This window comes from Nonomuraea sp. NPDC050786, from assembly GCF_040654115.1.
GTDB lineage: Bacteria > Actinomycetota > Actinomycetes > Streptosporangiales > Streptosporangiaceae > Nonomuraea.
The window spans coordinates 441,053-497,331 of record NZ_JBFAHJ010000001.1 but is presented as its reverse complement, the minus strand read 5'-3'; the positions used below and the strand labels follow the sequence as shown (position 1 = coordinate 497,331).

The 56,279-nt window shown below is 70.3% G+C and carries 54 protein-coding genes and 1 pseudogene (2 of these 55 running past the window's edge); 35 read left to right on the top strand and 20 right to left on the bottom strand.

Annotated elements, in window-relative coordinates; all coding sequences use genetic code 11:
* A protein-coding gene (locus tag AB0H84_RS02645) for a serine/threonine-protein kinase (RefSeq protein ID WP_357597042.1) crosses the window boundary here: on the bottom strand, positions 1-3,269 show its 5' portion. Its footprint begins 352 nt before the window's first position; only the first 3,269 of its 3,621 coding nucleotides appear in the window; its start codon is at positions 3,267-3,269; its stop codon lies beyond the left edge, outside the window.
* Positions 3,270-3,377: 108 nt separating this feature from the next.
* On the opposite strand from AB0H84_RS02645, the gene AB0H84_RS02640 reads away from it, so the two are divergent.
* The 10 genes from AB0H84_RS02640 (at position 3,378) to rfbD (ending at position 11,506) form a co-directional block, all read left to right on the top strand.
* Positions 3,378-3,743: an MmcQ/YjbR family DNA-binding protein gene (locus tag AB0H84_RS02640; RefSeq protein ID WP_357597039.1), complete on the top strand. Its 366-nt coding sequence runs from the start codon at positions 3,378-3,380 to the stop codon at positions 3,741-3,743.
* A gap of 27 nt (positions 3,744-3,770) precedes the next feature.
* Positions 3,771-4,268, top strand: a complete 498-nt coding sequence (locus AB0H84_RS02635) for a GNAT family protein (protein ID WP_357597036.1) — start codon at positions 3,771-3,773, stop codon at positions 4,266-4,268.
* Positions 4,269-4,321: 53 nt separating this feature from the next.
* Complete coding sequence (locus AB0H84_RS02630; RefSeq protein WP_357597033.1) at positions 4,322-4,699, top strand: hypothetical protein; 378 nt, start codon at positions 4,322-4,324, stop codon at positions 4,697-4,699.
* Positions 4,700-4,718: 19 nt separating this feature from the next.
* A complete protein-coding gene (locus tag AB0H84_RS02625) occupies positions 4,719-5,606 on the top strand; it encodes an EamA family transporter (RefSeq protein ID WP_357597031.1) in 888 nt (295 codons plus the stop codon).
* Complete coding sequence (locus AB0H84_RS02620; protein WP_357597028.1) at positions 5,603-6,226, top strand: GntR family transcriptional regulator; 624 nt, start codon at positions 5,603-5,605, stop codon at positions 6,224-6,226. Before AB0H84_RS02625 ends, AB0H84_RS02620 begins: the two co-directional genes overlap by 4 nt.
* 79 nt (positions 6,227-6,305) lie before the next feature.
* Complete coding sequence (locus AB0H84_RS02615; protein ID WP_344998464.1) at positions 6,306-6,656, top strand: hypothetical protein; 351 nt, start codon at positions 6,306-6,308, stop codon at positions 6,654-6,656.
* A 268-nt stretch (positions 6,657-6,924) separates the two neighbouring features.
* Complete coding sequence (locus tag AB0H84_RS02610) at positions 6,925-8,379, top strand: sugar transferase (protein ID WP_357597025.1); 1,455 nt, start codon at positions 6,925-6,927, stop codon at positions 8,377-8,379.
* Positions 8,380-8,381: 2 nt separating this feature from the next.
* Positions 8,382-9,449 (top strand): glucose-1-phosphate thymidylyltransferase, encoded by a 1,068-nt coding sequence (locus AB0H84_RS02605; RefSeq protein WP_357597022.1) that lies wholly within the window; start codon positions 8,382-8,384, stop codon positions 9,447-9,449.
* A gap of 211 nt (positions 9,450-9,660) precedes the next feature.
* Positions 9,661-10,614, top strand: coding sequence for a dTDP-glucose 4,6-dehydratase (gene rfbB, locus AB0H84_RS02600; protein ID WP_357597019.1), 954 nt, complete (start codon positions 9,661-9,663; stop codon positions 10,612-10,614).
* Between the two features lie 25 nt (positions 10,615-10,639).
* Positions 10,640-11,506 (top strand): dTDP-4-dehydrorhamnose reductase, encoded by an 867-nt coding sequence (gene rfbD / locus AB0H84_RS02595; protein ID WP_357597016.1) that lies wholly within the window; start codon positions 10,640-10,642, stop codon positions 11,504-11,506.
* On the opposite strand, the gene rfbC is transcribed toward rfbD, so the two are convergent.
* The gene (gene rfbC / locus AB0H84_RS02590; protein WP_357597013.1) at positions 11,488-12,066 is read right to left on the bottom strand and encodes a dTDP-4-dehydrorhamnose 3,5-epimerase; all 579 of its coding nucleotides are present in this window, start codon (positions 12,064-12,066) and stop codon (positions 11,488-11,490) included. The two genes, rfbD and rfbC, sit on opposite strands and share 19 nt — an antisense overlap.
* A 56-nt stretch (positions 12,067-12,122) precedes the next feature.
* On the opposite strand from rfbC, the gene AB0H84_RS02585 reads away from it, so the two are divergent.
* From AB0H84_RS02585 to AB0H84_RS02545, 9 genes are read left to right on the top strand one after another with little or no spacing between them, the layout of a single operon-like run.
* Positions 12,123-13,022: a hypothetical protein gene (locus tag AB0H84_RS02585; protein WP_357597010.1), complete on the top strand. Its 900-nt coding sequence runs from the start codon at positions 12,123-12,125 to the stop codon at positions 13,020-13,022.
* A complete protein-coding gene (locus AB0H84_RS02580) occupies positions 13,023-14,231 on the top strand; it encodes a class I SAM-dependent methyltransferase (RefSeq protein ID WP_357597007.1) in 1,209 nt (402 codons plus the stop codon).
* On the top strand, positions 14,228-15,004 hold the full coding sequence (locus AB0H84_RS02575) for a glucose-1-phosphate cytidylyltransferase (RefSeq protein ID WP_357597004.1): 777 nt from the start codon (positions 14,228-14,230) through the stop codon (positions 15,002-15,004). Before AB0H84_RS02580 ends, AB0H84_RS02575 begins: the two co-directional genes overlap by 4 nt.
* The gene (locus AB0H84_RS02570; RefSeq protein WP_357597001.1) at positions 15,001-15,651 is read left to right on the top strand and encodes a PIG-L family deacetylase; all 651 of its coding nucleotides are present in this window, start codon (positions 15,001-15,003) and stop codon (positions 15,649-15,651) included. Before AB0H84_RS02575 ends, AB0H84_RS02570 begins: the two co-directional genes overlap by 4 nt.
* Positions 15,652-15,653: 2 nt before the next feature.
* The gene (locus AB0H84_RS02565) at positions 15,654-16,673 is read left to right on the top strand and encodes an SDR family oxidoreductase (protein ID WP_357596998.1); all 1,020 of its coding nucleotides are present in this window, start codon (positions 15,654-15,656) and stop codon (positions 16,671-16,673) included.
* Complete coding sequence (locus tag AB0H84_RS02560; protein WP_357596995.1) at positions 16,670-17,932, top strand: DUF4910 domain-containing protein; 1,263 nt, start codon at positions 16,670-16,672, stop codon at positions 17,930-17,932. Before AB0H84_RS02565 ends, AB0H84_RS02560 begins: the two co-directional genes overlap by 4 nt.
* Entirely contained in the window at positions 17,932-18,900 is a 969-nt protein-coding gene (locus tag AB0H84_RS02555) for a hypothetical protein (RefSeq protein ID WP_357597897.1), read from the top strand. The genes AB0H84_RS02560 and AB0H84_RS02555 overlap by 1 nt, the downstream gene beginning before the upstream one ends.
* Positions 18,901-18,912: 12 nt before the next feature.
* Positions 18,913-20,361, top strand: coding sequence for an oligosaccharide flippase family protein (locus AB0H84_RS02550; protein ID WP_357596992.1), 1,449 nt, complete (start codon positions 18,913-18,915; stop codon positions 20,359-20,361).
* Positions 20,358-21,233, top strand: a complete 876-nt coding sequence (locus AB0H84_RS02545) for a glycosyltransferase family 2 protein (protein ID WP_357596989.1) — start codon at positions 20,358-20,360, stop codon at positions 21,231-21,233. Before AB0H84_RS02550 ends, AB0H84_RS02545 begins: the two co-directional genes overlap by 4 nt.
* Before the next feature lie 34 nt (positions 21,234-21,267).
* On the opposite strand, the gene AB0H84_RS02540 is transcribed toward AB0H84_RS02545, so the two are convergent.
* The gene (locus AB0H84_RS02540; protein WP_357596986.1) at positions 21,268-22,080 is read right to left on the bottom strand and encodes a 2OG-Fe(II) oxygenase; all 813 of its coding nucleotides are present in this window, start codon (positions 22,078-22,080) and stop codon (positions 21,268-21,270) included.
* A gap of 139 nt (positions 22,081-22,219) precedes the next feature.
* Between AB0H84_RS02540 and AB0H84_RS02535 the strand changes: the two genes are divergently transcribed.
* Positions 22,220-23,116: a hypothetical protein gene (locus AB0H84_RS02535; RefSeq protein WP_357596983.1), complete on the top strand. Its 897-nt coding sequence runs from the start codon at positions 22,220-22,222 to the stop codon at positions 23,114-23,116.
* Here the strand turns inward: AB0H84_RS02535 and AB0H84_RS02530 are convergent, their stop codons facing one another.
* On the bottom strand, positions 23,117-24,259 hold the full coding sequence (locus AB0H84_RS02530) for an acyltransferase (protein ID WP_357596980.1): 1,143 nt from the start codon (positions 24,257-24,259) through the stop codon (positions 23,117-23,119). It lies immediately after the preceding gene.
* Positions 24,260-24,421: 162 nt separating this feature from the next.
* Here AB0H84_RS02530 and AB0H84_RS02525 point away from each other — a divergent pair, with 162 nt between their 5' ends.
* A complete protein-coding gene (locus tag AB0H84_RS02525) occupies positions 24,422-25,273 on the top strand; it encodes a hypothetical protein (protein ID WP_357596978.1) in 852 nt (283 codons plus the stop codon).
* A gap of 3 nt (positions 25,274-25,276) precedes the next feature.
* On the opposite strand, the gene AB0H84_RS02520 is transcribed toward AB0H84_RS02525, so the two are convergent.
* A complete protein-coding gene (locus AB0H84_RS02520) occupies positions 25,277-26,155 on the bottom strand; it encodes a DUF6492 family protein (protein WP_357596975.1) in 879 nt (292 codons plus the stop codon).
* Positions 26,156-26,269: 114 nt separating this feature from the next.
* Between AB0H84_RS02520 and AB0H84_RS02515 the strand changes: the two genes are divergently transcribed.
* On the top strand, positions 26,270-27,013 hold the full coding sequence (locus AB0H84_RS02515) for a hypothetical protein (protein WP_357596972.1): 744 nt from the start codon (positions 26,270-26,272) through the stop codon (positions 27,011-27,013).
* Complete coding sequence (locus tag AB0H84_RS02510; RefSeq protein ID WP_357596969.1) at positions 27,010-28,368, top strand: O-antigen ligase family protein; 1,359 nt, start codon at positions 27,010-27,012, stop codon at positions 28,366-28,368. The genes AB0H84_RS02515 and AB0H84_RS02510 overlap by 4 nt, the downstream gene beginning before the upstream one ends.
* Here the strand turns inward: AB0H84_RS02510 and AB0H84_RS02505 are convergent.
* Positions 28,320-29,315 carry a hypothetical protein gene (locus AB0H84_RS02505; protein WP_357596966.1) on the bottom strand — a complete coding sequence of 332 codons (996 nt, stop codon included), beginning with the start codon at positions 29,313-29,315 and terminating at the stop codon, positions 28,320-28,322. The genes AB0H84_RS02510 and AB0H84_RS02505 overlap by 49 nt on opposite strands.
* Before the next feature lie 13 nt (positions 29,316-29,328).
* Positions 29,329-29,874, bottom strand: a complete 546-nt coding sequence (locus AB0H84_RS02500) for a dTDP-4-dehydrorhamnose 3,5-epimerase family protein (RefSeq protein WP_357596963.1) — start codon at positions 29,872-29,874, stop codon at positions 29,329-29,331.
* Between the two features lie 29 nt (positions 29,875-29,903).
* Between AB0H84_RS02500 and AB0H84_RS02495 the strand changes: the two genes are divergently transcribed.
* Entirely contained in the window at positions 29,904-30,731 is an 828-nt protein-coding gene (locus AB0H84_RS02495; protein ID WP_357596961.1) for a glycosyltransferase, read from the top strand.
* Here AB0H84_RS02495 and AB0H84_RS02490 read toward each other — a convergent pair whose 3' ends face one another.
* The 12 genes from AB0H84_RS02490 to AB0H84_RS02435 all read right to left on the bottom strand — a co-directional run bounded on the left by AB0H84_RS02490 (position 30,732) and on the right by AB0H84_RS02435 (position 43,114).
* The gene (locus AB0H84_RS02490; RefSeq protein WP_357596958.1) at positions 30,732-31,370 is read right to left on the bottom strand and encodes a methyltransferase domain-containing protein; all 639 of its coding nucleotides are present in this window, start codon (positions 31,368-31,370) and stop codon (positions 30,732-30,734) included.
* Positions 31,367-32,536, bottom strand: a complete 1,170-nt coding sequence (locus tag AB0H84_RS02485) for a glycosyltransferase family 4 protein (protein WP_357596956.1) — start codon at positions 32,534-32,536, stop codon at positions 31,367-31,369. The genes AB0H84_RS02490 and AB0H84_RS02485 overlap by 4 nt, the downstream gene beginning before the upstream one ends.
* Positions 32,526-33,833 (bottom strand): nucleotide sugar dehydrogenase, encoded by a 1,308-nt coding sequence (locus AB0H84_RS02480; protein ID WP_357596953.1) that lies wholly within the window; start codon positions 33,831-33,833, stop codon positions 32,526-32,528. The genes AB0H84_RS02485 and AB0H84_RS02480 overlap by 11 nt, the downstream gene beginning before the upstream one ends.
* Positions 33,834-33,933: 100 nt before the next feature.
* Positions 33,934-34,944 carry a GNAT family N-acetyltransferase gene (locus AB0H84_RS02475; RefSeq protein ID WP_357596950.1) on the bottom strand — a complete coding sequence of 337 codons (1,011 nt, stop codon included), beginning with the start codon at positions 34,942-34,944 and terminating at the stop codon, positions 33,934-33,936.
* Positions 34,941-35,843: a glycosyltransferase family 2 protein gene (locus tag AB0H84_RS02470; protein ID WP_357596948.1), complete on the bottom strand. Its 903-nt coding sequence runs from the start codon at positions 35,841-35,843 to the stop codon at positions 34,941-34,943. Before AB0H84_RS02470 ends, AB0H84_RS02475 begins: the two co-directional genes overlap by 4 nt.
* A 5-nt stretch (positions 35,844-35,848) precedes the next feature.
* Entirely contained in the window at positions 35,849-36,523 is a 675-nt protein-coding gene (locus tag AB0H84_RS02465) for a polysaccharide deacetylase family protein (protein WP_357596946.1), read from the bottom strand.
* Between the two features lie 57 nt (positions 36,524-36,580).
* Positions 36,581-37,453 (bottom strand): Gfo/Idh/MocA family oxidoreductase, encoded by an 873-nt coding sequence (locus tag AB0H84_RS02460; protein ID WP_357596943.1) that lies wholly within the window; start codon positions 37,451-37,453, stop codon positions 36,581-36,583.
* Between the two features lie 26 nt (positions 37,454-37,479).
* Positions 37,480-38,346: an NAD-dependent epimerase/dehydratase family protein gene (locus AB0H84_RS02455; protein WP_357596940.1), complete on the bottom strand. Its 867-nt coding sequence runs from the start codon at positions 38,344-38,346 to the stop codon at positions 37,480-37,482.
* 71 nt (positions 38,347-38,417) lie between these two features.
* Positions 38,418-39,464: a 2-oxoacid:ferredoxin oxidoreductase subunit beta gene (locus AB0H84_RS02450; protein ID WP_357596937.1), complete on the bottom strand. Its 1,047-nt coding sequence runs from the start codon at positions 39,462-39,464 to the stop codon at positions 38,418-38,420.
* The gene (locus AB0H84_RS02445; RefSeq protein WP_357596934.1) at positions 39,457-41,301 is read right to left on the bottom strand and encodes a 2-oxoacid:acceptor oxidoreductase subunit alpha; all 1,845 of its coding nucleotides are present in this window, start codon (positions 41,299-41,301) and stop codon (positions 39,457-39,459) included. Before AB0H84_RS02445 ends, AB0H84_RS02450 begins: the two co-directional genes overlap by 8 nt.
* A 133-nt stretch (positions 41,302-41,434) precedes the next feature.
* On the bottom strand, positions 41,435-41,524 hold the full coding sequence (locus AB0H84_RS02440; protein WP_357596931.1) for a putative leader peptide: 90 nt from the start codon (positions 41,522-41,524) through the stop codon (positions 41,435-41,437).
* Between the two features lie 33 nt (positions 41,525-41,557).
* A complete protein-coding gene (locus AB0H84_RS02435; RefSeq protein ID WP_357596928.1) occupies positions 41,558-43,114 on the bottom strand; it encodes a polysaccharide deacetylase family protein in 1,557 nt (518 codons plus the stop codon).
* A 230-nt stretch (positions 43,115-43,344) separates the two neighbouring features.
* On the opposite strand from AB0H84_RS02435, the gene ndhC reads away from it, so the two are divergent.
* From ndhC to nuoH, 4 genes are all read left to right on the top strand, one after another.
* Positions 43,345-43,716 carry an NADH-quinone oxidoreductase subunit A gene (gene ndhC, locus AB0H84_RS02430; RefSeq protein WP_344998413.1) on the top strand — a complete coding sequence of 124 codons (372 nt, stop codon included), beginning with the start codon at positions 43,345-43,347 and terminating at the stop codon, positions 43,714-43,716.
* A 109-nt stretch (positions 43,717-43,825) separates the two neighbouring features.
* A complete protein-coding gene (locus tag AB0H84_RS02425; RefSeq protein WP_345002214.1) occupies positions 43,826-44,293 on the top strand; it encodes an NADH-quinone oxidoreductase subunit B family protein in 468 nt (155 codons plus the stop codon).
* The gene (locus AB0H84_RS02420) at positions 44,290-44,853 is read left to right on the top strand and encodes an NADH-quinone oxidoreductase subunit C (protein WP_357596926.1); all 564 of its coding nucleotides are present in this window, start codon (positions 44,290-44,292) and stop codon (positions 44,851-44,853) included. The genes AB0H84_RS02425 and AB0H84_RS02420 overlap by 4 nt, the downstream gene beginning before the upstream one ends.
* Positions 44,846-45,787, top strand: coding sequence for an NADH-quinone oxidoreductase subunit NuoH (gene nuoH, locus AB0H84_RS02415; RefSeq protein WP_357596923.1), 942 nt, complete (start codon positions 44,846-44,848; stop codon positions 45,785-45,787). The genes AB0H84_RS02420 and nuoH overlap by 8 nt, the downstream gene beginning before the upstream one ends.
* 373 nt (positions 45,788-46,160) lie before the next feature.
* Here nuoH and AB0H84_RS02410 read toward each other — a convergent pair whose 3' ends face one another.
* Entirely contained in the window at positions 46,161-47,504 is a 1,344-nt protein-coding gene (locus AB0H84_RS02410; protein WP_357596920.1) for a serine/threonine-protein kinase, read from the bottom strand.
* A 139-nt stretch (positions 47,505-47,643) separates the two neighbouring features.
* On the opposite strand from AB0H84_RS02410, the gene AB0H84_RS02405 reads away from it, so the two are divergent.
* The 7 genes and pseudogenes from AB0H84_RS02405 to htpX all read left to right on the top strand — a co-directional run.
* A complete protein-coding gene (locus tag AB0H84_RS02405) occupies positions 47,644-49,215 on the top strand; it encodes a 4Fe-4S binding protein (protein ID WP_357596917.1) in 1,572 nt (523 codons plus the stop codon).
* Positions 49,212-49,928 carry an NADH-quinone oxidoreductase subunit J gene (locus AB0H84_RS02400; protein ID WP_357596914.1) on the top strand — a complete coding sequence of 239 codons (717 nt, stop codon included), beginning with the start codon at positions 49,212-49,214 and terminating at the stop codon, positions 49,926-49,928. The genes AB0H84_RS02405 and AB0H84_RS02400 overlap by 4 nt, the downstream gene beginning before the upstream one ends.
* Positions 49,928-50,230 (top strand): annotated as a pseudogene (gene nuoK / locus AB0H84_RS02395) (NADH-quinone oxidoreductase subunit NuoK); the annotation flags it as partial. The gene AB0H84_RS02400 and the pseudogene nuoK, both read left to right, overlap by 1 nt.
* 203 nt (positions 50,231-50,433) lie before the next feature.
* Positions 50,434-52,422 (top strand): NADH-quinone oxidoreductase subunit L, encoded by a 1,989-nt coding sequence (locus tag AB0H84_RS02390; RefSeq protein WP_357596912.1) that lies wholly within the window; start codon positions 50,434-50,436, stop codon positions 52,420-52,422.
* Positions 52,422-54,149, top strand: coding sequence for an NADH-quinone oxidoreductase subunit M (locus AB0H84_RS02385; protein WP_357597894.1), 1,728 nt, complete (start codon positions 52,422-52,424; stop codon positions 54,147-54,149). The genes AB0H84_RS02390 and AB0H84_RS02385 overlap by 1 nt, the downstream gene beginning before the upstream one ends.
* Complete coding sequence (locus AB0H84_RS02380; RefSeq protein WP_357596910.1) at positions 54,146-55,873, top strand: NADH-quinone oxidoreductase subunit N; 1,728 nt, start codon at positions 54,146-54,148, stop codon at positions 55,871-55,873. The genes AB0H84_RS02385 and AB0H84_RS02380 overlap by 4 nt, the downstream gene beginning before the upstream one ends.
* Positions 55,874-56,046: 173 nt before the next feature.
* On the top strand, positions 56,047-56,279 hold the beginning of the coding sequence (gene htpX / locus AB0H84_RS02375; RefSeq protein ID WP_357596907.1) for a zinc metalloprotease HtpX. It continues 619 nt past the right edge of the window; 233 of the gene's 852 nt are visible here — the first part of the coding sequence; the start codon lies at positions 56,047-56,049; the stop codon falls past the right edge of the window.

Sequence of the window (56,279 nt, the reverse complement as noted above, 5' to 3'; positions counted from 1 at the left end):
CGGAGCGTCGGGCCGTGCGTGCTCCAGAGCGAGATCCTGCCGATGTCGTCGCCCAGGGCCATCGTCCGCCCGTCGGGTGCGAACACGAGCATCGGGGGGAAGCCGTCCGCCTCCGAGGACACGTCGTAGTTCCCGCCGAAAGGCGTGCCCGAGGCCACGTCGACGAAGCGGCTGAGGCCGGGGCCGATGGGGGCGATATAGCGCCCGTCGGGCGAGAAGGCGTACATGTCGACGGCAGCGGTCAGGTGCATCGTCTTCCGCACCCTGCCACTGCGGACGTCCCACACTTGCATCAGCATCGCGTTCTCGTCGCTCGACCGGTTGATGAGCCAGCGGGTCAGGAAGGCCACGAGGGTCCGGCCGTCGGGGCTCAACGCCGACGCGTCCATCCGCCATCCGCGCCCGGCGGAGACGGTGCGGATCAGCGTGTGCGTGGCGACGTTCCACAGCTTGTACGTCCCCATGCCGTCGCCGGAGGCCACGAGGCGTCCGTCGCGGGTGAACATCGGCGGCTCCGCCCCAGCGCTGTCCGGGTGGAGCTCCGACCCCTGGAGGGGCCCGCCGAGAAAGGCGCGCCGGCGGACGTCCCACAGCCGCACGGGCCCCTTCTCGCTCGTCCGGACGGCCAGCACGCTCCCGTCCGGGCTCAGTGTCGCGGCGTTCGGTCTATCGGGCAGCCCGCCGCCGGTGAGGCGCCACCCAAGGTCCAGGGTGATGACCGACTGGTCGACCAGGTACCTCAGCGAGTGGCCGTCCGGGTCGAACCGGACGTCGGACACCCGCCCGTCGAGCTTGTAGTTCAGCACCAGGCGACGGTCGGCGACCCGCCACGCCTGGATCCGGGAGTCGGCGAACGAGGCCAGCAGGCGGCCGTCCCGGCTGTACCGAAGGGAGGGCATGGTCGTGATGGACAGGTCCGCGGGCCCCGCCGCCTCCCAGGCCCCGCGACGCCGCGCGGCCGTCGCCGTGTCGACGAGCGTGATCGTGCTCTCGCCCCGGCAGGCCAGCGTGCGGCCGTCCGGGCTGAAGGCGAGGGAGACGGGGGTGCCCGGACAGGACCTGCGGAAACGGGTGTCCTCGGTCCCGGCCGGGAGTCTCCAGACGTGGATCCCTGACTCGTCGCCCGCCCCGGAAGCCGTCACCGCGAGCCGCCCGGAGGACGCGACGGCCCCAGCGCCGAGGTTCCACTCATCCCGACCGTGGAAACGGCCGCTCTCGACGTTCCAGAGCATGAGGCCCTGGTTCACGAGCACCACCAGGGTCGCGTCGTCGTCGCCGAACTCCAGCGTGTACGGCACGATCGACGGACGGTCCTCGGGTTTGGCGGGGTCGCCGGCGAACGGGTCGTACTCGCGCTTGCGCGTCCCGGTGCGGGTGTCCCACACGACCAGCTTCGAGCTGAGCGCCACGGCCAGGTAGCGGCCGGTCGGGCTCAGCGCGACGTCCTGCAGGAACTGATCCGCGCCGATGCCGGCGCGGGTCCAGCCGCCGGTCTTCCTGCCGGTGCGCACGTCGTAGAGGCGGACCCCGTCGGTGCCGACGCTGGCCAGGACGCGGCCGTCGTGGCTGAGCGCCCGGCGCGTGACCCCGGTGGCCTGGGGGTCGTGGAAGGCGGCGATCTCAGGCTGGTAGAGGGAGGCCGTCAGGGCGGAGCGGGTGTCGGCGCCAGGCGCCAGGCGCCATCCGGCCACGGTCAGCAGCATGGCCGTGCCCGGGTCGCTCATGACCGTCGTGCCGGAGAGGGAGGAGACCTGCCGGCCGGTCGCCTGGTCGCGCTGCTCGGCGATCCGCCGGCCCTGGTACACCGACAGGCCGCCGCCGGTGACGGCGAGGGCCAGCAGCACGGCCAGGGTGAGGGTGAGCAGCCTGCGCCGGTTGGCGCGCCTCCTGACCAGGGCCGATCCGGCGTCGAGATACTCGCGCTCCAGGGCGCTCAGGGCCAGGTGGCGACGGCCGGCGGCCGCCCAGCCCACGGCCGCGTCGAGCCGGCCGCCCTGGAGCAGGTCGGCCTCCTTCCGGCCGTCCTCCCGCCAGCGGCGTGCGGCGGCGGCCAGCTGGACATGGGTGCGCAGGCCGTCGTGCTCCTCGTCCACCCAGGCGCACAGGCGGGGCCAGGCCCGCAGCAGGGCCGGGCGGGCGAGCGTGATCGCGCCGTCCGCCCCGGCCAGCAGGCCGGCCTGGGCGAAGACCGCCAGCACGCGTTCGGCGGCGGCGCTCTCCTCCGGCGCCCGGCCCTCCAGCAGGTCCTCCCGGCGTACCTTGCGGGTGCTCTCGTCGCCGTGCTCGTCGACCGCGATCATGCGGAGCAGCACGTCCGGGACGGCGGCTTGGGCGGCCGGCTCGAGCCCCGCGTACACCTCCTCGGCGTACGCGCCGAGACCGGGCTCGCGGTCGTCCTCCCGGCCCATCAGCCCGGCCTCGGCGCTGCCCAGGGCCAGCAGATCCCCCTGGAACCCGCGGAAACCGCTGATCAGGGCCATCAGCAGGTCGCGCGCCGAGGGCCGCTCGGCGGGATCCTTGTGCAGCGCGGCGGCGACCAGCGGGCGCAGCGACTCGGGCAGCGCGGTCAGCTCGGGATTGACGGACAGGACACGGTGCATGACCCCGCCCAGGCTCTCCGCCTCGAACGGGTCGGTCCCGGTGGCGGCGAACAGCATGATGCCGCCCCAGGCGAAGACGTCGGCCGCGGTGCCGGCCCGCTGCCCGGTGAACACCTCGGGCGCCATGTAGGTGGGCGTTCCGGCCACCAGGCCGCTCGCGGTCAGCGACATCTCCAGCGTGCGGGCCACGCCGAAGTCGATCACCCGCGGGCCGTCCGGGCCGAGCAGCACGTTGTCCGGCTTCAGATCGCGGTGGATCACCCCCGCGTCGTGGATCGCGGCCAGCGCGGTGGCCACCCCTGTGGCCAGCCGGTGCAGGTCGTCGCCGCCGAACCGGCGGCCCTCCTCGTGTACGGCGCGGCGTAGCGACGGCCCGTCCACGTACTCGCTCACGATGTACGGCTGGTCGCCGTCGAGCCGGGCGTCGATCACCCGGGCCGTGCAGAACGACGCCACCCGCCGCGCCGCCGTCGCCTCCCGCCCGAAGCGGCCGCGCAGTTCCTGGTCACGCGCGGCCTCTCCGTGCAGGATCTTGACCGCGACCCGGCGGCCCCCGGAGTCGTACGCCTCGTACACGACCCCCTGGCCGCCCGCGCCCAGCCGGCCCGCCAGCCAGTACTCGCCCAGCCGCTGCGGATCCTCGGGCAACAACGCCGCCGCCAACGCCATCTGCACATCCCGCCTCTCGCGCCATCTGTTGGATGCCCGCGGCGGGCCGGAAGTTGCCCCCGATCACCACGCCAGGAAGTGTCGGTCGGATCTGGTACACAGGCGGGCATGGGTGTGAGCGTGGATGAGTTCCTCGAGATGCTGGAGCGGCTGCCCGAGGTCAAGCTGGGCCATGGCGGTGAGTGGATCGGCCTCAAGGTGCGTGGCAAGGGCTTCGGCTACCTGTGGGAGGCCACCGAGACCGTCGGGCTCAAGGCCACGCTCCAGGAGCAGATCGCGCTGGTGGCCGAGCGGCCCGAGGTGTTCGAGGTGCAGTTCACGGCTGGGCAGTTCGGCTGGGTGGTGGTCCACCTCGACAGGATCGACCCCGAGGAGCTGTTCGAGCTGGTGGCCGAGGCGTGGTGCCTGACCGCGCCCAAGCGGCTGGTGGCCGAGTTCGAGGAGGCCCATCAGATCGGCCCGCAGGTCTTATAGCCGCATGTCAGGGTAATCTCCGGCAATGTGGACGTTCGGTTGCGGGAGTGGCGTGAGGACGATGCGCCGGTGGTGCTGCGGGCCTTTCAGACGCCTGATCTCCGCGAGCAGGCGCCCTTCCCCGTGATCACACTTCAGGACGCCATGGGGTGGATCGCCGGATGGGCCGGTGTCGGGCACGCGTTCGCCGTGACGGTCGACGGGTCGGTCGTCGGCAACGTCGCGGTGTCCCGGATCGACGATCACGACAACGGCTGGGTGTCCTACTGGATCGTGCCAGAGGCCAGGGGGCGGGGCATCGCCGTGGCGGCCACCGAGGAGCTGGCGCGGTGGGCGTTCGGCGAGCGCGGGCTCTACCGGCTGGAGCTCGTGCACCGTACGAACAATCCGGCATCGTGCAGGGTGGCCACGAAGGCCGGGTTCCGGGCGGAGGGCATCGAGCGCGGGAAGCTCCGTTACGAGGGCCGCCGATGCGACGTCGAACGGCACGCCCGCCTGGCCACGGACCCCGTCACGCACAGCTGATCCCGATGTGCGGTAGGTGGCCACCGGCCCGTCCGGTGATCTACCCTTTTTCGGTGGACAGCGAGAGCCTGGCCGCGGCCGGCCTCCTCGAGACCCTGAGCAGGGCGTCGGAGATGCTCGCCGGGTTACATCATCCCTTCGTCAGAGCCGAGCCCTTCTCCTATTTCCTCCCGCCCGCGGGCGCCCGCGTCGGCGCCGACCTCACGCTGCCCGACGGCCGCGTCGTCCGCTTCGAGGTCTCCATCGACGCCTCCGGCGGCGCCTTCCACGTCGAGGGGTCGATCACCGCGGAGGCCGAGAAGCTGCTGGAGCTGCCGCGCAAAAGCGTCCCCGGCATCCATGACGGCCTGGCCGTGCTCGACGACTACGCGGCGGAGGTGAGCGCCCCGGCCGGTCGGCTGATCGACCAGCTGCTGGACGAAATTGTCTAATTGTCAGACAATGAGGGCCATGAGAAATGGACCCCTCGCAGTCGTCGCTGCCTCCGTGCTCTGGGGCACGGCCGGGACGGCGGGGCTGCTCGTCTCCGCCGACTCCGTCGCCCTGGCCGCCGCGCGGCTGGTCATCGGCGGCACGGCGCTCGCCCTGCTGGCCGGCAAGGGCGTCACGAAGGCGGTCCGGCCGGGCGTCCTGCTGGCCGCCGTCGCGGTGGCCGCCTACCAGCTCTGCTTCTTCGCGGCCGTCAGCCGCACGGGGGTCGCCATCGGGACCGTGGTGGCGATCGGCAGCGGCCCCGTCTTCACGGGGCTGCTCTCCTGGGTCCTGCACGGCCGCCGGCCGAGCGGGCGCTGGACCGCGGCGACCGCGGCGGCGATCTGCGGCTGCGCGGCGCTGATCGTCGGAGGCGGCGCGGAGGCGGGCGGGCAGCTGCTCTCCGGCCTGCTGTTCGCGCTGCTCGGCGGCGTCCTCTACGCCTTCTACGCGGTGATGGCGGCGCACGCGATCGGCCAGGGCGCCGGGTCCGGCTCGGTGATGGGGGTGATGTTCGGCGGGGCGGCCCTGATCATGCTGCCCGTGCTGCTGGTGAGCGGGGTCGGCTGGCTGGGGGAGCCGCGCGGCCTGCTCGCCGTGCTCTACCTGGGACTCGGCACGACCGCCCTGTCCTACTTCCTGTACGGGCGGGGCCTGCGGACCACTCCGGTCGCCACGGCCGCCACGCTGGCGCTGGCCGAGCCGGCCGTCGCGGCGCTGCTCGGCCTGGTGGTGCTCGGAGAGCGGCTGGCCCCGGTCTCGATCGCGGGGCTGGTCCTGCTGGCGCTCAGCCTGGTGGCGGTCGCCGTACCCGAGAAGGCGGGCGGGCGGACCGTACCGGAAAGGGAGCTAGAGTCGCTGCCGTGACGTTGCCGCTCAGACCCGTCTCCACCGTCGGCGCGCTCGCCGAGGCGCTGCGCAGCAGGGTGCTCTCCGGCGAGATCCCGCCCGGCACCCCGCTGCCCGAGCAGGAGATCGCCGCGTCGTACGGCGTCGCCAGGCCCACCGTGCGGGAGGCGCTGGCGAGCCTCGTCCACGAAGGGCTGCTCAGGCGCGAGCGCAACCGCAGCGCCTATGTCCCCGAGGTGACGCTTTCGGACCTCGACGATCTCATGTACGTACGCCGCCCGCTCGAAGACCTGATGGCGCGGGCCGTGGCCGGGCGGCGGGTGCCGGAGGCCGACTCGGCCCTGCGCCGGATGGCCGCGCTCCCCGCCGACGCGCCGTGGTCGGAGAGCGTGGCCGAGCACATGGCCCTGCACCAGGCGCTGATCGAGGCGGTGGGGAGCCCGCGGCTGGAGCGCCTCTACGGCGTCCTGGCGGCCGAGACGCGGCTCGGGCTGGTGCGGTTGCGTGAGGTCTACACCGACAGAGAGGTGCTGGTGAGCGAGCACCGCGAGCTGCTCGACGCGATCGCCGGCGGGCCGGAGGAGGCGGCCAGGGCGGCGGTGGCGGCGCACCTCAGCCACTCCTGGGGCGGCTCCTGAGAGGCGGGAGGGCGGTCCAAGCGCACCATTGCGCGCGAACCCTTGCGGGACGGCCCCGTAACTCGCAAGAATCGCGCCCATGCACGGCAATCCGATGCCGGACTCCTACGTGTATGTCACGGAAGAGGGCGTCACTCGTCACTACGCGGACGGTAGCGTCGAGGCTCTCGCATGGGAGGACGTGGTGGAGGTCCGTGTCGTCACCGAATCCGGGGAAGACGTCCTCTATATCCTGCTCGACCGCGACGGCGAGGGCTGTGTCGTCCCGCGCTCGGCCACGGACGCCACATTCCTGGCACGCCTGCGCTACCTGCCGGATTTCGACCTCGAACGGCTGACCCTGGCCGCCGACTCCACGCAGGACGGGGTTGTGGTCGTCTGGCGCAGTCCGGACCCGCCGTCCGCTCTGCCGGATCTCGAGTACGACTAGCGGGTTCATACGGCAGCAACCTGGCGAAACGAAGCCGTAAACCGCACATTTTCCCAGCCAGACCGCTGCACTTATGGATCGTTCCGTCAAGCCCCAAGAGCACCCTACATTCGTCCGGTTGTGGACAATTGACGTTATTCCCCCTGATGGAATGGATCTTTACTCTTTAGTGGGGGCCGCCGCCCTTGATTGTGCGTGGGACTTGTCAACCCATGTGGTTCAAGGAACGTCAAGTTATCGCGGTGCACAGAGTTGTCAGGGTGGTGCTATGAGGGTGGGGACTGAGGAGTCCGCTGTCGTGCTCCTCGGGGCCGTACCACGCCGCGCGTCGAGCATCTGGACGCGCGCGTACCTACGGCTCCTGTTATGCGGGGACACGGTGTGCGCTCTGCTGGCATGCGTCTGCGTGCTCGGCGTCCGGCTGCTGGCCGGCGTGTTCATTCCGCTGGTCGAGTTCATGCTCGGCTTCGGGCTGGTCGTCGCGTGGCCTGTCGCGCTCATGATGGGCGGGGCGTATCGCCAGCGCGCCAACGGCGAGGGAACGGAGGAGTTCAAGGCCGTCTTCAACGGCGGCGTCGGCCTGATGGCCACGGTCGCCATCATGGCCTATGCCACGCAGACCGTCATCGCGCGGAGTTTCGTGATGGCGATGCTGCCGCTGGCGCTGCTGGCCACGCTCTACTACCGCTACAAGATGCGTAAGCGTCTCCACCGGAAGAGAGCGGTGGGCGACTACATGCGCCAGGTGATCGCGGTGGGGCATCGGGAGTCGATTCTCGACCTGGTGATGCAGTTCAGGCGGCAGCCGTACCACGGAATGCAGGTGGTGGGAGCCTGCCTTCCGGAGAGCGCGATGGACATCGATCTGGACGGCATTCCCGTGCTCGGCTCCTTCGGCGACGTGGCCGCGGTGGTCGAGCGCGAACAGGCCGACGCCGTGGCCGTGCTGGCCTGCCCGGAGCTCGACGGGGCCGCGCTGCGGCGCCTGGCCTGGAGCCTGGAGACCTCGCGTACCGATCTCTTCGTCGCCCCGGCCCTCATGGACGTGGCCGGGCCGCGCATCAGCATCAGGCCGGTCGCGGGGATGCCGCTCCTGCACGTGGAGCACCCCGAGTTCGACGGCACGAAGCAGGTCGCGAAGACGGTGTTCGACCGCCTGGTCGCGATGGCGGCGCTGCTGGTCCTGGCGCTGCCGCTGCTGGCCATCGCCCTGGTGATCCGCCTCACGAGCCACGGGCCCGCGCTGTTCCACCAGACCAGGGTCGGCAAAGGCGGCAAAGAATTCCGTGTCGTGAAATTTCGTACGATGGTGGCTGATGCGGAGCAGCTCAAGGGCACACTCCTCGACGCGAACGAGTTCGACGGGGTGCTCTTCAAGATTAGGAACGATCCAAGGATCACTCGGGTAGGCGCTTTCCTGCGGAAATACTCGCTCGACGAGCTCCCCCAACTGCTGAATGTCCTACGCGGCGAGATGTCCCTCGTCGGCCCGCGCCCACCGCTGCCGGAGGAGGTGGACAAGTACGGCGCCGACGTCCGCCGCCGCCTGGTGGTCAAGCCGGGCATGACCGGGCTCTGGCAGGTCAGCGGCCGCTCCAACCTGACGTGGGAGGAGTCCGTACGCCTCGACCTGCGGTACGTGGAGAACTGGTCGCTCATCCTCGACCTGCAGATCCTCTGGAAGACCTGGTCCGTCGTCACCCGTGGAGAAGGGGCTTACTAGCGGTGAAAGCACTCGTGCTCGCCGGGGGGTCGGGCACACGGCTCCGACCCATCACGCACACCTCGGCCAAGCAACTGGTGCCGGTCGCGAACAAGCCGGTCCTGTTCTACGGGCTGGAGGCGATCGCGGCGGCGGGGATCAGGGAGCTCGGCCTGGTGGTCGGGGAGACCCAGCCGGAGATCGAGGCGGCCGTGGGAGACGGCTCCGCGTTCGGGCTGCAGGTCACGTACCTGCGGCAGGAGGCGCCGCTCGGGCTCGCGCACGGCGTGCTGATCGCCCGGGAGTTCCTCGGCGACGAGGACTTCGTCATGTACCTGGGCGACAACTTCATCGTGGGCGGCATCAACGGCCTGGTGGACAGGTTCCACAGGGAGCGCCCCGCCGCGCAGATCATGCTCACCAAGGTCGGTGACCCGCGCCAGTTCGGAGTGGCCGAGCTCGACGCCCAGGGCCGCGTGGTCGGGCTGGAGGAGAAGCCCGCGCGGCCCAAGAGCGATCTGGCCCTGGTCGGGGTCTACCTGTTCACCCCGGCCATCCACGCCGCGGTGGCGGAGCTCAAGCCGTCCTGGCGGGGCGAGCTGGAGATCACCGACGCCATCCAGTGGCTGATCGAGGAGGGGCTGCGCGTCGAGTCCTCGGTCATCTCCGGCTACTGGAAGGACACCGGGAACGTCACCGACATGCTGGAGGTCAACCGGCTGGTCCTGGAGTCGGTCGAACCCCGGGTGGACGGGCAGGTGGACGCGGCCAGCGAGCTGGTGGGCCGCGTCGTCGTCGAGCCGGGCGCGGTGGTCGAGCGCTCCAGGATCGTCGGACCGGCCATCATCGGCGCGGACGCGCGGATCCGCGACAGCTACGTCGGCCCCTTCACCTCCATCGGGGCCCGCTGCGCCGTCGCCGACAGCGAGATCGAGTACTCGATCGTGCTGCCCAGGGCCTCGATCAGCGGCGTCGGCCGCATCGAGTCGTCGCTGATCGGCCACGACGTCGAGGTCACCCCCGCGCCCAACACCCCTAGAGCCCACCGTCTCGTGCTGGGCGATCACAGCAAGGTGCAGATTTCTTCATGACGATGAGTAATGATATGGTTACGTGCGGGTGGTGGACGGGGTCGAAGGCACCGGGCGACCGGGAAACGGCTCCTGACCCGCTATCGACCATCACTCCATCGCGGGCGGCACGCCGCCTGGGGCGCTATCAACCGCCCAGACGCTACGGTCGTCCGGCATCCAGTCGGACGTGTCGAGAGCAAGCCCCCTCCCTCCAGGGGGGGTGCAGTTGATGACACGAATATTGGTGACCGGCGGTGCGGGCTTCATCGGCTCGCACTTCGCCCGGAGCCTGGACGAGGCGGGCCTGAATGCGCCCGAGTCCGGCGCGCACGTCACGGTGCTGGACAAGCTCACGTACGCCGGCAACCGCGCCAACCTCGACGGCGTGCGGCACGAGTTCGTGCACGGGGACATCTGCGACGCCGAACTGCTCAGGAGCGTCGTCCCCGGCCACGACCTCGTGGTCAACTTCGCGGCCGAGTCGCACGTGGACCGGTCGATCGAGGGCGCGGCCGACTTCATGCGCACGAACGTGCTGGGCGTCCAGACCCTGCTCCAGGCGTGCCTGGAGGCAGGGGTGCCGAAGGTGGTCCAGGTCTCGACCGACGAGGTGTACGGGTCGATCGACATCGGCTCGTGGGACGAGAGCGCGCCGCTGCAGCCGCGCTCGCCGTACGCGGCGTCGAAGGCGGGCGGCGACCTGATCGCCCGCGCGTACGCGATCACGCACGGGCTGAACGTCTCGATCACCAGATGCGGCAACAACTACGGCCCGCGGCAGTACCCCGAGAAGGTCATCCCGCTCTTCGTCACGAACCTGCTGCGCGGCAGGAAGGTCCCGCTGTACGGCGACGGCGGCAACATACGGGACTGGATCCACGTCGAGGACCACTGCGCGGGCATCCGCCTGGTCGCGGAGAAGGGTGAGCCGGGCGAGGTCTACCACATCGCGGGCACGGCCGAGCTGACCAACAAGGAGCTCACCGCGCGCCTGCTGGAGGCCTGCGGCCGGGACTGGGACATGGTCGAGCACGTCGAGGACCGCAAGGGCCACGACCGCAGGTACTCGCTGGACGACGCCAAGCTGAGGGCGCTCGGCTACCGGCCCGAGATCGCGTTCGAGCAGGGGCTCAAGGACACCGTCCGCTGGTACGCCGAGCACCGCGACTGGTGGGCCTCGTGATCCGTCGGTCACGCCGGGAGGCGGCATGAGATGGCTCATCACGGGGGCCGGCGGCATGCTCGCCGCCGACGTCCTCCACCGGGCCGCGCTGACCGGCGAGCCGGTGCTCGCGCTCGGCCGGAGCGAGCTTGACCTGCGCGACAGGCGCGCGGTACGCGACTTCGTCTCCGCGTACCGGCCCGGAGCCGTGATCAACTGCGCCGCCTGGACCGCGGTGGACGACGCCGAGAGCCACGAGGTCGAGGCGCTGGCCGTCAACGGGCACGCGGTGCGCTGGCTGGCCGAGGCCTGCGACGTGGCCGGAGCGCGGCTGCTGCACGTCTCCACCGACTACGTCTTCGACGGGGCCGCCCGGGTGCCGTACCGGGAGGACGCGCGGCCCGCGCCGGTCAGCGCGTACGGGCGGACCAAGCTCGCCGGGGAGCGCGCGGCGCTGGAGCACGGGCAGTACGTGGTCCGCACCGCCTGGATGTACGGGGCGAGCGGGACGAACTTCGTGCGGACCATGATCCGGCTGGCCGGGGAGCGTCCCGCGATCGACGTGGTGGACGACCAGCGCGGCCAGCCCACGTGGACCGTCGACCTGGCCGACTACCTCGTCCGGCTGGCGCAGTCTGACCTGCCGCCGGGCGTCTACCACGGCACCAGCGCGGGCGAGACCACGTGGTGCGGGTTCGCCAAGGAGATCTTCACGCTGCTCGGTGCCGACCCCGGACGCGTGCGCCCCGTGCCCAGCGCCGCCTACCCCCGCCCGGCCCGGCGGCCGGCCAACAGCGTGCTCGCCCACACCCGCTGGGAGCCGATCCGGCACTGGAGAGCGGCCCTGCACGCGGCGTGGCCCGTCCTGACCGAGCAGAGGGTGGGGGCCGGTCCTCAATGCAGCGTGGCGTAGAACTCCATGCACGTACCGTAGTCCGGCAGCAGCCCGGCCGCCCGAGCCTCCTCGAGCGACGGGGCCTTGGCGTCCTTCTCCGACAGGACGGGCTCCAGGCCGGACGGCCAGTCGATGCCGATGGCCGGGTCGAGTGGGTGAACCCCGTGCTCACGACCCGGGCTGTACGGCTGCGAGCACAGGTACACGACCGTGGCCTGCTCGCTCAGCGCCATGAACGCGTGACCGAGACCCTCGGCGATCAGCACGGCGCCTCTGGTCTCGTCGTCGAGCGTCACCGCCTCCCACTGGCCGAACGTGGGGGAGCCCACCCGGACGTCCACGATCACGTCCATGATGCTCCCCGACAGGCACATCACGTATTTCGCCTGGCTGGGCGGGACCTCCGCGAAATGTACGCCCCGGAGCACCCCCGCCCTGGAAACGGAGCAGTTGACCTGGGCCACATCCAGCCGGTGCGGCAGCTCGGCCGCCCTGAACGCCTCGAGGAAACTGCCCCGAGGGTCGGCATGGACGCGCGGCGTGTAGAGCCACGAGCCGTCGATCGAGAGGCGATCCATGATCGCAGCATGCCAGACCCTGACCGCCATTCAAGCCGACCGAGAGGGAAAGCTTCATGATGACCGCCGTCTTCTTCAACAGCGGCGTGGACGACGAGACGCGCCGCGAGATGCTGTTCAAGGGCGAGGTCTTCGTCTATTCGGCCGCGCCGGCCACGACCGAGCTGGTCAGCTTCGCGAGGGAGCTGGTCCACGACGCCTTCGGCGGTCTGGACCCGGAGACCGCGCAGCATGAGATGCCGGTCGAGGAGTTCGCGAAATTACTCGCCGAGCTCAAGCCGCGGTTCATCCACCACCCCCGGTGCAAGGAGCTCCTGCCGGCGGTCATCGAGGAGCGCGGCTGCGACGTCGGGCGGACCTATTTCGACGTGCCCAGGCTGCGTACGTCCACCTCGAACGACTATCTGGTCTCCGGCATCTCCTACGCCTTCCACCCGCATCGCGACTGCTGGTACTCGGCGCCGTTCAGCCAGGTCAACTGGTGGATCCCGGTGTTCGCGGTGACCCCCGAGAACGTCATGGCCTTCCACCCGCGCTATTTCGACCAGCCGGTGCGCAACGGCAGCGCGGGCTACGACTACGCCGAATGGAACAGGACGAGCCGGCAGAACGCGGCGGCCCACGTACGCAGCGACACCCGCGTCCAGCCGCGGCCCGAGGAGCCGATCGAGCTGGAGCCGCAGGTCAGGGTGGTGCCGGAGGCAGGCGGGACGCTGATGTTCTCCGGCGCGCAGCTCCACTCCACCGTGCCGAACACCTCGGGCAGGACCAGGTTCAGCATCGACTTCCGGACCGTCCACATCGACGACGTGCGCGCGCACCGCGGGGCCCCGAACGTGGACGCCGAATGCACCGGCACCACGCTGCGGGACTTCGTGCGCTGTAACGATCTCGCCCCGATGCCCGAAGATCTCGCGCTGGAGTACGAGGCCAAGGCCCTGGCTGGAGTGAGCTGAATGACCATCTGCCGACTGTGCGGCGCCGAGGGGCTCGCCGGGGTCGTGGACCTCGGGGCGACCCCGCCCTGCGAGCTGTTCCTGACCGCGGAGCAGCTCGACGCGCCGGAGCCCACGTACCCGCTGCATCTGCGGGTCTGCACGAGCTGCTGGCTGGCCCAGCTGCCGCCGCTGATCACGCCGGAGGAGACGTTCACCGAGTACGCCTACTTCTCCTCCTACTCGACCTCCTGGGTGGAGCACGCGCGGAGGTTCGTGGACGGCGCCGGGCTGCGCCCCGACTCGTTCGTGGTCGAGGTGGCCAGCAACGACGGCTACCTGCTCCAGCACGTCGTGGAGCGGGGCGTGCGCTGCCTGGGCATCGAGCCGTCCGCCAACGTCGGCAGGGCCGCCCTCGACAAGGGGGTGCCGACGCTCACGGAGTTCCTGTCGCCGGAGGTCGGCCGGCGGGTACGGGCGGAGCACGGGCCCGCAGACCTGGTCGTGGCGAACAACGTGTACGCGCACATCCCGGACGTCGTCGGCTTCACCAAGGGCCTGCGGGCGCTGGTGGCCGACGACGGCCGGGTCTCCATCGAGGTGCAGCACCTGCTGACGCTGATGGAGCTGAACCAGTACGACACCATCTACCACGAGCACTTCCAGTACTACACGGTGGCCTCGGCGCAGCGGGCACTCGCGAGCGGCGGGCTGCACCTGGTGGACGTCGAGCTGCTGCCGACGCACGGCGGGTCGATCAGGCTCTGGGCGCAGCCCGCCGAGGCGCCGGTCTCGCCCCGGGTCGTCGAGGTGCTGGCCCGGGAGAAGGCGGCCGGGCTGCACGAGCTCGCGGGTTACGAGGACTTCGCCAAGCGGGTGGCCAAGGTGCGGCGGGACCTGCTCAGGTTCCTCATCGACGCCGCCGACGCCGGCAAGACCGTGGTCGGGTACGGCGCACCGGGCAAGGGGAACACGCTGCTCAACCACTGCGGGATCCGGCCCGACCTGCTGGCGTACACGGTGGACCGCAATCCGTACAAGCACGGCAGGTTCACGCCGGGCTCGCGGATCCCGATCCACGCGCCGGAGCGGATCGCCGAGGACCGGCCCGACTACGTGCTGGTGCTGCCGTGGAACCTGCGTGACGAGCTGGTCGAGCAGCTCTCCTACGTACGGGAGTGGGGCGGCCGGCTGGTCTTCCCGATACCGTCTCTGGAGGTCGTCGGATGAAGGTCGTCCTCTTCTGCGGCGGGCGCGGCACCAGGATGCGCAGCGACCTGCCCGGCGGTGACATGCCCAAGCCGATGCAGATGGTCGGCCCGCGCCCGCTGGTCTGGCACGTCATGCGGTACTACGCGCACTTCGGGCACAAGGAGTTCATCCTCTGCCTCGGCTACGGCGCGCAGCACATCAAAGACTTCTTCCTGAAATATCAGGAGACGGGGTCGAACGACTTCATCCTGCGGAACGGGCAGATCGAGCTGTTATCCACGGACATTTCCGACTGGTCGGTGTCGTTGATCGACACCGGGCTCGACTCCCCGATCGGCGAGCGGCTGCGCAGGGTCCGGCCGTACCTGGACGGCGACGAGATGTTCCTGGCCAACTACGCGGACGTGCTGACCGACGCGCCGCTGCCCGAGATCATCGGCCGCTTCGCCGCCTCCGACGCGGGCGCCTCGATGATGGTGGTCCCGCCGACCAACACCTTCCACGTCATCGACGTCAGCGAGGGCGGGCTGGTCGGCGGCATCACCCCGGTCAGCGAGATGCCGCTCTGGGTCAACGGCGGCTTCTTCGTGCTGCGCCAGGACGTCTTCGACCACATCCCGGAGAACGGCGACCTGGTCGCGGACGGCTGCGCGGAGCTGGCCAAGCGGGGACGGCTCCTGGCGTACCCGCACCGGGGCTACTGGCGGCCGAGCGACACCGTCAACCAGCGCCTCGAGCTGGATCGTTCCTGGGCACGGGGCGAGCGGCCCTGGGCGCTGTGGGAAGCATGATCGGCCTGCGGCCCGCGCGGCGGGACGAGGTCGTGGCGCTCGGCGCCCACTGCGACGACATCGCGATCGGCGCAGGCGCGAGCCTGTACACGATCTGCCGGTCCCGCCCGGGGGTACGCGTGCACGCGCTCGTGCTGTCCGGGGGCGGGAGCGCGCGCGAGGAGGAGGAGCGGGCGGCGCTCGCGGCCTTCTGCCCCGGCGCCGACCTGCGCCTCACCGTGCTCAAGCTGCCCGACGGGCGGCTGCCCGCGCACTGGGACGAGGCCAAGAACGCTCTTGAGGACCTGAGGGCGCAGGCCGACCCCGACCTGATCCTCGCCCCGTGGACGGGCGACGCGCACCAGGACCACCGGGGCCTGGCCCAGCTCGTGCCGACGGTCTGGCGCGACCATCTGACGCTCGGCTACGAGATCGTCAAGTGGGACGGCGATCTCGGCCGCCCCTCGGTCTACCAGCCGCTGGACGACGAGGTGGCCGAGACCAAGGTCCGGCTGCTGCAGGAGCACTACCCGTCGCAGCGGCACCGCCCCTGGTACGACAGGGAGGCCTTCCTCGGGCTCGCCCGCATCCGCGGCATCGAGTGCGGCGCCAGGTACGCCGAGGCCTTCCACGTGAACAAGCTGACCATCGATCTGGCTGGAGGCTGATCTTGCGGATTCTTCTGACCGGGCACCAGGGGTACCTGGGGAGCGTGATGGCCCCCGTGCTGTCCGCCGCGGGGCACGAGGTGATCGGCCTCGACTCCGGCCTGTTCGCCGACTGCGTGCTCGGACCCGGGGTCGACGACCCGCCCGGCTACGCGGTCGATCTGCGGGACGTCTCCGCCGAGATGCTCGAAGGCGTCGACGCCGTGGCGCACCTGGCCGCGCTGTCGAACGACCCGCTCGGCTCGCTGGCGCCCGAGCTGACCTACGCCATCAACCACCACGCGTCGGTACGGCTGGCGCGGCTGGCCAAGGAGGCCGGGGTGCGCAGGTTCGTCTACGCCTCCACCTGCTCGGTCTACGGCGCCTCCGGCGGTGACGAACTGGTGAACGAGGACGCGCCGCTGCGGCCCGTGACGCCGTACGCGGAGTCGAAGGTCAGGGTGGAGGACGATCTCGTCAAGCTGGCCGACGCGGACTTCTCGCCGGTGTTCATGCGCAACGCGACGGCGTTCGGGTTCTCGCCGCGTCTGCGGGCCGACATCGTGCTGAACAACCTGGTGGGCCACGCCGTGCTCTCCGGCGAGGTGCTCGTCCTGTCCGACGGCACCCCGTGGCGGCCCCTGGTGCACGCCGAGGACATCGCGGAGGCGTTCCTGCGGGCGATCGAGGCGCCGCGCGACGCCGTGCACGCCGCAGCGTTCAACGTGGGCTCGGAGACCAACAACGTGACGGTGGCGGAGATCGCCGGCGAGGTGGTCGACGCCGTGCCCGGGGCCGTGCTGAAGATCACCGGAGAGGCCGGCAACGATCCGCGCTCCTACCGGGTGGACTTCGCCCGGATCCGGGAGGCGCTGCCCGGCTACGACGCCAAGTGGACCGTGCGGGCGGGTGCGGAGGAGCTGGTGGCGGCGTACCGGACGTACGGGCTGTCCAAGCACGACTTCGACCGGCGCTTCACCCGGCTGACGCGGCTGGCCGACCGGCAGGCGGCCAGGAGCATCGACGCGGAGCTCCGCCCGTGAACGGTGACCGGATGCACGCGCTCGTCGAGCGGCTGTACCCGATCTGCCGGAGCATCACGGGCGACGGGGTGCGGCGCACGCTGGAGATCGTCGGCGAGCACCTGCCGCTGACGGTCACCGAGGTGCCGACGGGGACCGAGGTGCTCGACTGGACCGTGCCGAAGGAGTGGAACATCCGCGACGCCTACGTCAAGGACCCCTCCGGGCGACGGGTGATCGACTTCCGGGAGTCGAACCTGCACGTGGTGGGCTACAGCGTGCCGGTGTCGGGGACGTACTCGCTGGAGGAGCTGCGGCCGCGCCTGCACACGCTGCCCGACCAGCCGGCGCTGATCCCCTACCGGACCAGCTACTACGCCGAGACGTGGGGCTTCTGCCTCAGCCAGAACGCGCTCGACGCGCTCGGCGAGGGGCCGTACGAGGTGCTGATCGACTCGACGCTCGAGGACGGCTCGCTGACCATCGCCGAGCACGTCGTTCCCGGGCGGCTCCCCGACGAGGTGGTGGTCTCCTGCCACGTGTGCCATCCGTCGCTGGCCAACGACAACCTCGCGGGGATCGCCGTGGCCGTGGCGCTGGCGCTGGCGCTGAAGGAGCCGCGGTACACGTACCGGTTCCTGTTCATGCCGGGGACGATCGGGGCGATCACCTGGCTGGCGCGCAACCGGGAGCGCGTCCACCTGGTCGCGGCCGGGCTCACGCTGGCGTGCGCGGGCGATCCCGGGTCGCTGACGTACAAGCGGAGCAGGCGTGGCGACGCCGAGATCGACCGGGCCGTGGAGCATGTCCTCGAAGGCCGGCCGCACCGGGTGCTGGACTTCTCCCCGTACGGGTACGACGAGCGGCAGTTCTGCTCGCCCGGGTTCAACCTGCCGTTCGGCGGCCTGACCAGGACGCCGTACGCCGGATACCCGGAATATCACACCTCGGGGGACAACCCGGGGTTCGTCACGCCGGAGGCCATGGAGGACACCCTCGACGCCCTGACGCAGGTGGTCGAGGTGCTGGAGGGCAACCGCACCTACGTCAACCTCAGCCCGTACGGCGAGCCGCAACTGGGCAGGCGCGGACTCTACGGATCTCTTGGCGGAAGAAGTGACACGAAACAGGCGCAGATGGCGATGTTATGGGTGTTGAACCTGTCCGACGGGGAGCACAGCCTGCTCGACATCGCCCGACGATCCGAGTTGCCGTTCGCCGCCGTGGAGAGGGCGGCTCACGCTCTGCTGGATGCCGGACTGGTGAGGGAGAAGGCGTGATGGATCTCCGGGTCGGAGACGTCGTCGAGGTACGCGGGGAAGCCGAGATCCTGGCCACGCTGGACGAGCGGGGCGAGCTCGACGGGTTACCGTTCATGCCGGAGATGCTCCGCTTCTGCGGGCAGCGGATGACGGTGCACAAGGTCGCGCACAAGGCGTGCGACACGATCAGCCACGGCCGCATGCGACGCATGGAACGTGCCGTCCACCTGACCGGGGCCCGCTGCGACGGCTCGGCGCACGGCGGCTGCCAGACGGCCTGCTCGCTCTACTGGAAGGACGCCTGGCTCAAGAAAGTATCCGACGGGCCTGCGGCCCCGGAGAAGGACCGCAGGCTGCTGCCGCTGCTGGAGGTCAACTCGCACAAGCCGCCGGGGCCGGAGGGCGAGGAGCGCTTCGCCTGCCAGGCCACCGAGCTGCATCGCGCGGCGCCGACGTGCGTGCCGCTGAAGGACGTCCGGCAGTACGCCGTCGACGTGAAGAGCGGCAACGCGGGCGTCCTGAAGACGCTGCGCGGCCTGTTCTTCGCCGTCTTCAACCGCTACCAGTCGGTCAGCCGCAGGGTGCTGCCCGGCCGGCTGCGGATCAGGGGCGGGCTGGCCTGGGGCTGGGTGCCCAAAGGCAAGCCGGGTCCCACCCCGACCGGCACGCTCGACCTGCAGCCGGGCGAGCTGGTGCGCATCAAGTCGCGGCAGGAGATCGTCGCCACGCTCAACCACGAACGCCTCAACAGGGGCCTCGGCTTCGAAGAGGAGATGGCCAGGCACTGCGGCAGGACCGCCAGGGTCGTCGCACGCGTCGAACGCTGCCTGGACGAGCGCACCGGCGAGCTGCTGCAGATGAAGAACCCCTGCATCGCCCTCGAATCCGTCTACTGCGAAGGGGTCTACAGCGTCAACTGCCCGCGAGAGTTCCTCCCGTTCTGGCGGGAGATCTGGCTGGAGCGCGTCGACGAGACGGCCTCCTAGGGAGAGTTTCACATGGAAGTCAAGGACGCCGAGCAGCAGATCGGCTCCCTCGGCAAATTAGCCGGGCGTGGGCTGCGCTGGGGTCTGCTGGGCAACCTCGCCACGAAGGCGGGCTCCTTCGTGATGGGGCTGATCCTCGCCCGGCTGCTCGCGCCGGGCGACTTCGGCATCTACGCCGTCGCGCTCGCCGCGACGGCGTTCGTCATGTCGGTCAAGGACCTCGGCATCATGGTCGCCACCATCCAGTGGCGGGGCAAGCTCGAGGAGATGGCGCCGACCGCCACGGTGCTGTCGTTCCTGTCGGCCATGGCGCTGTACGCGGTGTTCTGGGTGGGCGCGCCGGCCTTCGCGGAGCTGGCCGGCACCGCCCAGGCCGCGCCCGTGGTCAGGCTGCTGACCTCGGTGATCATCGTCGAGGGCTTCACCGCGGTGCGCGCGGCGACGCTGATCCGCCGGTTCCAGCAGGACCGGCTGACGCTCGCCATCGGCGTCGGGTTCGCGGTCAACGCGGTGGTGGCCATCGCGCTGGCCGCGGAGGGCGCGGGCGCGTTCAGCTTCGCCTTCGGCCAGGTCGCGCAGTCCGTGGTGACCGGCGTGATCGTCTTCTTCGCCGCCCGGCTGCCGGTGCGGCTGGGCGTGGACCGCGCCATCGCGGGCAAGCTGCTGAAGTTCGGGCTGCCGTCGGCCGCCGGGATCGGGCTGGAGAGCGTGCTGCTCAACGCCGGCTACATCGTGGTGGGCGACATACTCGGGCACGTCTGGCTGGGCTACTACCTGCTGGCCTTCAACGTGTCGAGCTGGGTGCCCGGTCTGATCGGCCAGGCCGTCCGCAACGTCAGCATTCCCGGCTTCTCGCGGCTGGCCGAGCACACCTCCGAGGCGCTGTCGGAAGGCGTGCGGAGGGCGGCGCCGCTGCTGCTGACGGCCATCCTCCCGTTCGCGGTGGTGATGTCCGTGCTCGCGCACCCGCTGGTGTCGTTCCTCTACGGCGGCAAGTGGGACGAGGCGGCGGGCGTGCTGCGCTGGCTGGCGCTGGTGATGGTGGTCAGGATGCTGCTCTCGCTCGCGCTCGACATCCTCTCCGCCCAGGGTGACACCAGGGCCACGGTCTGGATGAACCTCGCCTACGGGGCCGCGCTCATCCCCGCGCTGATCGCCGGCACGCGCCTGGAGGGCATCCGCGGGGCCGCGGTCGGCCAGGTGGCGGCCAGCCTGCTCGTGGCGCTGCCGGTGGCGGCGTACTTCCTGCACCGGGCCGGGGTGCGGCTGGGCCCGGTGCTGCCCACCCTCGTGCGGCCCCTGCTGGCCGGGCTCGCCGCGGCGGGGGTGACGGCGCTGGTCAACCGGGTGGTGGAGGGCAACGCGCTGGTCCAGCTCGTGCTCGCCGGCGGCGCCGGCATCGTCGTGTACGTCCTGCTGGCCGTGCCACTCAGGCAGCTGTGGAGAAAGGAAGCCCGTTGAACCCCGATGCGCTGGTCTCGATCGGCCTGCCCACCTTCAACGGAGGCAGGAACTTGGAGAAGGCCGTCCTGTCGGTGCTGGCCCAGGATCACCAGAACCTGGAGCTGGTCATCTGCGACAACGCCTCCACGGACGACACCGAGGAGATCTGCCGCGACCTCGCGGCCGGCGACAGCCGGATCCGCTATCACCGCCAGCCGGAGAACATCGGCCCCGTCGGCAACTTCGCCACGGCGCTCCGCCTGGCCGAGGGGGAGTTCTTCCGCTGGGTCGGCGACGACGACACGCTCGCGGAGTACTGCGTGTCGCGCTCGCTGGAGGAGTTCGCCAAGGACGACCGGATCGTCCTGGTCACGGCGCAGACCGCGTACACCGCCGACGGCGTCACGCGGACCGGCCACTACCAGGGCACCGCGCTCAACTCCGACGACCCCGCCGAGCGCTTCGCCGAGATGCTGCGCCTGCTCACCGAGGACTACGTGCTCATGGACCCCCTGTACGGCGTGCACCGCACCGCGGTCGCCAGGACCGTGCCGCGCCGCGTGCTGGTGCGCGAGGACGAGATCGCCGCCGCCCAGCACGCGCTGTCCGGCCCCTGGGCGCACGTGCCCGAGGTGCTCTCGCACCGCAACTGGGCCAACGCGAACCCGGTGAAGATGAGCGGCCGGCTGGCCCTGCCCGCCTGGCGCGGCTATTTCGCCACGCTCATCCAGGCCCGCGTGCTGCTCGGCGTCATCGACCAGACGGAGCTCACGCCCGACCAGCGCCGCCGGGCGCGGCGGGCGGTCCTCAAGCTGTACGTGTCACGTCAGCGGCGGCTCGCGGCACGAGGCGGGAGAAAGCTCGCCCGCCTCGCCCACCTGACCCGCTGACCCGCTGACCCGCCACGCGCGCCCGGGGGTCAGGTCACTTGGAGCGGTCCCGGCGTCCGGCCAGCTCGACGAGCGCCGGGGGCGCCCAGCGCTTGAGCACCTGGCGCAGGTTGTTCTTGTACTTCTCGCCGGGACGCTGCTTGAACAGCGTCGTGTGATCGGCGTTGATCTCCTCGTCGGGGCGGCCGTTGGAGTAGTAGTAGAGCGCCATCGACCGGCGGGCCCGCTCAGGCGGGCAGGTCAGCGGGTCGGGGTGGCCATGGTTGGCGTCGTCGGTGGTGGCGAAGAGCACGAACCGGTTGAAGACCGGCAGCACCGCCTGCTCACACGTGCTCATGTCCTTGCTCCAGAGCTGCAGGTGACCGCCGTAGCTCTCCTCCCAGTCCTTGTTGAGGTAGAGCAGCCCGTTGAGCCTGCGGTCGAGGTCGAGCCGGCGGTGCCGGTTGAAGTCGGCGTGCACCTTGAGGAAGCCGCCCGACCTGATCTGGTGCAGCCCGCCGCCCTCGAGGTGCGGGTCGGGCACGAGCCGCTCGATGCCGGTCAAACGTTCCAGGAACTCGATGAAGACCTGACCGTTGAACTCGGCGAGCAGCTGCCGCGTCGCCGGCCCCATCTGCTCGGTGTCCTGCAGGGCCAGCTTCACTTCCTTGGAACTGTCGAACCGCTGCCAGTCGGCGTCCTTCGGCTCGGGAAACTCCGCGAGCACCGGATCGAGTACGCCCTCCGGCAGGAAATCGTCGATCACCACATGCCGGAACGGTGACGCGGTCAGAAAGCTCGGACGCAGGCGGTCGGCGATCGGGAACAGTTCGTCACGCCGGAACGTGAACTGCTGGACTTCCTGCATTTTTCGACTCCATCTGTCGGCGAAGGCCCATATTGGAATCGGAAATGAGGGGCTGATTTGTTACACGAAATAACGTTGTAACGAAGTGCGCAGAACCGCCGAGACAGGGAGTAGAAAGCGCAAGACAGGTGAGGTGCACATGACCACCATTTTCTCCGACAGCGGGATGGACGACGAAACCCGGCGCAGCCTGATCTATCGGGGGGACGTGTTCGTCTACTCCCCGACCCCGGCGTCACTGGAGCTCGTCGCGTTCGCGAAAGAGCTGATCAGCGAGGCGTTCGGGAAGCGGAACCCGGAAACCGCGCAGTTCGACATGGCGGTGGAGGACTTCGCCGCCCTCCTGGCCGAGCTCAAGCCCCGCTTCATCCATCATCCGCACAGCAAAAAACTGCTCGTCCAGATCATGGAGGAGCTCGGATTCCCGCTGGAACAGACGTACTTCGACGTGCCGCGGCTGCGCACCTCGACCTCGAACCACTATCTCGACTCGGGGATCTCCTACGCCTACCACGCCCACCGCGACTGCTGGTACGCCGCCCCGTTCAACCAGATCAACTGGTGGCTGCCGGTTTTCGAGGTGGTCCCGGAAAATGTCTTCGCCCTGCACCCGCGCTATTTCGACCGGCCGCTTCGCAACGGCAGCGGCGCGTACGAGTACGGCGAATGGCAGCGCGTTTCCCGCCCCACCGCCGCACAGCACATCCACTCCGACACAAGAGAGCAGCCCAGGCCGCAGGAGGACTTCGACCCCGAGCCCGACTTGCGGATCGTGACCGAGCCCGGCGGGATGCTGCTCTTCTCCGGCGCCCACCTGCACTCGACGGTCAACAACACCTCGGGCAGGACCCGCTTCAGCATCGACTTCCGCTGCGTCAACATCGACGACGTGCGCGCCAGGAGGGCCGCGCCCAACGTCGACGCCACCTGCCTCGGCACCACGCTCCGCGACTTCGTGCGCTGCACGGACCTGGAGCCGATGCCGGAGGAGCTGGCCAGGGAGTACGAGCAGGAGGCGCTCGTCAAGGCCGGTTGATCACGGCGTGCGGGCCCGCGCGAACCGGGCCCGCACCGCGGCGCGCAGCGCGGCCGGCGTCTTGTTCCTGGTGAACGGCAGCTCGAACACCCCCGCGAACAGGCGCGCCGCCACCACCGTCACCGGCACGGCCAGCGCCAGCGAGACCAGGAACGCCGGGACGCCCTGCTCCATGCGCGGGGCGACGACGAGCGCGTGGATGTTCACCACGATCGGCGCGTGGATCAGGTAGAGGCTGTACGAGAAGGAGCCCAGGCTCTTGACGGGCCCCGTGTCCAGCAGCCACACGACCGGGGCCGGCTTCCCGGTCGCCACCGCCGCCAGCAGGAGCACGATCGCGGGCCCGATCGCCAGGTCGATCCAGTACAGGTTGCCGATCGTCCACACCGAGCCCTTGAGCACGATGAGCGCCAGCACCGGCAGCAGCGCGGCCGCCGCCAGCCACTGGAAGGGGATCCGCCGCTGGAGCCGTACGACGCCCGCGCCCGCCATGCCCAGCGCGAACAGCGCGGCGAACTGCGGCGTCAGCCGCATCAGCTCGCCCACCACGGGCACCACCTGCGCGAGCAGCCCGACGGCCGCCACGACCGCGGTCACCGCGCCCACCATGACGATCGCGCCCATCCTGCGCAGGATCAGCAGCAGGAGCGGGAAGACGAAGTAGAGCTGGGCCTCCACGGCGATCGACCACAGCGCGCCGTTGGGGCTCGGGCTGCCGAACACGTCCTGCAGCAGCAGCCCGTAGATCAGCACCGACTTGCCGGTGGGCACGCCCTGCTCGGGCTGCGGCACCAGGGTCCAGGCGATCACCAGGCTGAGCGCCACCGCGGCCCAGTACGGCGGGAGGATCCGCCAGGCGCGGCGGTGCGCGAACCTGCCGAGCGAGTCCAGCCGCCACCCGTTGCGGGCCGGCGAGAGCGCGAGGGAGAAGCCGGACAGCACGATGAACACCACGACCGCGAAATGCCCGTAGACCATCCAGCTCGCCCAGCCGGGTCCGGTGTCCCGGGGAAAGCCGGGAAACGACAGCAGCCAGACGTGGTGGAAGACGACGAAAAGCGCAGCTAGACCGCGTATTCCGTCGAGGCCGGCCAGCCTGCGGCGGTCGACGGTGGCCGTCTGCAGCATTTCAGCGGACTTCACGACGGTCTATCGGTCGGTTCGGTTCCGACGTAACAGGTAAGTCCGTTTTTCGGATGAACAGTTGTGGCATAGCGGACAGGAACCCTGTACGCCATGCCGGGGGAATGTTATTTTCCGCACATTCGAACAGCTCGAAAATTTTGCGCAGGGGGCGGGGAAGTCTTGGAGTTCTGGAAAACCGTCTTCGACCTGGCCCGACGTAAGCTCGTCGGCCCCCCGATCCTGGCGCTCGCCGTGGTGGCCGGGGTCGTGGGGTTCCTCATCGTGCCTGCTCACTACACGGCCAACGTGGTGCTGCTGGTGACCGGTCCCGGCAACACGCAGCCGGCGCCGGGCGAGCCCCTGTCGAAGGCAGGGCGGACGAACCCGCTGCTGGTGGACAGCGCGGGGCTGCGTACGACGGCGGCGACGCTGATCCTGTCGGTCAGCACTCCCGAAGTGCTGGCCCAGCTCGGCGCGCCCAAGGACGGGCCGAACAAGCTTGTGATCGACGACGGAGGCAGCAACCAGGCGCTGTTCGGCAGCGGTGGACCGTTCCTATCCATCACCGCGGACAGCCCGAACGAGCGGACCGCCAAGGATCTCGTGGTACGGGCGCAGAAGCGGGTCGAGGACGAGCTGGCCGCCAAGCAGAAGGAGCTCGGGGCGCCGGCGATCCTGTACATCTCGCTGGTCAACGTCACGCCGCCGTCCACGCCCGAGGCGCAGCTCGGGGGGAAGATCCAGACGGCGGGGATCGCGGCCGTGCTCACGCTCTTCGCGGGGTTCGCGGCGGCGTACGCGTGGACGCTCAGGCAGGCCAGGCGGCGCGTCGCCGCCGGACCCTCGACGGAGTCCTGGACCGAGGCCGTGGACGCCGTCGAGCCGAGGCCCGTCCTGGAGCTCACCCCGAAGCCGGACGAGGCGCCCGAGCCCGAGCCCGAGCCGAAGAAAGAGGACGCCCCCCAGGTCGGCAAGGCCCAGGCTGTGGACGAGGACTCGGCGGACACCCAGACGTTCCCGATCGTCAAATGACGGTCAGCGCCCGGCGACCACCTCGGCGCACCGGCGCACCGCTGCCTGCCTGACGGGCAGCGGCGTGCCGGACTTGGCGGAGATCATCATGCCGATGGCCTCCGGGTTGAGCCGGTCGGCGAAGGCCAGGGCGCCGTCCTGGTCGAGCGGCGTCCTGTCCCAGTAGTTGTGGCAGATCGCGGTGTTGGCCGGGGGCGGGTCGGCGAGCGAGTGCACCTCGTCGACGTACACGCCGTACAGGATGAACTCGGAGACGTGCAGCCGCGAGGTGAACGCGTCGAGCCAGTGGCGCCCGGTGGCCTGCTGGATCCTGGTCCGCATGGCCCGCACCACGTGCGGGTCCCAGAACGTCAGCGAGCTGACGTAGTCGTGCAGCGGCGGCGGGGGCGCGCCGGGCAGGCCGAGCAGGTCCCGGGCCACCTGGTGCCAGCGGACGTGCCTGGTCATGCCCGCGTGCACGGCGTACTCGGCGCGGTGCAGGCTGAGCCGCCCGTCCGTCCGGAACGCGGCCACGTCCACCGGCCTGACCAGCACGATGTCGGAGTCGGCGATCAGCACCGCGTCGGCCTCGATCCGGGCCGTGAGGGAGAGCTTGAGCGCCTGCTGGATCACCCAGCCGCGGATGGGCGGCCACGGGCGCATGGTGTTGACCCACAGGCCCGACCGGGGCACGCGGACGTAGCGGCGGGGCAGCAGCTCTGGCTCGGTCCACACCCGGCAGCGGGCGCCCGCGTAGCGCGCGAACAGCTGCTTGTCGCGCGGCGGCACGATCACATGATGCACGGTGTCGTCCGTGGTGTGCTCGAGCACGGACGCGTGCAGCTCGGCGAAGAGCTCGGCGTCGGGGCCGAAGCTGGGCGTCACCACTGCCAACTTGGTCACGGAAGTCATATCGCCATAGGACAGGCGAGTCGTTACGTAACACCTGTGAGCCATTGGAACGATACCTGTGTGTCACGCCGGGAGCCCATGTTCGCGGCCTGAGGGGGAGGGCGCATGGACTTCTGGCTCACGGTCCTGGTTCTGTTCCGTCGTTGGTACGTCTCCGTGCCGGCGTTCCTGCTGGCCGTGGGGGTGGCCGCGGGCGTCTACTCGACGGTGCCGACCCTGTGGACCTCCAACGCGGCCATGGTCCTCACCACGCCCCGCACTGGCGCCAGCCTGCCGGTGCATCCGGGCACCACGAACGCGCCCGTGAACCCCCTGCTCAACTTCGACCGCGGGCTGACGATGACGGCCTCGATCCTGACCGCCCGGCTCACGACCGCCGACACGGCCGCCGAGCTCGGCATCGTGCCGAACGGGCCGGTCACGTACAAGGTGCACAACGGCAGCACGAACGCCGAGGCGCTGGCCTCCGGGCCGTTCGTGTTCATCGAGAGCGAGGCGAGCTCGCCCGAGGCGGCGCGGGACATCGTGCGCAAGGTCGCGGCCAGGGCCAAGGTCGAGCTGCTCAAGGGGCAGCAGGCGGTGAACGCGCCACCGGCCACGTTCATGACGCTGACCCAGGTGGTCGCGCCGACCCCGCCGGAGCCCGAGCCGGGGCGGAAGCTGCGGGCCGCCGTGGTGGCGCTCGCGCTGGGCCTCATGACGAGCCTGTTCGCCACGTACGCGTTCGACAGCTTCGTCGAGGCGCGCAGGCGCAGGAGACAGGCGGCCACGGCGTCCCGCCCGTCCGTCCAGGTGGACCAGCGGGTCCTCGTCGCCGCCGACGCCCACGTGAACGGCAAGCACACGTGACCACCGGCCTGGACACCCGGCCGCTGCCGGGGATGCCGCGCCCGGCGGACGCGGCCACGCTGGTCTGCCTGTTCGTGGTGACGCTCATGCTCATCCCGGCCCGCATGATCATCCGCGGGCTCCCGCTGGCGCTCTCCGTCGCCAACGTGCTCGCGCTCGTCGCCGCGCTCCTGTGGCTCTGCTCGCAGCTCACCAGGACGCTGGGCGCGGCCAAGGGCCGCAACCCCGTCAGGTACGCGCTCTTCCTCTACGTGGCCTCGGCCGCCGCCTCGTACGGCTACGGCACCTACGGCTACCTGCCGACCGACGAGCTCAACCTGGCCGACCACGCGATCGTGCTGGTGCTGGCCAACGCGGGACTCGCGCTGGCGGTGTGCGACGGAATCCGGCTGCGCGAGCGGCTGGACTTCGCGCTCAAGGCCATCGTGGTGGCCGGCGCGCTCATGTCGCTGGTGGGCGCGTTCCAGTTCCTGCTCAACCTCGACCTGACGCAGTACATGCAGATCCCCGGGCTGCGGTTCGTGATCGAGGACAAGTTCGTCTTCGACAGGAACGCGATGCGCAGGGTGGCGGCGACGGCGGCGCATCCGATCGAGTTCGGCGTGGTCTGCGCCATGATCCTGCCGCTCGCCGCGCACTACAGCTTCCGCGCGCGCGAGCTGGGCAGGCCCGCCCTGCGCTGGTGGCTGTGCACGGCCGCGATCGGCATGGGGCTGATGTTCTCGGTGTCGAGGTCGGCCATCCTGGGCCTGGCTGGGGTCGGGATCGTGCTGCTGCTCGGCTGGCCGGCGCGGCGGCGGATCCAGGCGGTCGTGGTCATGGCCGGCTTCCTCGTCGTGATGAAGGTGATCTCCCCGGGGCTGCTCGGCACGATCTTCGGCCTGTTCGACAACTTCTTCAACGACAGCAGCATCGGCTACCGCACCCACGACTACGCCTTCGCGGGGCAGGAGATCTCCAAGCACCTGTGGCTGGGGCGCGGCATGGGCACCTGGTACTACCCCAAGTACCAGGTCTTCGACAACCAGTACATCCAGGGCGCGATCGACACGGGGATCCTCGGCGTGTCGATCTTCCTCGGCATGTTCGTCTGCGCGTTCGTCTGCGCGCTACGGGCCCGCTACCTCAGCGCGGACCCGGGCGTCAGGGAGCTGGGGCTCACGCTGGCGGCTTGCCTGGTGGCCCCCGTGCTCGGCGCGGCCACGTTCGACCTGCTGTCGTTCGCGATCGTCACCGGCCTGGCGTTCCTGCTGATCGGGGCCACCGGGGCGCTGCTCCGGATGGCGGAGGCCGAACGGCGCCCCGATCACTTGCCGTTGCAGGTGAGCGGCCGGACGATGGAGGTGACCCGGTAATCCTGGTCGATGGTGACGATGTGGTTCTCCTCGAACTGGATGGTGTCCAGGCAGTCGCCCGACATGGGAGCGAACTCCCACGTCTTGTCCACCACCAGGTTGTTCTTGACGATCAGGCTGCCGTGGATGTTGTGCAGCTGGACCGTGTAGTTGCCGCCCATCACCAGGTTGTTGGTCACCGTGACGTCCCGCGTGCCGTCCGGCCGGTCGTTGAAGAAGATCGGCGAGTTGTAGTTGGCGACGCCGCGCATGTCGAGCGTGGTGTGGTCGAGCGTGAAGTTCTTGCCCGCGTTGAAGGTCTGGACGCCGTCGGAGTAGTTCTTGGTGCCGTCGGAGCAGAGCCTGGCGTACGAGTCCTTGATCGAGATGTTGTCCCCCGAGTCGCGGAACCCGTCGGCGTGGCCGCGGATCAGCACCCGCTCGACCGTGTAGTTGGCGACGCCGATGGCGGGCGCGGTCAGGCACTGGCCGGTCGGCCCCACCGTGCTGTCGGCGATGCTGTACGTGTAGTCGCGGCCGTCGAACTCGGCCTGGACGCCCCCGTCGATCTGGCTGTTGACGATCTTGACGTTGTCGGCGGCGATGAGCAGGTCGCCGGTGACGTGCACGCCGTCGAGCACGGTGTTCGCCTTGGTCACCCGGTGCGCCGGGCCGTCGTTGGCCGCCAGCGTGCGTAGCGTGGTGCCGGGCGGGAGGCCCGTGCAGGCCGGCGTGGGGTGGTCGGGGCAGCGGCGGCCGTCAGGGGCCACCACCGGGCGCGAGGCGAGCCGGGTCGGCGGGGCGGCCGTCGGGCTGGCCGACGAACTGGCCGGCGAGCTGGCCGTCGGACTGGCCGACGGGGGGCCCGAGGCGGTTACCGTCACCGTCACGGTGGGCCTGGCCACGGTGTTGCCGGCGCTGCAGGCCGCGGTCAGCAGGACGACCGCCCCCATGAGTAGCCTTCTCATCGACCGACCTCCCCTAGGCCAGACGCTCGGTCAGCCGCGCCCACGAGCCGGCCTCGAGATCGCGCGGGCTGATCGCCGAGACGGGCAGCGGCCAGTCGATCTTGAGATCGGGGTCGTCGTAGCGCACGGCCAGATCTTCCGACGGATCGTGCTCCCTGTCGATCCGGTAGCAGGTGTCGGCCTCGCCGGTGAGCGCCTGGAAGCCGTGCAGGAATCCGGCGGGCACGTACAGGGTGAGGAAGTCCCGGTCGTCCAGCCGTACCGAGAACTGCTCGCCGAACGTGGGGGAGCCGGGACGGATGTCCACCAGCACGTCGTGCACGGCGCCGCGGGCGCAGCGCACCAGCTTGGCCTCGCCCCGCCCGGACCTGCCGTGCATGCCGCGCACGGTGCCCTGGCGCGAGCGCGACTGGCTGTCCTGGACGAACGCGGCCGGGTCGATGCCGTGCTCGGCCGCCACGAGGGCGTCGAACGTCCTGGTGAACAGGCCGCGGTCGTCGCGGTGGGGCGATGGCCTGAACAGCAGCACCCCGTCGAGCGGGGTCCGCTCTACTTTCATGGAAGCATCCTTTCGAAAGGGGCCGGCCGATGGAGCCCGTCGCGAGCGTCGTCATCCCCGCGCACAACGAGGAAGCGGTCATCGGGGCGGGGCTGGCGGCCCTGCTGGGGGATTCGCGGCCGGGGGAGTTCGACGTCGTCGTGGTGGCCAACGCCTGCGCGGACGCGACCGCCGTGGTGGCCCGCGCGGCGGGCGTGCGGGTGATCGAGACGCCGGTCGGGGGCAAGGCGCACGCGCTCAGGCTGGGCGACGCGGCCTGCCGTACGTTCCCCCGCCTCTACCTGGACGCGGACGTCGAGCTCGGCACGGAGTCCGCGCGGGCGCTCGTGGCCGCCTGCGGGCGTCCGGGGGTGCTGGGCTGCGCGCCGGTGCCCGTGCTGGATCTGGAGGGCGCCGGGTGGGCGGCCAGGCGCGTGCACAAGGTGCACGACCGCATGGTCGGGCCCAGCCGCGTGCTCGCCGGGGCGGGCGTCTACGTGCTTGGCGAAGAGGGGCATGCCAGGGCCTTCCCGGTGCCCGACGACGTGCTGTCCGACGACGGCTGGGTGCACGCGAGCTTCGCGGACGGCGAGCGGGTCGCGGTGCCCGAGGCCACGTCGATCGTCCGCCCGGCCAGGACCGTCCGCGCCTACCTGCGCCGCCGGGTCCGCGTGCGGCTGGGCAACAGGCAGCTGGCCGCGCTCGGCCGCCCGGTGACCCTGACCGGCCTCCGGCTGTCCTCCGTGGGCACGCTCGTACGCGGCCGCGAGGTGAGCCCGCTGGACGCGCTCTGCTACCTGGCCGTGCTGGTGCTCGACCGGGCGCTGACCGCGCTCCGGCGCCCCGGCCGGGTCCGGTGGGGGACCACCCGTGACTGATCACCTCGGCAGCAGGTCGTAGGTCCTGATCGTCCCGAACGGCGGGCCGAGCGGGTCCGGCTTGAGGTTGATCGTCCGCAGGTGGCGGAAGCGTCCCGTGCTCAGCAGGTACGGCTCCTCCAGCGGGTTCCCGTAGATCATCCGCACCGGTCGCGGAGCCCGGTCCACCGAGGCGACCAGCCGGTCGATGACCTCGCTGAAGATCTTGCCGCGGAACGGGTTGTTGAAGAACGCCACGGTCACGTCGTCGGGGATGTCGTAGTCGAGCACGTCCGAGGCGATCAGCTGGATCTCGCCGCACTTCCGGCGTACCCGCATGTTCCTGACGTTCTCCTTGGCGATCTCGGTGAGCTCCTCGGACAGCTCGACCCCGATCACCCGCTTGAACGGGTACTGGGACGCCTGCACGATCACCCGGCCCATCCCCGAGCCGAAGTCCACGAACACGTCCCGCTCGCCCACCTCGCTCTTGGGCAGCGCCTTGCGCAGCGCCCGCCAGTTGAGCGCGGCGTAGTAGACGCGGTCCTCGCCCTCGAGCCCCATGTCGGCCAGGTCGACGCGCTCGGCCGTGCGCACGCCGTACCTGCGCTCGTACAGGAGCTGGCCGACGTTGCGCCGCAGCCACTTGTATGCACTCATGCGATCACTTTCGAGTAGGCGGCTATGAGGGCTTTGCGGGATTCGTCCCAGGACAGGGGTCCCCTGACGCGTGCCTGGCCGATCTCGCCCATCCTGCGCCGCTCCTCCGGATGGTCCAGCAGGTACGAGATCAGCTTCGCGAACTCGGCCTCGTCGTTGGCCGGCGCGTACACGGCCGCCTCGCCCGCCGACACCCGCGCCTCGCGCAGCTCGAAGGAGACGATCGGCTTGGCCATGGCCATGTACTCCATGACCTTGTTCATGGTGGAGACGTCGTTCAGCGGGTTGAGGGGGTCGGGCGACAGGCACACGTCCGCCGTGGACAGGTAGCGCATCAGGTCCTCGTCGGGGATCCGCCCGGTGAACTCCACCCGGTCGCCCAGCCCGAGCTGCTTCGACAGCGCCACCATCGCGTCGAACGTGTCGCCGCCCCCGACGAACACCGCGTGCCAGTCCTGCCGCTCCAGCTTGGCCAGCGCGCGCAGCGCGTAGTCCACGCCGTCCTGCGGCCCCATGACGCCCAGGTAGCAGAGCAGGTACGGCTTGCCGCGCTTGGCCGACCCGTCCGGCGGCACCTGGTGGAAGCGCTCCACCGCGGGCGCGCTGCGCACCACGAAGACGTCCTCGGGCCGCTTGCCGCCCCTGGTCAGCGCGATCTGCCGGTAGCTCTCGTTGGTCGCGATCACCACGTGCGCCGCCTGGTACGTGAGCCGCTCCAGCCGGCACACCGCACGGTAAAGCAGGTCCTTGCCCCGCCCGAACCGCGACAGGTACAGCTCGGGCACCAGGTCGTGCTGGTCGAACACGAACCGCGTGCCGCGCCTGGCCAGCCGCCGCGCCACCAGGAAGAACAGGTCCGGCGGGTTGCACCCGTGCACCACGTGGACCGGTCCCACCTTCCTGGCCAGCCGGAACGTGTGCCAGAGCGCCGAGCCGTACTCCTTGAGATAGCCCAGCGGCCCGCCGGTCGCCGCCTTGAGGGGGTAGCGGTGGATCGCGATGCCGTCGATCAGCGCGTACGGCTCCGTGTCCTGCTTGGCTCCCCGCGGGCAGATGACGTGCACCTCCCAGCCCGCGTCCCGCAGCGTGACGCTCTCCTGCCACACCCGGCGGTCCATGGGCACGGAGAGGTTCTCGACGAGGATGAGTGCTCGTTTACCAGGCAAGGCCCACGTATCCAGGGGTCGTCCGGCGCTCGGCGGCGTCGGGGAGGCGGACGAGGTCGATGATCGTACGGCTGCCCGCGCGGGCGACGGCGTCCACCACCGCCGGCTCCCGCGAGCCGATCACGCACACCTCGGCGTGCTCGAGCACGTCGTCGATCGAGGTGGTCAGCAGGTCGCCCAGGTGGGGGAGGCGCTGCTCGATGTACTCCCGGTTGGCGCCCATCAGGCGCGACAGGGTCACGTTCTCGTCGTAGATGCGCAGGTCGTACCCCTTGCCGAGGAGCCGTTCCGCCAGCTCGACCAGGGGGCTCTCGCGCAGGTCGTCGGTGCCCGGCTTGAACGACAGGCCGAACAGCCCGACCTTGCGGCTGTCGGCGGCCACGACGAGCTCGAACGCGCGCTGCAGGTGCGCCTCGTTGGCGGGCAGGACGTGGGAGAGCAGCGGCACGGAGACGTCGGCCCGGCGCGCGGCGTAGACCAGGCCGCGCAGGTCCTTGGGCAGGCACGAGCCGCCGAACGCGAATCCCGGGCGCAGGTAGGCCGGGCTGACGTTGAGCTTGCGGTCGGCCAGGAACACGTCCATGACCTCGTGGGAGTCGATCCCCAGTGCCTGGCAGACCGCGCCCAGCTCGTTCGCGAAGCTGATCTTCAGCCCGTGGAACGCGTTGTCCGCATATTTCGTCATCTCGGCCACCGCGATCGGCACGTGGAACACCTCGCCGGGCAGGCCCTCGTAGAGGGCCGCCACCAGCTCGCCGGCGGCCGGGTCGCTCTCGCCGATCACGGTCTTGGGCGGCTCGAAGAAGTCCCTGACGCTGGTGCCCTCGCGCAGGAACTCCGGGTTCACCGCCACCCCGAAGTCCCGCCCCGCCCGCAGCCCCGACGCGGCCTCCAGGATCGGGATGAGCAGTTGCTCGCACGTGCCCGGCAGCATCGTGCTCCGGAAGACCACGGTCTGTCCCGCGCTGAGCGCGCCGCCTATCTCCTCGGCGACCCGCTCCAAATAGCGGGTGGATAAGCTGCCGTTCGCGGCCGACGGCGTGCCCACGCAGACCAGCGACACGTCCGTCGCCCGCACCGCCTCGGCGGCGTCCGTGGTCGCCCGCAGCGCGCCCGTGCGGACCATCTCGGCGGTCAGCTCGCCGATGCGCTCCTCGACCACCGGCGCGCGGCCGGAGGCGACGAGGTCCACCTTGGTCTGGTTGACGTCCACGCCCACGACCTCGTGCCCCATCGAGGCCAGGCAGGCGGCCGACACGCAACCGACGTAACCGAGTCCGAAGACACTGATTCTCACGGTCCGGGCCCTCCCCCGTCGCGTCAGGAGCAGGGCCCCGGGGCATATGTCGTGCCCCACCCGGCTCACCCTAGTTTGTTCGCCACAGCTTGTTGGAGCGTTACAGGTTCCTGATCTTGCGTGCGAGTGCCCTGAGGCGCTCCGACTGCCTGGCCCGGGCGGCGAGCGCGTCGCGCGCCCTGCGTGCGGCCAGCCGCAGCCGGCTGCGCGTGACCACCCCTTGGCAGACGACGCTCTCGCCGGTCTTGGCCCGGCGCTTGTACTCGTCGTCGCCCCGGCCCAGGTCGATGCGGGTGAGGCCGAGCGCGGGGGCGGCCCGTACGAGCTCGCGCAGCAGGATCCAGCCGGGGGCCAGCCCGGAGTGGACGGGGTCGTAGACGGGGAACCACCAGTGCAGCACCCCGCCGGAGCGCATGCCGAAGTGGGCGGCCAGCAGGTGCGGGCCCGCGTGCACGGTGGACAGCACGCCGCCGAAGTCGGGGTCGCGGGTGTGCAGGAGCTTGGTGAGCAGCTCGATCCGGCCGGGCTCGGCGAAGTAGTCCCTGGCGCCCGTGGCGGCGTACTGGGCACGCTTGAGCCGTACGACCTGCTCCAGGGCCTCCGGATCGACCGTGTCGGCCTCGAAACGGACGGGGCCCAGCGTGCGCTCGGCCTTGGCGGCGCGCCGCCTGGCCTGGCCCATGTTCTCCTTGCCGGTCCGCGACGCGCGGCCCAGGTAGCCGTCGAGCCCGCCGGTCACGTCCACGTACGGCGAGGCCCGGCGCGTGACGACCCACGGCTCGAACCCCTCCTGCTCCAGCAGGTGATCGAACTCCAGCCCGCCGAGCAGCTCCAGCGGGCGGAAGGGCGTGCCCGGCGCGCGGATCGGCCCCTGGAAGTCGGCCCCCGGCCAGCCCACGGGCCGCAGCCGGGCGCCGTCGCGGTGGCAGGCCATGAGCGCGTCGATCTCCCCGCGCCCGTTCCTGGAGACGGCCACGTGGACCTTCGCGAACTCGTGGACGGCCGCCGCGAAACCCGGGTGGAAGTACGGGCTGTCCAGCGCCGGGTTCGCCGCCCGCAGCCGGTGCCAGGCGTCCAGCTCCTCCGCGGTGAGCTCGTCGAACGCCTTCATGAGGCGGTCATCACGCTGGAGGGCCGCAGCAGCGCGGCGAACGACGCCTTGGAGATCTTCCTGCCCGCCAGTGCCCGCGCGCCCTCGCCGAGCAGCACGGCCAGGTAGTACGCGGTCCCCGCCAGCCGCCCCCTCCGCCTGCGGAACAGCTTCACCTTGTTGACGATCAGCAGCGCGGCCAGCGCCGGGTTCGTGCCCGAGTCGCCGCCGATGTGCTCGATGACCGACGCGGGCTCGTACCAGGTGAGCCAGCCCTTGTCGGCGGCCCGCAGGCAGTACTCGGTCTCCTCGCTGTAGAGGAAGAACGACTCGTCCCACGGCCCGATCTCGCGCATGGCGGGCACGGACATCAGCATCGCCGCCCCCGTGGCCCACGCGAACGCGCCGGGGCGCTCGTACTCGCGGGGATCGGTGACCAGCTCGCCGAGGCGCCCCATCCGCCCGGCCAGGTCGCCGCCGATGATCGCCTCCACCACGGCCCTGCCGACGGTGGGCATCCGGCGCAGCGACGGCTGCAGCGACCCGTCCGGATTGACCATGTACGGCACCGCGATGCCCCTGTGCGGCTCCCGCAGAGCCCGGGCCAGCGGTTCGATCGACCCGGGGAGCAGGCGGCAGTCCGGGTTGATGACGTAGACGGCGTCCAGCTCGTCGAGGTCCAGCGTGTCCACGGCGGCGTTGATCGCGGCCGCGTACCCGGCGTTCCTGCCCAGCTGGACCGTGCTCACCGGCAGGTCCTCGACCCGCTTGGCGATCACCTCGCAGTCGTCGGCCGAGGCGTTGTCGGCCACGACGACGGCGGCCAGCTCCACGCCGCGCGCGCCCTCCGCGAGGCTCCGCAGGCACCCCTCCAGCACGTCGGCGCTGTTGTAGGTGACGATCACCACCGCGACACGCATCCGGGTCAGCCTCGCGTCCGCTTGTAGAGGCGGGCCGCGGCCTTCCTGGCCCGCTGGGCCAGCGGCGGCCGGCCGTCGAGCACCCGGTGGATCCATCCCTCGTCCAGGTCGTGGCGCAGGCTGTTGCGAGCCTGGAGCCACTGTCCCGGGGTGGCCCGCCCGCCGTCGCTGGTGTACGCGCAGGTCACGCCGGCCCTGCGGAGCCTGCCGAGCACGTGCCGGTCATAGGAGCCGAAGGGGATCGCCACCCTCGTCACCGGATGGCCGCATAATCCCCCGATCAACCGGTGCGCGGCCGACAGCTCCTGCTCCTGCTGCTCCGGGGAGAGCCGCCGCCAGTCGCGGTGCCCCCAGCCGTGCGAGCCGATCCGCATGCCCGATGCGGCCAGTTCCTTGACCCCGTCGGCGGCCAGCCGGCCCGGCTCGCCGATCAGCCCGGCCAGCACGAAGAACTCACCCCGCAACCCGCGCTCCAGCAGCCGGGGGAGGGCGATCTCCACGTCGGAGGCGTTGCCGTCGTCGAACGTGATCCGCACGTCCCGGCGGTCCACGACCGCGTCCAGCACCTGCTCGAACTGCTTCACGCTGACCCAGGTCGTGTCCTCGCCCGGATCGAGGGGCCGATCGGTGTCACCGATGCCATGAACGGTGAGGTTGATGATCGATCCCGTCAGCGTCATTTACCGATCCCCCCAGTCCGGCTCAGCTCTTGTGTATCCGGCCTTTCCCTTAGACCGTTACAAGTCCCGCCAGACCTGGTCCAACAACCGCTGAAGGTGCACCCCTCTGCGCACGTCGATCGCGTGCGACCGTCCCGTCCTGACCGCCTCCGCGAACTCCGCCCGCAGCGCCGCCCGGGTCGCCTCGTGGTCGGCCGGGATCCGGGCGAAGTCGAGCACCAGCTCGCCCTGCGGGCCGTACAGCTCGTAGACCGTGCGCTTGCCCACCCCCGGCACCTTGCCGCAGAGCGAGAGCTGGCTGACCGCGCCGCCCTCGTGCAGGCACGTGAGCGCGAGGAAGCCGTGCGGGTCGCCCGCGGGGCGGATCTCCTTGATCGGGCCGACGGCCGCGTCGAGCAGGTCGAGCCCGTGCGGTCCCGTGTTGTAGAGCACGCCGTGCCGCACCCGCCACGGATGATCGAGAAAGGGGCCTTCGAGGAACTCGCCGGTGAGCTGGCTCGCCCGCGCCCCCAGCACGGGGAAGTCGCGTGCCCGCGCCAGGAACTCGCGCACGGCGGGCCGGTAGCGGTTGGTCATGACCAGCTGGGTCGGCACGCCGCTCGCGACCCTGGCCAGCTCCTCGGCGGCGGCCAGGTCGAGGGCGAGCGGCTTGTCGAGCAGCAGCGCCCGCCCGGCCCGCGCGGCCTCGGCCGCCAGTTCGGCCTGCGCGTCCGGCGGCACCGCGAACGCCACCGCCTCGCACCTGTCGAGCAGCTCGCGGTAGTCCTCGTAGTACGGCGCCCCGAACCGGTCCGCCAGCGCCCGGCCCGCCTCGGGCCGCCTGGCCCACACCCCGGCCAGCCGGGTCTCCGGACCTCGGGCCAGCATGGGCGCGTGGAAGGTCCCCGCCCACAGCCCGGCGCCGGCCAGCCCCACCTCTATGGGTCTCATCGCAGCCCCGGCTCCACCGCCTTCTCTCATCGGCGGTACCACTCCACGGTGCGGCGGAGCCCGTCCTCCAGCCCCACCCGGGGCCGCCAGCCGATCAGCTCCCGCGCGGCCCCCGGATCGGCCGTCTGCGGCACGTCGAGCGGCCGGTCGGGAACGCTCCCGAACGGCGGCGCCGACTCCTCCCCGGCGATCCGGTAGAGCAGCTCGACCGCCTCCCGCACGGACACCTTCGTCCCCGTGCCCACGTCGAACGCCTGCCCGACCGCCCGCTCGCCCAGCCCGGCCAGCGCGAACGCCTCGACCACGTCATCGACATAGACCCAGTCCACGAGCTTGGACCCGCTGGTCAGCCGCGGTCGCTCGCCCCTGATCAGGGCCAGCGTCACGTACGGCACCAGCTTGGCGGTGTCGCGCTGGCCCGGCCCGTACACCATGGTCGGGCGCACGATCGTGTAGGGCACGTTCCAGAGCCGGTGGTACAGCTCGGCGTACCCGGTCGCCGCCGCCTTGGCCATCGCGTACGGCGACGGCGGCGGCGCATGCCCGTTGCCCGGCCGCGGCTCCTCGCTCGACCCCGCCAGCACCACCCGGCACCCGGTTCCGGCCGCGGCCGTCAGCACGTTGACCGTGGTCCTGAGGTTGCCCTCCAGCGTCGGCCCCACGACCGACACGTCCCTGGCCCCGTTCACCTCACTGGCCAGGTGGAAGACCACCTCGGGGCGGACGGCGGCGAACAGCCCGTCCACGGCCCGCGGATCGCGCAGGTCGTGGCCGCTCCCGGTGCGGCTCGCCCCGTGCACGTCGGCGCCCAGCTCCGTCAGCCGCCTGACCAGGCGCGCGCCGATGAACCCCGAGGCTCCTGTCACCAGGGCCCGCCTGCCATGCCACTCCACGAACGCCCCCCTCTGGCCGGCGGGCATACGAAAAGGGGCCCGCGCGAACGGGCCCCATCAAATCGTGAATATCAGGCTATGCGCCAGGTGTCGCCACCCATCAGCAGCTCGCCCAGGTCGCCGGGCCCCTTCTGGGCGACGGCCTCCTCGAGCTGCTCGGCCATCAGCACGTCGTACGCCGGCCGGTCGACCTGGCGGAAGATCCCGATCGGCACGTGCTCGAACGCCGGCTCGTCCAGCCTGCTGAGCGCGAAGGCCACCGACGGGTCGGGGTTGTGCGCGTCGTGCACGAGGATCTGGTCCTCGCTCACGCCGTCGCGCGCCACGACCTCGATGCCGCCGTTCGCGGCGCGCACCACGGCCTTGGAGGAGCTCACGATCGGCTGACCGTGCTCCAGGCGCAGCGTGATGTCGTCGCGGACGTCGGGGTCCTTGAGCTGCTCGAACGCGTTGTCGTTGAAGATGTTGCAGTTCTGGTAGATCTCCACCAGCGACGTGCCGCGGTGCGCGGTGGCCTCGCGCAGCACCGACTGCAGGTGCTTGCGGTCGGAGTCGATGGTGCGGGCCACGAACGACGCCTCGGCGCCGATGGCCAGCGAGATCGGGTTGAACGGCTTGTCCAGCGAGCCCATCGGCGTGGACTTGGTGATCTTGCCGACCTCGGAGGTGGGCGAGTACTGGCCCTTGGTCAGACCGTAGATCCTGTTGTTGAAGAGCAGGATGTTCAGGTTGACGTTGCGGCGCAGCGCGTGGATCAGGTGGTTGCCGCCGATGGAGAGCGCGTCGCCGTCACCGGTGATCACCCACACGCTCAGGTCCGGCCGGGAGGCGGCCAGACCCGTCGCGATCGCGGGCGCGCGGCCGTGGATCGAGTGGAACCCGTACGTGTTGAGGTAGTACGGGAACCGCGACGAGCAGCCGATGCCCGAGACGAACACGATGTTCTCGCGCCTGAGCCCAAGCTCCGGCAGGAAGCTCTGCACCGCGGCCAGGATCGCGTAGTCACCGCAACCCGGGCACCAGCGGACCTCCTGGTCGGACTTGAAGTCCTTGAGGCTCTGCTTGACGTCGGTCTTGGGGATGAGCGACAGGCCCTTCCCGTTCAGCAGCTCAGTCACTTTCGATCACGTCCTGGATGACTCCGGCCAGCTCCTCCGCCTTGAACGGGAGCCCGCGCACACGGTTGTAGCTGATCACGTCGACGAGGTAGCGGGCCCGCAGCAGCAGGGCCAGCTGGCCGAGGTTGATCTCGGGCAGCAGCACCTTGTCGTAGTGCTTGAGCACCTCGCCGGTGTTGGCGGGCAGCGGGTTGAGGTGGCGCAGGTGGGCCTGTGCGACCTTGCCGCCGCTCCTCCTGATCCGCCGGACGGCCGCGGCGATCGGCCCGTACGTCGAGCCCCACCCGATGACCAGCACCTTCGCGTCGCCGTCCGGGTCGTCGACCTCCAGCGGAGGAACGTCGATGCCGGCGATCTTGGCGGCTCGCGTGCGGACCATCAGGTCGTGGTTGTTCGGGTCGTAGGAGATGTTGCCCGTGCCGTCGGCCTTCTCGATCCCGCCGATGCGGTGCTCGAGGCCGGCCGTGCCCGGGATGGCCCAGGGGCGGGCGAGCGTCTCGGTGTCGCGCTTGTACGGCAGGAACTCGCCGTCGGCGCCGTTCGGCTCCTTGGTGAACTCCTGCGAGATGTCCGGCAGCTCCGAGATCTCGGGCAGGCGCCAGGGCTCCGAGCCGTTGGCCAGGTAGCCGTCCGAGAGCAGCATGACCGGAGTGCGGTACTTGACGGCGATCCTGGCCGCCTCGATGGCCGCGTCGAAGCAGTCGCTCGGCGACATCGGCGCCACGATCGGCACCGGCGACTCGCCGTTGCGCCCGAACATGGCCATCAGCAGGTCGGTCTGCTCGGTCTTGGTCGGCATGCCGGTGCTCGGCCCCGCACGCTGCACGTCCACGATGATCAGCGGCAGCTCGGTGGTGACCGCCAGGCCGACGGTCTCGGCCTTCAGCGCCACGCCGGGGCCCGAGGTGGTGGTCACGCCGAGCGCTCCGCCGAACGCGGCCCCGAGCGCCGCGCCGACACCGGCGATCTCGTCCTCCGCCTGGAAGGTGCGGATGCCGAACCGCTTGTGCTTGCTGAGCTCGTGCAGGATGTCGCTGGCCGGGGTGATCGGGTAGGAGCCCAGGAACAGCGGCAGCTTGGACTGCACGCTGGCGGCGATCAGGCCGTACGCCAGGGCCTGGTTGCCGGAGATGTTGCGGTAGACGCCAGGGGAGAGCTTGGCGGGCTTGACCTCGTAGGAGACGGAGAAGGACTCGGTGGTCTCGCCGTAGTTCCAGCCTGCCTGGAAGGCCGCGATGTTGGCCTTGGCGATGTCGGGCTTCTTCGCGAACTTCTGCTCGAGGAACTTGACGGTGTGCTCGGTCGGCCGGTGGTAGAGCCAGCTGAGCAGGCCGAGGGCGAACATGTTCTTCGAGCGCTCGGCGTCCTTCTTGGACAGCTCGAAGCCCTCGAGTGCCTTGACGGTGAGGGAGGTCAGCGGCACCGCGTGCACGTGCCACTCGCTGAGCGACTCGTCCTCCAGCGGGTTGGCGTCGTAGCCGACCTTCTGCAGGTTGCGCTTGGTGAACTCGTCGGTGTTGGCGATGATGTCCGCGCCTCTGGGCAGGTCGCCCAGGTTGGCCTTGAGCGCGGCCGGGTTCATGGCCACGAGCACGTTCGGCGCGTCGCCGGGCGTGAGGATGTCGTGGTCGGCGAAGTGCAGCTGGAAGCTCGACACGCCGGGCAGGGTGCCTGCGGGCGCGCGGATCTCAGCGGGGAAGTTGGGGAGCGTCGACAGGTCGTTGCCGAACTCCGCCGTGCCTGCCGTGAAGCGGTCGCCGGTGAGCTGCATACCGTCGCCGGAGTCTCCGGCGAATCTGATGATCACACGGTCGAGCTGCTGCACCTGCTTAGTCACAGCTCAGTCCTCCTCGACGCGCCGAAGCGCGGTTGCCTTGGGCGCGGCGTTCTCTGTTTCCATGCTAAATCCTCGGAAGGTCACGCGTTTGTGTCCCGCAAAGAGCGGGTAAACGCGGTAGACGCGGTCTGAGTCAGGGTGAGGCGGGAGAACGACGACACAGCCCGGACGCGAGCCTGCAGAGGTCGACATGCAGGCGGGCGTAGAGGGCGGTTCGGGTCACGAACGCCAACTATACGTCCCCCCAACACGTGTCTTACGTCAGGGGCTGCTTACCCGGCAGCTCGTTTCCCGACCCGTACAAGCGTCCGGCCTGCATCCCCGCAGGGCCGTACAGCTCAGGAACGGTGACGAAGCTGTAACCCTTCCCGCGCAGCCTTTCGATGATGTCCGGAACGGCGTCAACCGATTCCCGATGGATGTCGTGCATGAGAATGATCGCACCTGGATGCGCCCGACGCACGGCAAGGTCGACGATGTCGCGGGCTTTCTCTTCGAGCTGATCCTTGGTGTCGACATCCCACGTGACCAGCGCGATCCCCTCCTGGGCGGCGACGTCGCGCAGCTCCTGGCTCACGGCCCCGTACGGCGGCCGCAGGAGCGTCGGTTTCTGCCCGATGGCGGCCTCGACCGCGGCCTCGGTACGCCCCAAGGAGTCGGCGATCTTGATGACCGGCTGTTTCGAGAGGTCCCTGTGCGCCCAGGTGTGGTTGCCGATCAGATGTCCTTCGGCGCTCATCCTTCTGAGCAGCCCGGGCTGGGCGGCGGCGTTGATGCCGACCGTGAAGAACGTGGCCCTCGCATGACCTGCCCGCAGCAGGTCGAGCACTCTGGCGGTCTGAGGTCCCGGCCCGTCGTCGAACGTCAGCGCCACGCACTTGGCCTTGGCGCAGTCCACGGTCCCCGCCTGGTTGCTGACGGCCTGCGGGATGCCCGTGGGCGCCGGCGTGACCGCATACGGCGCGTCGAGCTTCCCGCTGTCCTGGGCTTGCTCTTCCACGCTCTCCTGGGCCCGCTCTTCCACGCTCTCCTGGGCCCGCTCTTTCACGCTCTCCTGGGCCCGCTCTTTCACGCTGTCCTGGGCCCGCCGCCCGAACGCGGACAGCAGCGGTCGTGCCTGCCGCTCGGGGATCGCCACGGCGAGCCGCCCCAGCGAGCACGGCCCGATCTGGCAGTCGTCGAACTCGACCACCAGGTCCCCGGCCTGGTTGAACGCCAGCGAGTCGAACTGGTCGCCGCTCGCCCTCACCTCGTCCCGCACGACCTGGGACCCGCGGTTCCCGAGCTGCTGCCGTACCAGCTCCGCGAGGCGGTTCAGGGCGTCCTTGCCGTCGAGCAGCCCGGTGGACTCCACGGCCCTGCCCTCGACCGGGTCGAACCAGTACGTACGGGTGGAGTTGCCCCAGCTCGCGCCCAGGAACACGCTGGTGCGCAGCCGTACCGCGATCGCCCGGGGGGACTCGGCGGCCAGCTGCCACTCCACGTTCAGCTCGGGCCGCGGGTAGGCGTGGGGGTCCTTGGCCTGCCCGCGGAACTCGCGCCACTGCTGCTCGACCTGGGCGCGCAGCGCCTCGTTGAGCGCGGGGGCGTTCTGGAGCTCGGGGTAGCTGATGTGCACATATCGGCCGCTGGTGGAGTGGCCTTCGGTCAGCGTCCTGGTGGACAGGCCGGCGATCGACGTGGGGTCGACAAAGTCGATCATCGTCGGCTCTGCCGGGACCATGACGCTGCTCTCGGAGGAGGCGGCCAGCCCGCAGCCGGTGGCCGAGAGGGCCAGCAGAGCGATTCCGGGGACGAATCGCTTCATGTGCATGTTTGTCAGGGTATGTGGTTGATCTTCCGGTTTACCTCGTCTTGACATGATCGCTCCCGAGGCTTTGGCTGCGCTGGGTAACGAGGTGGAGACGGCTTCCATCGCTTTGACCGCTTACGGCCCCATTTCCACCCACAGCTTCTGGCCCAGCCCATGCCTCGGGAACCCCAACCCTGCGCTCTCATATCGGGTAGGGGTTTGCGGATGGGGTGTCGGGTTACCATCTCGGCATGGACGGCTATTTCGGGTCATACGTGCTCGTTGCCGCACTGCTCGCCATCGGCGTCGCCATCGTGGCCGGAGCCCTGATGGCCAACCGCCTCCTGCGCCCGACCCGTCCCACCCCGGAGAAGCTGACCACGTACGAGTGCGGGGTCGACCCGGTCGGCGAGGGCTGGGCGCAGTCGCAGGTCCGCTACTACGTTTTCACGTACCTTTACGTGGTGTTCGCGGTGGACGCCGTCTTCCTGTTCCCCTGGGCCACGGTCTTCGACGCCCCCGGCTACGGGCTGACGACGCTCGTGGAGATGTTCGTCTTCCTCGGCTTCATCGCCCTCGGCATCCTGTACGCCTGGCGCAAGCGCGTGCTCACCTGGACCTAGCGCGCTTTTCTTTGCCTGACCTGCGATTAGCGCAAGAATGGACAGTATGGCAGAGACGGATCTCCCGATGCCCACGGTGGGCCCAGTCTCCAGGTTGGCGCCCAAGCCGATGCGCTTTGTGCTCAACTGGGGCAGGCGCTATTCGCTGTGGGTGTTCAACTTCGGGCTGGCCTGCTGCGCCATCGAGTTCATCGCGACCTCGACGAGCAGGCACGACTTCATCCGGTTCGGTGTGATCCCGTTCGCGAACGGCCCGCGCCAGGCCGACCTGATGATCGTCTCGGGCACGGTCACCGACAAGATGGCGCCGGCCGTGAAGCGGCTCTACGAGCAGATGCCCGACCCGAAGTACGTCATCTCGTTCGGCGCCTGCTCCAACACCGGCGGGCCGTACTGGGACTCCTACTGCGTGACCAACGGCGTTGACCAGATCATCCCGGTCGACGTCTATGTGCCCGGCTGCCCGCCGCGGCCCGAGGCTCTGCTCTACGGCATCATGAAGCTCCAGGAGAAGATCGCCGGAGAGAAGCTCAGCGACCGCTACGTGTGGTCCCGCTCCCACGCGGAGGACGCGTGACCACCTCCACCGAAGGGTTTTCGGAGCGGTTCGGGGGCTTCGGTGGGGATCGTGTGGAGATCTCGGAGTCGTACGGCGACACGACGGTCGACGTGGCCCCCGCCGACTGGATCGAGCTGCTGACCTACGTCCGTGACGATCTCGGCTACGCCTTCTTCGACTGGCTGACCGGCGTCGACGACCCTCCGGACGCCTTCGCCGTCGTGGCCCACGTCTACAACCCGGCCGCCGGCGAGCGCCTGCTGCTCCGCACGCGCGTTCCTCGCGAGGACCCCCATCTGCCCAGCGCGGTGGGCGTCTACCGGGGCGCGAACTGGCACGAGCGCGAGACGTACGAGATGTTCGGCGTGATCTTCGACGACCACCCCAACCTCGTGCCGCTCCTGCTGCCCGACGGCTTCGAGGGCCATCCGCTCCGCAAGGACTTCATCCTGGCCGCCCGCGTGGCCAAGCCGTGGCCCGGCGCCAAGGAGCCCGGCGAATCAGGACACGGAGCCCCGAGCCGCCGCAGGACGCTTCCACCAGGAGTCCCACCCGACTGGGGGCCGCCCGATGATTGACGTGGTGCTGAGCTTCGCCGTCATCCTCATCGTCTTCCTCGTGCTGCCGCTGATCGTGGGGCAGACCGAGCACAAGGTCATGGCGCACATGCAGTCGCGCCTGGGTCCCATGTACGCGGGGCGCTTCCACGGATGGGCACAGCTCATCGCCGACGGCGTCAAGTTCGCCCAGAAGGAGGACGTCATCCCGGCTGCGGCCGACCGCCGCATCTTCATGATCGCGCCTGGCGTGGCCCTCGTCCCCTACCTGGTCGTGCTGATCGCCATCCCCATCGACCGCGGCCGCGTCGCCGTCGACCTCGACCTCGGCCTCTTCTTCGTCCTCGCCGTCATGGGCGTCGGCGTCCTCGGCGCGATCATGGCCGGGTGGGCTTCGGCCAACAAGTATTCGGTGCTCGGCGGCATGCGTGCGGCCGCCCAGCTCATGTCGTACGAGCTGCCGCTGGTGCTGGCGGCCTCCTCCGTCGCGATGGCGGCGGGCACGCTGTCGATCCCCGCCATCGTCGAGGCGTGGCAGTGGTGGTGGCTGCCGTGGCAGGCCGTCGGCGGCGTCGTGTTCTTCCTGGCCGGGCTGGCCGAGCTCCGCCGCCCTCCCTTCGACATGCCGATCGCCGAGTCCGAGATCATCATGGGCCCGATGACCGAGTACACGGGCATGCGCTTCGCGCTCTTCATGCTCTCCGAGTACGTCGGGATCGTGGTCCTGTCGTTCCTGACCACCGTCCTGTTCCTGGGCGGCTGGCACGGCCCGTTCCTGCCGGGCTGGCTGTGGACCCTGGTCAAGGTCTTCCTGCTGTCGTTCGTCGTGATCTGGCTGCGCGTCACCTACCCCCGGCTCCGCGAGGACCAGCTGCAGAAGCTCGCCTGGGCCGTCCTGGTGCCCCTCGCCCTGGCGCAATTGGCGCTGACCGGCGTCGTCAAAGTCCTCATCTGAGCCCCTGGCGCGCGGAAACTTTACTTTTTCCTTATTCGTCATAGCTGGGCAGGGGGCCGCTTAGGGGGATGACCAGTGAACCAGCTCGTTCCGTTAGCCGGCGCGACCAAAGACAGCCGCTGCCCGCAAACTGTTCTGACGTCGGACGGCCGGACTCTGACCGTCATCGACAACGCCTCGGACCTATCCGTACGCGTGACGCCTGCCGGCCTCTACCGCTACGACTGCCTGGAGAGAGCCGAGACCGTCCAGGGCGTGGCGGCCCTGGACGCGGACGGCCTCGTCCTGCTCGACCTCCCGGCTCAGTGGTATGAACCCGACCTGGTGGAGTTCGCCCGCAAGGCCGGCATCTTGGGCCGCCTTCGCTGGCCACTCAATGCACGATCGCGAGCATCACATCGGAAGCCGAAGGCCGATCGTCGGGGCGCTTGTTCAGGCACGCCCCCACCACCCCCCGCAGCGCAGGCGGCAACGGCGATAAGTCCGGATGGTAGGTGAGCACCCGGTTGAACACCGCAGGCACGGTGTCCTCCCCGAACGCCGGCCGCCCCGTGGCCGCGAACATGATCGTCACAGCCCAGCTGAACACGTCCGAAGCCGGGCCCACGGCCTCCCCGGTCAGTTGCTCAGGCGACATGTACGGCGGCGTCCCGACCATCTTCCCCGACGTCATCATCGTCATCTGATCGAGCGCCCTGGCGATCCCGAAGTCGATCACCCGCGGCCCGTCGTTCCCGATCAGCACATTGCTCGGCTTGAAATCGCGATGCACGATTCCCGCCTTGTGGATGGCCGCCAGCGCTCCGGCTGTGGATAACGCCAGCCGGGTCAGACTGTCCTCGTCGCGCGGCCCGTGCTTCTTGACGAGCTGCTCCAGCGAGGGGCCCTCCACGTATTCGCTGACGATGTAGGCATGCTGCCCGGAGATGTTCACGTCGAGCACACGGGCTGTGGAAAACGTGGCCACCCGCCGGGCCACGTCCACCTCTCTCGCGAACCTGGCCCGCGCCGTCTCGTCGACGAGATCGTGCAGCACCTTCACCGCCACCCGCGCCCCGTTGGGCGCCGCAGCCAGGTAAACCGCCCCCTGCCCCCCGCGCCCGAGCGACCGGAGCACCCGATAGTGCCCTATCCATTCGGGCTCCCCGGGCCGCCGCTGCTGGGATCCCTGCTCCCCGGAATGCCGCCGGTAGGGGTCAGGCCGCCCAGGCTGCCGCGGATGGGACGGGGGCTCCGCAGGACCCCGCTGGTAGGACGGGGGCTCTGCAGGACGCCGCTGGTAGGACTCCGACTCGAACTCCCGATGCCGCTGCTGATAGCTGGGCGACGTGGTCCGCTGGCGCAGATCCATGTGCGACTGATGCGTCGACCCTTGAAGAGGCGCCCAACGCCGTGCCTTCACCATGGCGGGCACCAGGATCCCCGAGTGAATCACCCCGCCGATCCAGCTGATCACCAGCCCGAGCGAGACCAGCACGGAGAGCGTCTCAGGAATGTCCTCGAAGGTGTCGTACGCCAGCGCCGCGATCACGAACGATCCGATGCAGACCAGATAGGCGGAGGCCGCGAAGACCTGCCAGATGCTCCGCAGCCAGAACGCGGCGAACCCGATGGTGAACGGGGTCGCCAGCCCGCACGTGAACAGGGGTAGGCAGGCCCACACGACGGCGGCCGCCCACGCCCCGCCCCCGGGACGGACCTGATGGCTCTGCTGCATGGCCGAGAGACTATCGCCCCGCTGCGGTTCATATCGGGCATGAATACAGCTTGTGGATAACCTCCCGCTAACCTGTGGATGGCTGTGGAAAAACTGGGGACAACACCCCCGCTCGTTCACCTGCGAGGCGAGTTGGGTCATGATGTTGAACATGGCGCGGATACCGGGAGTCGGACTGGCAAAGGGACTGTCCATCACCCTTCGCCACATGCTGCGCAAATCGGTGACCCAGCAGTACCCCGAAGTGCAGCCCGCCCTCCCGCCCCGCAGCCGCGGCGTCATCGCCCTGGTCGAGGAAAATTGCACCTCTTGCATGCTCTGTGCCCGAGAGTGCCCCGACTGGTGCATTTACATCGACTCCCACAAGGAGACGATCCCGGCCCCCGAGGGCGGCCGCCCCCGCCAGCGCAACGTCCTCGACCGCTTCGCCATCGACTTCTCGCTCTGCATGTACTGCGGCATCTGCATCGAGGTGTGCCCCTTCGACGCCCTCTTCTGGTCTCCGGAGTTCGAGTACGCGGAAGGCGACATCCGCAATCTCATCCACGAAAAGGACAAGCTGGCCGCCTGGACCCAGACGGTCCCTCCACCTCCGGCCCACGACCCAGGCGCCGAACCCCCGAAGGAACTCACCGCCGCTCCCCGCCGCCCCGCGACCGCCCGCACGCCGGCCAGACCCACATCCGGTACGCCAGACCGCCCCCAGGAGCCAAGGACGCCGCGGCCCGCAAGCACGACTGAAGAGCCCACGACGGGATCCCCGGCCACGCAGCCCCGCCAAAGCGCCCAGCTCAGGACCTCGGAGACGGGGCCTGCAACAGGCGCTGAAGGCACGCGGTCCACGGCAGGCGCTGAAGGGAAGCCGTCCACGGCAGGTGCTGAAGGGAAGCCGTCCACGGCAGGTGCTGAAGACATGCCTTCCACAGCAGGCGCTGGAGGCACGCCTTCCACAGCAGGCACCGAAGCTCCGCAGCCCCCCGCGGGCACCGCAGGTCCGCAGTCCGCAGCGAGCGCCGCCGAAACGCAGCCCAAGCCCGCCCGCCCCACACAGCCCGCCGGCCCCACACAGCCCGCCGGCCCCACACAGCCCGCCCGCCCCACACAGCCCGGCGCCACCCAGCCTGGAGCGACGCAGCCCGGCGCCACGCAGCCCGGCCTCACGCAAGCCGAGTCCGGTGCCGAGGATGCCGGCGCGGCAACGAGCGCCCCTGGATCGGATCAGGCCACTCCTGCACGTCCTCAGGGCGGCCACGGGCGCCCACGCCGCCCCATGCAGAACGTACGGGGAATCCGCCCTCCAGGCGCCCTCCCGTCCCGCCCTCAGGACGAGACCTCCACCTCAGCCGCCGAGGACCGACCGCTCACCCGCCCCGCCACGCCAGGCGAGCCGACCGCCGACGCCTCCGCAGAGGCCGAAGCCGGCGCCGACATGCCCACAGAGGCCGAAGCCGGCGCCGACATCCCCACAGAGGCCGCCCCGACCACCGACCCTTCCGCCGAGCAGCCGCCCCAGGACTCGGTTTCATCCACAGGCCGGCCGTCCCCGGAAAAGTTGTCCACAGCCTCGGGCGTACCGCAACCGGAGCCCGAGCCGAAGCAGCAGACTTCTGCCGCGAGCCCTCGCAGACGCAAGATGGCCGATCCACGGTCCATCCGGCCACCCGGGCGGCTCGGCCCTGACGAGACAAGGGAGTCCGAGGAGGAGTCGTGACCGAAGCGGTGCCCTCCTACCTGTCACCCACCGGGCAAGAGATCGTCTTCTTGCTGCTGGGCGCGGTGGCGGTTGGATCGGCGCTGCTTGTCGTCACGACCAGACAACTCGTCCACGCCGCCCTCTGGCTCGTGGTCTGCTTCGGCGCCTTGGCAGGCGGCTATCTCGTTCTGACCGCCGAGTTCGTGGCCTGGGTCCAGGTGCTGATCTACGTAGGCGCGGTGGTCGTGCTGCTGCTGTTCGGCATCATGCTCACCCGCGCTCCCATAGGCCGGTCCGCAGACCTCGACAGCGGCAACCGCCTCGTCTCGGCCCTGGTGGCGGTGGCAACGGCAGTCGTCCTCGTCATAGTAGTGATCGACGGTTTCCGCACGGCGTACACACCGCTACGCCCAGGCTCAGGCGCCGCCAAGGAGTTGGGCGCCAGCGTGTTCGCCACCTGGGTCCTGCCCTTCGAGGCGCTGTCGGTGCTCCTGCTCGCGGCCCTGATCGGCGCCATCGTCCTGTCCCGCACCGACATCCCCGGAGCCCCACCACCTGACCGGGCCGGCGGCAACGGCAACTCGCCAGATGCCCACACCGGAGCGAACCCACCGTCGGCAGAGGACACGTCACCATCCACTGCTGCTTCGCCGGCTCCCCGCACCCGTGACAACGCGGTGTCCGACCCGACCGGGGGCAATCCGCCGCCCGATCAGACCGGGGGTCTTTAGTGCACATCGTCTACCCGGCGGTCGTCTCCGCGCTCCTCTTCTCTGTCGGCGTCTACGGCGTGCTCGCCCGGCGTAACACGATCCTCGTGCTGATGTCGGTCGAGCTGATGCTCAACGCCGTCAACCTCAACCTGGTCGCGTTCGACGTGTGGCTGGGCGACCGCCTGCACAGCGGCCAGGTCCTCACCCTGTTCGTCATCGTCATAGCGGCCGCCGAAGTGGGGCTGGGCCTTGCGATCGTGCTGGCGCTCTACCGCAACCGCCGCACCGTCGACATCGACCACCTCCGCGACCTGTCCGAGCCCCTCGACGAACCCTCGACCGCGCCGGCACCCCCGAACACGTCCGCCGACCACCCCGCGTCATCCCCGGAGGCACCCGCCGACGAGCCCTCAAGCAGGCCGGCACCCGCGGATCCGCCCGCCGAGGCCCCCTCGTCCTCTCCAACGGCACCGGTACGCGGCCAGGCCGGCAGCGAGCACCCCATCAAGCGAGGTGGCAGGCTATGACGACGTACCCGCTCATCGCCGTGCTCCTGCCGTTCCTGGCCGCAGCCGCGGGCCTGCTCCTCTCCCGATGGCCCCACCGGCGCCCCACCCGCGAAGCCGACGCAGCCGAGGCCGCCGCAGCCAGAGCCACCGCAGCCGGGGCGGCCGAGGCAGTCAGGGCGGCCGAGGCGGTCCAGGTGGCGGCGGGCGAACGGGCCAACACCAGGGCGGCCTGGATCGCCGTCCTCCCGACGGCCGTCTCGGCGTTCCTGGCCGCCTGGCTCGCCTGGGGCCCCGGCTTCGCCTTCCTCCACGGCATCGCCACCTCCCCACCACCCACAGGCCCGACGTACGGCACGATCGTCACCGGCGGCGTCCCGATCACGCTCACCATCCAGGCCGACAACCTGTCGAGCATCCTCGGCGTCCTGGTGACCGCCGTCGCCCTGGCCGTACAGGTCTACTCGGTCGGCTACCTCAGGGACGACCCGCGCTACCCCTCTTACAGCGCGTTCATCAGCCTGTTCACCAGCGCCATGCTCCTGGTCGTCTACGCCGGCGACCTCCTGGTCCTCTACGTGGGCTGGGAGATCATGGGCCTCTGCTCCTACCTCCTCATCGGCCACTGGTGGGAGGACCGGAGCAATTCGCGGGCGGCGGTCAAGGCGTTCCTCGTCACCCGCCTGGGCGACGTCGGCTTCCTCTTCAGCATCTTCGTGCTCGGCCTGGCGGCGGGCAGCTTCCGCATCAGCGACGTGCTGGCGAAGGTGCCGGAGATGTCCACGGCCACGCTGGTGACCGCCACGATGCTCCTCCTGGCAGGGGTGGCGGGCAAGAGCGCGCAGGTCCCGCTGCACACCTGGCTCCCCGACGCGATGGCGGGCCCGACGCCGATCAGCGCATTGATCCATGCCGCCACCATGGTCGCCGCCGGGATCTTCATCGTGGCCAGGCTGTTCCCGGCGTTCCTCGCCGCCCGGCCCACGCTCGATGTGCTCGCCGTCGTCGCCGCCCTCGGCATGCTGGGCGCCGCCCTGGCCGCGCTGGCCCAGGACGACCTGAAACGCGTCCTCGCCTACTCCACGATCAGCCAGCTCGCGTACATGGCAGGCGGGCTGGCCGCGGGCTCCGACCGGGCGGCCATCTTCCACCTGCTGACGCACGGCGCGTTCAAGGCCCTGCTGTTCCTCTGCGCGGGCGCGGTGATCCACCACGTGGGCTCCAACCTGATGACCCAGATGGGCGGTCTGCGCCGCGAACTCCCGGTGACGTTCGTGACGATGACGATAGGTTTCGCCGCGTTGATGGGCGTCCCTCCGGCCAGCGGCTTCTTCAGCAAGGACGGCATCCTGCTGGCCATGGACGGCGCCCTGTCCAACGGGAGCCTGACGGACGCGGCCGCCCTCCTCCTGTACGGGTGCGCGCTCGCGACCGTGGCCGTCACCGGCGCGTACGCCGCCAGAGCCTGGCTGCGCACGTTCTTCGGCGAGGCTCGGGTCGTGGCGCTCCCGGAGCCGGAGCCCGGCACGGCCCACGTCGTGGACGTCACCGAGGCCCCTCGCACGATGCTCGTGCCCGTCATCGTCCTCGCCGTCCCGGCCCTGCTGCTGGGCTTCGCCGGCGAGTTGCACCTGGACCTCGGCGTGGCGGCCATCAGCGTCGTGCTGGCCGCGCTCGGCGCCGGGGTCGTCTACGCGTTCTGGCGCATCGACCCCATCGCCGACCCGGCCCGCCTGCTCGGGCCGCTGCGGGTGCCGTGCGAGCGGGCGTTCTACGTGGACGGCCTCTACGCCACGCTGTTCGTCCGCCCGATCCTGGCGCTGTCCAGGCTCGTGGTCAGAACGGACGACGTGGTCGTGGACGGAGCGGTGCGCGGATCAGGCAAGTCGGCGCGCGGATTGTCCGGAGTGCTGCGACTTGCCCAGAACGGCAACGTCCAGCTCTACGTGAGCGGCGTGCTGGCCGGTGTCCTGCTGATCGCGGTGGGGGCGGTGGTGTTCACATGATGGGCTGGCTTCCCGTCGCGCTGCTGGCGGTGCCGCTGCTCGGCGCGCTCGTGCTTCTCCTCGTGCCGCACACGCTCCGCCCGCTGCTGCACACGTACGGGCTGGCCCTGTCGGGCGTCACCCTGGCACTCGCCGTCCTGCTGGCGGCGACGTTCGACTACGGCCGCGGCGCGCGGATCCAGTCAGAGGTGGACCTGCCGTGGATCCCAGGTCTGGACCTGCGCTTCCACCTCGGCGTCGACGGGATCTCGCTGCCGCTGATCGTGCTGACCGCCCTGCTGACGTTCCTCTGCTTCGTCCACCTTTGCTGGGGCGGCGCGCGGCGGGCGTTCGTGAGAGCGAGGCCGAGGGCGCTGGTGTTCACGCTGCTCGTGCTCGAAGTAGGCATGATCGGTACGTTCCTCGCCCTCGACCTGCTGCTCTTCTTCGTGTTCTTCGAGATCGTCCTCGTCCCGATGTACTTCCTGATCGGCATCTGGGGCGGTGCGGGGCGCCGGGCGGCGTCGATCAAGTTCATCCTGTACACGCTGCTCGGCTCGGTCGTGATGCTCCTCGGCCTGCTGCTCGTGTGGACCCGGACCGGCACACTCGACATCGAGGCGCTGAGCGCGGCCCACGGCGCCGGTATGCCGAGATCCGTGCAGATCCTGGCGTTCGTGGCGATCGGCATCGGCCTGGCGGTGAAAACTCCCATGTGGCCGCTGCACACGTGGCTGCCCGACGCCCACACGGAGGCTCCCACCACGGGCTCGGTGCTGCTCGCCGGCGTGCTGCTGAAGATGGGCACGTACGGTTTCGCCAGGATCGCCATCCCCATCCTCCCCGAGGGGGCGATGGCGGTGGCGCCGTGGCTCGGCGCGTTCGCCGTGGTCGGCATCGTCTACGGCGCCCTCGCCTGCCTCGCCCAGCGTGACCTCAAACGCATGATCGCCTACTCGTCGGTCGGTCACATGGGCTTCGTCCTGCTGGGATTCGCCACGCTGACCCCGGTGGGCATCAACGGCGCCCTCTTCGCGAACGTCGCCCACGGCCTGATCACCGGCCTGCTCTTCTTCCTGGCCGGGGGGATCAAGGACCGGTACCACACCGCCGACATGCCCTCGCTGGGCGGCGGCATGCTGGCGACGCTGCCGCGGCTGGGATCGGTGCTCACGTTCGCGGCGATCGCCTCGCTGGGGCTGCCGGGGCTGGCCGGGTTCTGGGGCGAGATGCTGGCCCTGTTCGGGGCGTTCCAACCGGCGAACGGGCTGCCGCGAGCGCTGTTCCTGACGTACATGGTGATCGGGGGCCTCGGCGCGGTCCTGACGGCCGCGTACTTCGTCGTCATGCTGTCCCGCATCACCCATGGCCGTCCCCAGGCAGCCACCGGGGCACCCGCGGACGCCCAGCCGGAAGCGGAGCCGTCGGAGGGGCCGGAAGAGGAGCCATGGGAGGGCCCCTGGGAGGGCGTCACTCCCGACGAACGCCCCGTCGTACCGCTCGGCTCGCCGGAGAAACGCTCCGCGACGGCCACCTTGAAGCCAAGCCCGGCACCACTGCCCCCCGACGAACCAACCGGCACCGAACCGACGCCCGGCGCGCGGCGGACGGTGGATGACATCAGAAGCTACGAGCTGCTGGCATGGACTCCGCTGGTGGTCCTGATCCTGCTCTTCGGGCTCTGGCCGGGACTGCTGTTGTCGCTCACCACGCCGGCCGTCCAGACCCTGCTGGGAGCCGCCTCGTGATCCAGCAGATCGATTATTTCGTGATCGCGCCCCCGTTGGCGCTCGCCCTGGTGGCCGGGCTGGTGCTGCTGCTGGACGCGTTCCTGCCGGCTCGCCCCCGCACGAAGACCGTGCTGGGACTGGTCACGCTGGCAGGCGTGCTGATCGCCCTGGGTCTCGTCGTCACCCAGGCGATCAGGGGCGGCCCGCCGCGGTCGACCTTCTGCGTCCCGGCCGACCTCGCCGCGCCCGCCGGGCTGTGCTCCTTCGTGGTGGACCGGTTCACGCTGGTGTTCGCGGGCATGGTGCTGGTCGCGGCCGTGGTGATCGTACTGATGTCGATGACCGAGCTGGCGGCCGGCGGCATCCCGGTCGGGGAGTGGTACTTCCTGCTCCTCTGCACCCTCGTCGGCGCGGTGACGCTGCCCGCGTCCCGAGACCTGATCATGCTCGTGGTGGCGCTCGAGCTCGTCTCGCTGCCGGTCTTCGCCCTCACCGCGATGAAGCGGTACGACGGCCGCTCCTCCGAGGCCGCCGTGAAGCTCTTCGTCGTGTCGGTCGTGTCGACGGCCGTCATGCTGTTCGGGGTGTCGCTGCTGTACGGCATCGCGGGCACGGTCTACCTGTCCCGCCTGGCGGCCGTGTTCAGCGGCCGGGCCCCGGCGCCCGGCGTCGCCGCGGGCACGGCGCTGGCGGCCGGCCAGGACCTGCCTGCCGTCGGCACGGTCGGCGTCGTTCTCGTGGTGGCGGGATTCGCCTTCAAGATCGCTGCGGTGCCGTTCCACTCCTGGGCCGCCGACGTTTACCAGGGCGCTCCCGTCCCCGTGGCCGCCCTGCTCTCGGTGATCTCCAAGGCGGCCGGATTCGCCGGGCTGATCCTCGTGCTGGTCACCGGACTGTCCGGGCAGGCCGCCACCTGGGCGCCCATCATGGGGATCATCGCCGCGCTGACCATGACCGCGGGCAACCTGCTCGCCATGCGCCAGCGCTCCGCCGTACGCCTGCTGGCCTGGTCCTCCGTCGCACAGTCCGGCTACATCCTGGCGCCCCTCGCGACGGCGGCAGCGGCCACAGCCCAAGGCGCCACGGCCACCGCCGCACTCCACGCCCCGACCGCCGCCACCGCCGCACTCCACACCCCAGCCGCCGCCACCGCCGCACTCCACGCCCCGACTGCCGCCACCGGACCCGCCACCGCCACACTCCACACCCCGGCTCTCACGGCCGTGATGGACTCGGCCACACCCCCGGAGACCATGCCCATGGGGGCGATCAGCGCCTCCATGGCATACCTGGTCATCTACGCCGCCATGAACCTCGGCGCGTTCGCGGTGGTCATGCTCGTCTCCAGGACCGCCACCCGCAACGAGCTCGACGACTACCGCGGCCTCGCGTTCCGGCGTCCGGCCGCAGGGCTGGCGCTGGCGTTCTGCCTGGTCTGCCTCGCCGGCCTCCCGCCGGGCCTGGCCGGGCTCTTCGCGAAGGTGTTCGTCTTCCGCGAGATCGTCGAAGGCGGCTCGGGCTGGCTGGCACTGATCATGGCCGTCAACACCGTGATCGGCCTGTACTACTACGCCGTCTGGGCGGCACGGCTCGTCACCCCTGCGAAAGCAACGGCACCCACCCGGCATCGACCGCCTCCGGCGACATGGCTGGCCATCGGCCTCGCCCTGGTGGCGGCCGTCCTGTTCTCGATCGCCCCCCAGCTGGTCCTGAACATGACCTCTTTCTCAGCCTTCGGCTGAGCCCCGGGCCAGGCACCCGAGAAGCCGTGCCCGTACAAGACACGGTCGTCACCGGAAGGTCGCGGTGAGCCCCCACTCGAGCACGGCGCGACACGGACGAGGGACGGTTGGGGAACGATGGACCGGGTCATCGTCGTTGGACCAGATGAACCCAGACCACGAAGGGGGGAGTCTTGCACCACAACGGTCTGCGCACCGCCGTTCTGCTCGGCGGCCTGTCGGCGCTGATTGTCGCGGCGGGCGCGTGGTTGGGCGGCGGCACCGGTGTGCGGATCGCGTTCGTGCTGGCACTGCTGGGCAACGGCTTCGCCTATTTCTTCTCCGACCGCATCGCCCTGTCGGCCATGCGTGCCAGACCGGTCAGCGAGGTCGAGCAGCCCACGCTCTACAGGATCGTCCGAGAGCT

Bases quoted from the DNA above. Each gene is read 5' to 3' on its own strand.
- rfbD (WP_357597016.1), top strand. From the start codon at position 10,640: ATGAGATGGCTCATCACGGGGGCCGGCGGCATGCTCGCCGCCGACGTC.
- rfbB (WP_357597019.1), top strand. From the start codon at position 9,661: ATGACACGAATATTGGTGACCGGCGGTGCGGGCTTCATCGGCTCGCAC.
- AB0H84_RS02505 (WP_357596966.1), bottom strand. From the start codon at position 29,315: ATGAGAAGGCTACTCATGGGGGCGGTCGTCCTGCTGACCGCGGCCTGC.
- AB0H84_RS02580 (WP_357597007.1), top strand. From the start codon at position 13,023: ATGACCATCTGCCGACTGTGCGGCGCCGAGGGGCTCGCCGGGGTCGTG.
- AB0H84_RS02425 (WP_345002214.1), top strand. From the start codon at position 43,826: ATGCGCTTTGTGCTCAACTGGGGCAGGCGCTATTCGCTGTGGGTGTTC.
- AB0H84_RS02555 (WP_357597897.1), top strand. From the start codon at position 17,932: ATGGATCTCCGGGTCGGAGACGTCGTCGAGGTACGCGGGGAAGCCGAG.
- AB0H84_RS02540 (WP_357596986.1), bottom strand. From the start codon at position 22,080: ATGCAGGAAGTCCAGCAGTTCACGTTCCGGCGTGACGAACTGTTCCCG.
- AB0H84_RS02490 (WP_357596958.1), bottom strand. From the start codon at position 31,370: ATGAGTGCATACAAGTGGCTGCGGCGCAACGTCGGCCAGCTCCTGTAC.
- AB0H84_RS02500 (WP_357596963.1), bottom strand. From the start codon at position 29,874: ATGAAAGTAGAGCGGACCCCGCTCGACGGGGTGCTGCTGTTCAGGCCA.
- nuoH (WP_357596923.1), top strand. From the start codon at position 44,846: ATGATTGACGTGGTGCTGAGCTTCGCCGTCATCCTCATCGTCTTCCTC.
- AB0H84_RS02640 (WP_357597039.1), top strand. From the start codon at position 3,378: ATGGGTGTGAGCGTGGATGAGTTCCTCGAGATGCTGGAGCGGCTGCCC.
- AB0H84_RS02385 (WP_357597894.1), top strand. From the start codon at position 52,422: ATGGGCTGGCTTCCCGTCGCGCTGCTGGCGGTGCCGCTGCTCGGCGCG.
- AB0H84_RS02610 (WP_357597025.1), top strand. From the start codon at position 6,925: ATGAGGGTGGGGACTGAGGAGTCCGCTGTCGTGCTCCTCGGGGCCGTA.
- AB0H84_RS02495 (WP_357596961.1), top strand. From the start codon at position 29,904: ATGGAGCCCGTCGCGAGCGTCGTCATCCCCGCGCACAACGAGGAAGCG.
- AB0H84_RS02405 (WP_357596917.1), top strand. From the start codon at position 47,644: ATGATGTTGAACATGGCGCGGATACCGGGAGTCGGACTGGCAAAGGGA.
- AB0H84_RS02625 (WP_357597031.1), top strand. From the start codon at position 4,719: ATGAGAAATGGACCCCTCGCAGTCGTCGCTGCCTCCGTGCTCTGGGGC.
- ndhC (WP_344998413.1), top strand. From the start codon at position 43,345: ATGGACGGCTATTTCGGGTCATACGTGCTCGTTGCCGCACTGCTCGCC.
- AB0H84_RS02570 (WP_357597001.1), top strand. From the start codon at position 15,001: ATGATCGGCCTGCGGCCCGCGCGGCGGGACGAGGTCGTGGCGCTCGGC.
- AB0H84_RS02575 (WP_357597004.1), top strand. From the start codon at position 14,228: ATGAAGGTCGTCCTCTTCTGCGGCGGGCGCGGCACCAGGATGCGCAGC.
- AB0H84_RS02515 (WP_357596972.1), top strand. From the start codon at position 26,270: ATGGACTTCTGGCTCACGGTCCTGGTTCTGTTCCGTCGTTGGTACGTC.
- AB0H84_RS02410 (WP_357596920.1), bottom strand. From the start codon at position 47,504: ATGCAGCAGAGCCATCAGGTCCGTCCCGGGGGCGGGGCGTGGGCGGCC.
- AB0H84_RS02475 (WP_357596950.1), bottom strand. From the start codon at position 34,944: ATGAAGGCGTTCGACGAGCTCACCGCGGAGGAGCTGGACGCCTGGCAC.
- AB0H84_RS02390 (WP_357596912.1), top strand. From the start codon at position 50,434: ATGACGACGTACCCGCTCATCGCCGTGCTCCTGCCGTTCCTGGCCGCA.
- rfbC (WP_357597013.1), bottom strand. From the start codon at position 12,066: ATGGATCGCCTCTCGATCGACGGCTCGTGGCTCTACACGCCGCGCGTC.
- AB0H84_RS02535 (WP_357596983.1), top strand. From the start codon at position 22,220: ATGACCACCATTTTCTCCGACAGCGGGATGGACGACGAAACCCGGCGC.
- AB0H84_RS02550 (WP_357596992.1), top strand. From the start codon at position 18,913: ATGGAAGTCAAGGACGCCGAGCAGCAGATCGGCTCCCTCGGCAAATTA.
- AB0H84_RS02435 (WP_357596928.1), bottom strand. From the start codon at position 43,114: ATGCACATGAAGCGATTCGTCCCCGGAATCGCTCTGCTGGCCCTCTCG.
- AB0H84_RS02615 (WP_344998464.1), top strand. From the start codon at position 6,306: ATGCACGGCAATCCGATGCCGGACTCCTACGTGTATGTCACGGAAGAG.
- AB0H84_RS02460 (WP_357596943.1), bottom strand. From the start codon at position 37,453: ATGAGACCCATAGAGGTGGGGCTGGCCGGCGCCGGGCTGTGGGCGGGG.
- AB0H84_RS02585 (WP_357597010.1), top strand. From the start codon at position 12,123: ATGATGACCGCCGTCTTCTTCAACAGCGGCGTGGACGACGAGACGCGC.
- AB0H84_RS02465 (WP_357596946.1), bottom strand. From the start codon at position 36,523: ATGACGCTGACGGGATCGATCATCAACCTCACCGTTCATGGCATCGGT.
- AB0H84_RS02470 (WP_357596948.1), bottom strand. From the start codon at position 35,843: ATGCGTGTCGCGGTGGTGATCGTCACCTACAACAGCGCCGACGTGCTG.